At 45.7% G+C, this 53,519-nt stretch carries 67 protein-coding genes and 3 tRNA genes (1 of these 70 running past the window's edge); 19 read left to right on the plus strand and 51 right to left on the minus strand.

Features of this window, described 5'->3' with window-relative positions; translation table 11 throughout:
• Nucleotides 1-247: 247 nt before the first annotated feature.
• From QEP07_RS15610 to QEP07_RS15635, 6 genes are read left to right on the plus strand one after another with little or no spacing between them, the layout of a single operon-like run.
• A complete protein-coding gene (locus tag QEP07_RS15610) occupies nucleotides 248-1,180 on the plus strand; it encodes an outer membrane protein assembly factor BamD (RefSeq protein ID WP_285011155.1) in 933 nt (310 codons plus the stop codon).
• 5 nt (nucleotides 1,181-1,185) lie between these two features.
• Nucleotides 1,186-1,503: a DNA-directed RNA polymerase subunit omega gene (locus QEP07_RS15615; protein ID WP_437126695.1), complete on the plus strand. Its 318-nt coding sequence runs from the start codon at nucleotides 1,186-1,188 to the stop codon at nucleotides 1,501-1,503.
• Nucleotides 1,504-1,545: 42 nt separating this feature from the next.
• Complete coding sequence (gene coaBC / locus QEP07_RS15620) at nucleotides 1,546-2,745, plus strand: bifunctional phosphopantothenoylcysteine decarboxylase/phosphopantothenate--cysteine ligase CoaBC (RefSeq protein ID WP_285011157.1); 1,200 nt, start codon at nucleotides 1,546-1,548, stop codon at nucleotides 2,743-2,745.
• Nucleotides 2,742-3,680, plus strand: coding sequence for a type IX secretion system protein PorD (porD, locus tag QEP07_RS15625; RefSeq protein ID WP_285011158.1), 939 nt, complete (start codon nucleotides 2,742-2,744; stop codon nucleotides 3,678-3,680). Before coaBC ends, porD begins: the two co-directional genes overlap by 4 nt.
• Before the next feature lie 57 nt (nucleotides 3,681-3,737).
• Nucleotides 3,738-5,393, plus strand: a complete 1,656-nt coding sequence (recN, locus tag QEP07_RS15630; protein ID WP_285011160.1) for a DNA repair protein RecN — start codon at nucleotides 3,738-3,740, stop codon at nucleotides 5,391-5,393.
• A gap of 33 nt (nucleotides 5,394-5,426) precedes the next feature.
• A complete protein-coding gene (locus QEP07_RS15635) occupies nucleotides 5,427-6,488 on the plus strand; it encodes a PA0069 family radical SAM protein (protein ID WP_285011162.1) in 1,062 nt (353 codons plus the stop codon).
• Nucleotides 6,489-6,501: 13 nt separating this feature from the next.
• Here QEP07_RS15635 and QEP07_RS15640 read toward each other — a convergent pair whose 3' ends face one another.
• The 5 genes from QEP07_RS15640 to QEP07_RS15660 all read right to left on the minus strand — a co-directional run bounded on the left by QEP07_RS15640 (nucleotide 6,502) and on the right by QEP07_RS15660 (nucleotide 13,447).
• Nucleotides 6,502-7,437, minus strand: coding sequence for a hydroxypyruvate isomerase family protein (locus QEP07_RS15640; protein WP_285011163.1), 936 nt, complete (start codon nucleotides 7,435-7,437; stop codon nucleotides 6,502-6,504).
• Nucleotides 7,438-7,462: 25 nt separating this feature from the next.
• Nucleotides 7,463-8,470, minus strand: coding sequence for an FAD:protein FMN transferase (locus tag QEP07_RS15645; protein ID WP_285011164.1), 1,008 nt, complete (start codon nucleotides 8,468-8,470; stop codon nucleotides 7,463-7,465).
• A 6-nt stretch (nucleotides 8,471-8,476) separates the two neighbouring features.
• Nucleotides 8,477-9,799 carry a Gfo/Idh/MocA family protein gene (locus QEP07_RS15650; protein WP_285011165.1) on the minus strand — a complete coding sequence of 441 codons (1,323 nt, stop codon included), beginning with the start codon at nucleotides 9,797-9,799 and terminating at the stop codon, nucleotides 8,477-8,479.
• Between the two features lie 32 nt (nucleotides 9,800-9,831).
• Nucleotides 9,832-10,788, minus strand: a complete 957-nt coding sequence (locus tag QEP07_RS15655) for a formylglycine-generating enzyme family protein (RefSeq protein WP_285011168.1) — start codon at nucleotides 10,786-10,788, stop codon at nucleotides 9,832-9,834.
• Nucleotides 10,789-10,906: 118 nt separating this feature from the next.
• Nucleotides 10,907-13,447 (minus strand): ATP-dependent Clp protease ATP-binding subunit, encoded by a 2,541-nt coding sequence (locus QEP07_RS15660; RefSeq protein WP_285011169.1) that lies wholly within the window; start codon nucleotides 13,445-13,447, stop codon nucleotides 10,907-10,909.
• A gap of 187 nt (nucleotides 13,448-13,634) precedes the next feature.
• Between QEP07_RS15660 and ettA the strand changes: the two genes are divergently transcribed.
• A complete protein-coding gene (ettA, locus tag QEP07_RS15665) occupies nucleotides 13,635-15,314 on the plus strand; it encodes an energy-dependent translational throttle protein EttA (protein ID WP_285011172.1) in 1,680 nt (559 codons plus the stop codon).
• Between the two features lie 28 nt (nucleotides 15,315-15,342).
• Here ettA and QEP07_RS15670 read toward each other — a convergent pair whose 3' ends face one another.
• Together QEP07_RS15670 and QEP07_RS15675 are read right to left on the minus strand one after the other, a co-directional pair.
• A complete protein-coding gene (locus QEP07_RS15670; protein ID WP_285011174.1) occupies nucleotides 15,343-16,263 on the minus strand; it encodes a sugar phosphate isomerase/epimerase family protein in 921 nt (306 codons plus the stop codon).
• A gap of 28 nt (nucleotides 16,264-16,291) precedes the next feature.
• On the minus strand, nucleotides 16,292-16,780 hold the full coding sequence (locus QEP07_RS15675) for a hypothetical protein (RefSeq protein ID WP_285011175.1): 489 nt from the start codon (nucleotides 16,778-16,780) through the stop codon (nucleotides 16,292-16,294).
• 110 nt (nucleotides 16,781-16,890) lie between these two features.
• Between QEP07_RS15675 and QEP07_RS15680 the strand changes: the two genes are divergently transcribed.
• Nucleotides 16,891-17,583 (plus strand): SRPBCC family protein, encoded by a 693-nt coding sequence (locus QEP07_RS15680; RefSeq protein WP_285011177.1) that lies wholly within the window; start codon nucleotides 16,891-16,893, stop codon nucleotides 17,581-17,583.
• Here QEP07_RS15680 and QEP07_RS15685 read toward each other — a convergent pair.
• Nucleotides 17,580-18,026, minus strand: a complete 447-nt coding sequence (locus tag QEP07_RS15685) for a DUF5362 family protein (RefSeq protein WP_256007534.1) — start codon at nucleotides 18,024-18,026, stop codon at nucleotides 17,580-17,582. The genes QEP07_RS15680 and QEP07_RS15685 overlap by 4 nt on opposite strands.
• Before the next feature lie 94 nt (nucleotides 18,027-18,120).
• On the opposite strand from QEP07_RS15685, the gene ychF reads away from it, so the two are divergent.
• The gene (gene ychF, locus QEP07_RS15690; protein ID WP_256007535.1) at nucleotides 18,121-19,215 is read left to right on the plus strand and encodes a redox-regulated ATPase YchF; all 1,095 of its coding nucleotides are present in this window, start codon (nucleotides 18,121-18,123) and stop codon (nucleotides 19,213-19,215) included.
• Nucleotides 19,216-19,237: 22 nt separating this feature from the next.
• Here the strand turns inward: ychF and mgtE are convergent, their stop codons facing one another.
• On the minus strand, nucleotides 19,238-20,608 hold the full coding sequence (gene mgtE, locus QEP07_RS15695) for a magnesium transporter (RefSeq protein WP_256007536.1): 1,371 nt from the start codon (nucleotides 20,606-20,608) through the stop codon (nucleotides 19,238-19,240).
• Between the two features lie 136 nt (nucleotides 20,609-20,744).
• On the opposite strand from mgtE, the gene QEP07_RS15700 reads away from it, so the two are divergent.
• Nucleotides 20,745-20,816 (plus strand) — tRNA-Arg (locus QEP07_RS15700).
• Nucleotides 20,817-20,911: 95 nt separating this feature from the next.
• Here the strand turns inward: QEP07_RS15700 and QEP07_RS15705 are convergent.
• The 7 genes from QEP07_RS15705 to QEP07_RS15735 all read right to left on the minus strand — a co-directional run bounded on the left by QEP07_RS15705 (nucleotide 20,912) and on the right by QEP07_RS15735 (nucleotide 28,839).
• Complete coding sequence (locus tag QEP07_RS15705) at nucleotides 20,912-21,460, minus strand: hypothetical protein (RefSeq protein ID WP_285011179.1); 549 nt, start codon at nucleotides 21,458-21,460, stop codon at nucleotides 20,912-20,914.
• 1 nt (nucleotide 21,461) lies between these two features.
• On the minus strand, nucleotides 21,462-21,638 hold the full coding sequence (locus QEP07_RS15710; protein ID WP_285011181.1) for a hypothetical protein: 177 nt from the start codon (nucleotides 21,636-21,638) through the stop codon (nucleotides 21,462-21,464).
• A complete protein-coding gene (locus QEP07_RS15715) occupies nucleotides 21,635-21,997 on the minus strand; it encodes a hypothetical protein (RefSeq protein ID WP_285011183.1) in 363 nt (120 codons plus the stop codon). Before QEP07_RS15715 ends, QEP07_RS15710 begins: the two co-directional genes overlap by 4 nt.
• 2 nt (nucleotides 21,998-21,999) lie before the next feature.
• Entirely contained in the window at nucleotides 22,000-22,536 is a 537-nt protein-coding gene (locus QEP07_RS15720) for a TIGR02594 family protein (RefSeq protein ID WP_285011185.1), read from the minus strand.
• A 362-nt stretch (nucleotides 22,537-22,898) separates the two neighbouring features.
• Nucleotides 22,899-25,460 (minus strand): hypothetical protein, encoded by a 2,562-nt coding sequence (locus tag QEP07_RS15725; protein WP_285011186.1) that lies wholly within the window; start codon nucleotides 25,458-25,460, stop codon nucleotides 22,899-22,901.
• Between the two features lie 219 nt (nucleotides 25,461-25,679).
• Complete coding sequence (locus QEP07_RS15730; RefSeq protein WP_285011188.1) at nucleotides 25,680-28,325, minus strand: hypothetical protein; 2,646 nt, start codon at nucleotides 28,323-28,325, stop codon at nucleotides 25,680-25,682.
• 61 nt (nucleotides 28,326-28,386) lie between these two features.
• The gene (locus tag QEP07_RS15735; protein ID WP_285011190.1) at nucleotides 28,387-28,839 is read right to left on the minus strand and encodes a hypothetical protein; all 453 of its coding nucleotides are present in this window, start codon (nucleotides 28,837-28,839) and stop codon (nucleotides 28,387-28,389) included.
• Between the two features lie 192 nt (nucleotides 28,840-29,031).
• Here QEP07_RS15735 and QEP07_RS15740 point away from each other — a divergent pair, with 192 nt between their 5' ends.
• On the plus strand, nucleotides 29,032-29,631 hold the full coding sequence (locus QEP07_RS15740; protein ID WP_285011192.1) for a hypothetical protein: 600 nt from the start codon (nucleotides 29,032-29,034) through the stop codon (nucleotides 29,629-29,631).
• 201 nt (nucleotides 29,632-29,832) lie between these two features.
• Here the strand turns inward: QEP07_RS15740 and QEP07_RS15745 are convergent, their stop codons facing one another.
• From QEP07_RS15745 to QEP07_RS15800, 12 genes are all read right to left on the minus strand, one after another.
• Nucleotides 29,833-33,399, minus strand: a complete 3,567-nt coding sequence (locus QEP07_RS15745) for a coiled-coil domain-containing protein (RefSeq protein ID WP_285011194.1) — start codon at nucleotides 33,397-33,399, stop codon at nucleotides 29,833-29,835.
• Nucleotides 33,400-33,590: 191 nt separating this feature from the next.
• Nucleotides 33,591-34,142: a hypothetical protein gene (locus QEP07_RS15750; RefSeq protein ID WP_285011195.1), complete on the minus strand. Its 552-nt coding sequence runs from the start codon at nucleotides 34,140-34,142 to the stop codon at nucleotides 33,591-33,593.
• 65 nt (nucleotides 34,143-34,207) lie between these two features.
• Nucleotides 34,208-34,429 (minus strand): hypothetical protein, encoded by a 222-nt coding sequence (locus QEP07_RS15755; protein ID WP_285011197.1) that lies wholly within the window; start codon nucleotides 34,427-34,429, stop codon nucleotides 34,208-34,210.
• Nucleotides 34,430-34,431: 2 nt separating this feature from the next.
• On the minus strand, nucleotides 34,432-35,001 hold the full coding sequence (locus QEP07_RS15760; protein WP_285011199.1) for a hypothetical protein: 570 nt from the start codon (nucleotides 34,999-35,001) through the stop codon (nucleotides 34,432-34,434).
• A gap of 44 nt (nucleotides 35,002-35,045) precedes the next feature.
• Nucleotides 35,046-35,471 carry a hypothetical protein gene (locus QEP07_RS15765; RefSeq protein ID WP_285011201.1) on the minus strand — a complete coding sequence of 142 codons (426 nt, stop codon included), beginning with the start codon at nucleotides 35,469-35,471 and terminating at the stop codon, nucleotides 35,046-35,048.
• A complete protein-coding gene (locus QEP07_RS15770; RefSeq protein ID WP_285011203.1) occupies nucleotides 35,456-35,905 on the minus strand; it encodes a hypothetical protein in 450 nt (149 codons plus the stop codon). The genes QEP07_RS15765 and QEP07_RS15770 overlap by 16 nt, the downstream gene beginning before the upstream one ends.
• The gene (locus tag QEP07_RS15775; protein ID WP_285011204.1) at nucleotides 35,902-36,228 is read right to left on the minus strand and encodes a hypothetical protein; all 327 of its coding nucleotides are present in this window, start codon (nucleotides 36,226-36,228) and stop codon (nucleotides 35,902-35,904) included. Before QEP07_RS15775 ends, QEP07_RS15770 begins: the two co-directional genes overlap by 4 nt.
• A complete protein-coding gene (locus QEP07_RS15780; RefSeq protein WP_285011205.1) occupies nucleotides 36,222-36,539 on the minus strand; it encodes a DUF6706 family protein in 318 nt (105 codons plus the stop codon). The genes QEP07_RS15775 and QEP07_RS15780 overlap by 7 nt, the downstream gene beginning before the upstream one ends.
• Nucleotides 36,539-36,721, minus strand: a complete 183-nt coding sequence (locus tag QEP07_RS15785) for a hypothetical protein (protein ID WP_285011207.1) — start codon at nucleotides 36,719-36,721, stop codon at nucleotides 36,539-36,541. Before QEP07_RS15785 ends, QEP07_RS15780 begins: the two co-directional genes overlap by 1 nt.
• The gene (locus tag QEP07_RS15790; protein WP_285011209.1) at nucleotides 36,721-37,815 is read right to left on the minus strand and encodes a major capsid protein; all 1,095 of its coding nucleotides are present in this window, start codon (nucleotides 37,813-37,815) and stop codon (nucleotides 36,721-36,723) included. Before QEP07_RS15790 ends, QEP07_RS15785 begins: the two co-directional genes overlap by 1 nt.
• Before the next feature lie 2 nt (nucleotides 37,816-37,817).
• Nucleotides 37,818-38,213, minus strand: coding sequence for a hypothetical protein (locus QEP07_RS15795; RefSeq protein WP_285011211.1), 396 nt, complete (start codon nucleotides 38,211-38,213; stop codon nucleotides 37,818-37,820).
• A gap of 18 nt (nucleotides 38,214-38,231) precedes the next feature.
• On the minus strand, nucleotides 38,232-38,864 hold the full coding sequence (locus QEP07_RS15800) for a hypothetical protein (protein WP_285011212.1): 633 nt from the start codon (nucleotides 38,862-38,864) through the stop codon (nucleotides 38,232-38,234).
• A gap of 151 nt (nucleotides 38,865-39,015) precedes the next feature.
• Here QEP07_RS15800 and QEP07_RS15805 point away from each other — a divergent pair, with 151 nt between their 5' ends.
• The 3 genes from QEP07_RS15805 to QEP07_RS15815 are packed head-to-tail and all read left to right on the plus strand — an operon-like array spanning nucleotide 39,016 to nucleotide 40,239.
• The gene (locus QEP07_RS15805; protein WP_285011214.1) at nucleotides 39,016-39,300 is read left to right on the plus strand and encodes a hypothetical protein; all 285 of its coding nucleotides are present in this window, start codon (nucleotides 39,016-39,018) and stop codon (nucleotides 39,298-39,300) included.
• A gap of 35 nt (nucleotides 39,301-39,335) precedes the next feature.
• The gene (locus tag QEP07_RS15810) at nucleotides 39,336-40,043 is read left to right on the plus strand and encodes an SOS response-associated peptidase (protein WP_285011215.1); all 708 of its coding nucleotides are present in this window, start codon (nucleotides 39,336-39,338) and stop codon (nucleotides 40,041-40,043) included.
• The gene (locus QEP07_RS15815) at nucleotides 40,024-40,239 is read left to right on the plus strand and encodes a hypothetical protein (RefSeq protein WP_285011217.1); all 216 of its coding nucleotides are present in this window, start codon (nucleotides 40,024-40,026) and stop codon (nucleotides 40,237-40,239) included. The genes QEP07_RS15810 and QEP07_RS15815 overlap by 20 nt, the downstream gene beginning before the upstream one ends.
• Here the strand turns inward: QEP07_RS15815 and QEP07_RS15820 are convergent.
• Nucleotides 40,217-40,432, minus strand: coding sequence for a DUF6965 family protein (locus tag QEP07_RS15820; RefSeq protein ID WP_285011219.1), 216 nt, complete (start codon nucleotides 40,430-40,432; stop codon nucleotides 40,217-40,219). The genes QEP07_RS15815 and QEP07_RS15820 overlap by 23 nt on opposite strands.
• A 77-nt stretch (nucleotides 40,433-40,509) precedes the next feature.
• Between QEP07_RS15820 and QEP07_RS15825 the strand changes: the two genes are divergently transcribed.
• Nucleotides 40,510-40,845 carry a hypothetical protein gene (locus tag QEP07_RS15825; protein ID WP_285011220.1) on the plus strand — a complete coding sequence of 112 codons (336 nt, stop codon included), beginning with the start codon at nucleotides 40,510-40,512 and terminating at the stop codon, nucleotides 40,843-40,845.
• Between the two features lie 179 nt (nucleotides 40,846-41,024).
• Here QEP07_RS15825 and QEP07_RS15830 read toward each other — a convergent pair whose 3' ends face one another.
• The 10 genes from QEP07_RS15830 to QEP07_RS15870 form a co-directional block, all read right to left on the minus strand.
• Entirely contained in the window at nucleotides 41,025-41,213 is a 189-nt protein-coding gene (locus QEP07_RS15830) for a hypothetical protein (RefSeq protein ID WP_285011222.1), read from the minus strand.
• Between the two features lie 130 nt (nucleotides 41,214-41,343).
• The gene (locus QEP07_RS15835; RefSeq protein ID WP_285011224.1) at nucleotides 41,344-41,805 is read right to left on the minus strand and encodes a hypothetical protein; all 462 of its coding nucleotides are present in this window, start codon (nucleotides 41,803-41,805) and stop codon (nucleotides 41,344-41,346) included.
• A complete protein-coding gene (locus tag QEP07_RS15840) occupies nucleotides 41,802-42,248 on the minus strand; it encodes a helix-turn-helix domain-containing protein (RefSeq protein WP_285011226.1) in 447 nt (148 codons plus the stop codon). Before QEP07_RS15840 ends, QEP07_RS15835 begins: the two co-directional genes overlap by 4 nt.
• Nucleotides 42,249-42,302: 54 nt before the next feature.
• Entirely contained in the window at nucleotides 42,303-42,719 is a 417-nt protein-coding gene (locus QEP07_RS15845; RefSeq protein WP_285011228.1) for a hypothetical protein, read from the minus strand.
• A gap of 46 nt (nucleotides 42,720-42,765) precedes the next feature.
• Nucleotides 42,766-43,182 carry a YoqU family phage-derived protein gene (locus QEP07_RS15850; RefSeq protein WP_285011230.1) on the minus strand — a complete coding sequence of 139 codons (417 nt, stop codon included), beginning with the start codon at nucleotides 43,180-43,182 and terminating at the stop codon, nucleotides 42,766-42,768.
• Nucleotides 43,175-43,405, minus strand: a complete 231-nt coding sequence (locus tag QEP07_RS16570) for a DUF551 domain-containing protein (RefSeq protein ID WP_350223385.1) — start codon at nucleotides 43,403-43,405, stop codon at nucleotides 43,175-43,177. The genes QEP07_RS15850 and QEP07_RS16570 overlap by 8 nt, the downstream gene beginning before the upstream one ends.
• The gene (locus QEP07_RS15855) at nucleotides 43,402-43,644 is read right to left on the minus strand and encodes a hypothetical protein (protein ID WP_285011232.1); all 243 of its coding nucleotides are present in this window, start codon (nucleotides 43,642-43,644) and stop codon (nucleotides 43,402-43,404) included. The genes QEP07_RS16570 and QEP07_RS15855 overlap by 4 nt, the downstream gene beginning before the upstream one ends.
• Nucleotides 43,641-44,030 carry a hypothetical protein gene (locus tag QEP07_RS15860; RefSeq protein WP_285011235.1) on the minus strand — a complete coding sequence of 130 codons (390 nt, stop codon included), beginning with the start codon at nucleotides 44,028-44,030 and terminating at the stop codon, nucleotides 43,641-43,643. The genes QEP07_RS15855 and QEP07_RS15860 overlap by 4 nt, the downstream gene beginning before the upstream one ends.
• Nucleotides 44,027-44,260 (minus strand): hypothetical protein, encoded by a 234-nt coding sequence (locus QEP07_RS15865; RefSeq protein WP_285011238.1) that lies wholly within the window; start codon nucleotides 44,258-44,260, stop codon nucleotides 44,027-44,029. The genes QEP07_RS15860 and QEP07_RS15865 overlap by 4 nt, the downstream gene beginning before the upstream one ends.
• 116 nt (nucleotides 44,261-44,376) lie before the next feature.
• The gene (locus QEP07_RS15870) at nucleotides 44,377-44,841 is read right to left on the minus strand and encodes a hypothetical protein (protein ID WP_285011240.1); all 465 of its coding nucleotides are present in this window, start codon (nucleotides 44,839-44,841) and stop codon (nucleotides 44,377-44,379) included.
• A gap of 124 nt (nucleotides 44,842-44,965) precedes the next feature.
• Between QEP07_RS15870 and QEP07_RS15875 the strand changes: the two genes are divergently transcribed.
• Nucleotides 44,966-45,178, plus strand: a complete 213-nt coding sequence (locus QEP07_RS15875; protein WP_285011242.1) for a hypothetical protein — start codon at nucleotides 44,966-44,968, stop codon at nucleotides 45,176-45,178.
• A gap of 23 nt (nucleotides 45,179-45,201) precedes the next feature.
• On the opposite strand, the gene QEP07_RS15880 is transcribed toward QEP07_RS15875, so the two are convergent.
• The 11 genes from QEP07_RS15880 to QEP07_RS15930 form a co-directional block, all read right to left on the minus strand.
• Nucleotides 45,202-45,486 (minus strand): hypothetical protein, encoded by a 285-nt coding sequence (locus QEP07_RS15880; protein WP_285011244.1) that lies wholly within the window; start codon nucleotides 45,484-45,486, stop codon nucleotides 45,202-45,204.
• A gap of 71 nt (nucleotides 45,487-45,557) precedes the next feature.
• Nucleotides 45,558-45,713, minus strand: coding sequence for a hypothetical protein (locus tag QEP07_RS15885; protein ID WP_285011246.1), 156 nt, complete (start codon nucleotides 45,711-45,713; stop codon nucleotides 45,558-45,560).
• Nucleotides 45,714-45,739: 26 nt separating this feature from the next.
• Nucleotides 45,740-46,324 carry a hypothetical protein gene (locus QEP07_RS15890; RefSeq protein WP_285011248.1) on the minus strand — a complete coding sequence of 195 codons (585 nt, stop codon included), beginning with the start codon at nucleotides 46,322-46,324 and terminating at the stop codon, nucleotides 45,740-45,742.
• Nucleotides 46,321-46,590, minus strand: coding sequence for a hypothetical protein (locus QEP07_RS15895; RefSeq protein WP_285011250.1), 270 nt, complete (start codon nucleotides 46,588-46,590; stop codon nucleotides 46,321-46,323). Before QEP07_RS15895 ends, QEP07_RS15890 begins: the two co-directional genes overlap by 4 nt.
• A gap of 42 nt (nucleotides 46,591-46,632) precedes the next feature.
• Nucleotides 46,633-46,833, minus strand: coding sequence for a hypothetical protein (locus QEP07_RS15900; protein WP_285011252.1), 201 nt, complete (start codon nucleotides 46,831-46,833; stop codon nucleotides 46,633-46,635).
• A gap of 4 nt (nucleotides 46,834-46,837) precedes the next feature.
• Complete coding sequence (locus tag QEP07_RS15905) at nucleotides 46,838-47,110, minus strand: hypothetical protein (RefSeq protein ID WP_285011254.1); 273 nt, start codon at nucleotides 47,108-47,110, stop codon at nucleotides 46,838-46,840.
• Between the two features lie 68 nt (nucleotides 47,111-47,178).
• Entirely contained in the window at nucleotides 47,179-47,403 is a 225-nt protein-coding gene (locus tag QEP07_RS15910; RefSeq protein ID WP_285011256.1) for a hypothetical protein, read from the minus strand.
• A 554-nt stretch (nucleotides 47,404-47,957) separates the two neighbouring features.
• Nucleotides 47,958-48,029: transfer RNA gene (locus tag QEP07_RS15915), tRNA-OTHER, on the minus strand.
• 126 nt (nucleotides 48,030-48,155) lie between these two features.
• Nucleotides 48,156-48,228, minus strand: a tRNA-Met gene (locus tag QEP07_RS15920).
• A 157-nt stretch (nucleotides 48,229-48,385) separates the two neighbouring features.
• On the minus strand, nucleotides 48,386-48,685 hold the full coding sequence (locus QEP07_RS15925) for a hypothetical protein (protein WP_285011258.1): 300 nt from the start codon (nucleotides 48,683-48,685) through the stop codon (nucleotides 48,386-48,388).
• A gap of 64 nt (nucleotides 48,686-48,749) precedes the next feature.
• Nucleotides 48,750-50,243 carry a phage portal protein gene (locus tag QEP07_RS15930; protein WP_285011260.1) on the minus strand — a complete coding sequence of 498 codons (1,494 nt, stop codon included), beginning with the start codon at nucleotides 50,241-50,243 and terminating at the stop codon, nucleotides 48,750-48,752.
• Between the two features lie 130 nt (nucleotides 50,244-50,373).
• On the opposite strand from QEP07_RS15930, the gene QEP07_RS15935 reads away from it, so the two are divergent.
• The 3 genes from QEP07_RS15935 (at nucleotide 50,374) to QEP07_RS15945 (ending at nucleotide 52,126) form a co-directional block, all read left to right on the plus strand.
• Complete coding sequence (locus QEP07_RS15935; RefSeq protein WP_285011262.1) at nucleotides 50,374-50,589, plus strand: hypothetical protein; 216 nt, start codon at nucleotides 50,374-50,376, stop codon at nucleotides 50,587-50,589.
• A 28-nt stretch (nucleotides 50,590-50,617) separates the two neighbouring features.
• Complete coding sequence (locus QEP07_RS15940; RefSeq protein ID WP_285011264.1) at nucleotides 50,618-51,007, plus strand: hypothetical protein; 390 nt, start codon at nucleotides 50,618-50,620, stop codon at nucleotides 51,005-51,007.
• A gap of 123 nt (nucleotides 51,008-51,130) precedes the next feature.
• Nucleotides 51,131-52,126 (plus strand): DUF6414 family protein, encoded by a 996-nt coding sequence (locus QEP07_RS15945; RefSeq protein WP_285011266.1) that lies wholly within the window; start codon nucleotides 51,131-51,133, stop codon nucleotides 52,124-52,126.
• A 6-nt stretch (nucleotides 52,127-52,132) separates the two neighbouring features.
• Here QEP07_RS15945 and QEP07_RS15950 read toward each other — a convergent pair whose 3' ends face one another.
• A protein-coding gene (locus QEP07_RS15950) for a terminase large subunit domain-containing protein (protein WP_285011268.1) crosses the window boundary here: on the minus strand, nucleotides 52,133-53,519 show its 3' portion. The gene runs 77 nt beyond the window's last position; only the last 1,387 of its 1,464 coding nucleotides appear in the window; its start codon lies off the right edge, out of view; its stop codon occupies nucleotides 52,133-52,135.

Here is a 53,519-nt window from a genome sequence, read left to right on the forward strand (position 1 = left end):
TGGAAGCATGTGAGTCCGCCATCCGCCTTTTCCCAGAAAAAAGGCGGACTCATGGCTCACCCACACTACTCCCAAGGCGGACTTACCAGCCACTTGGTGCACACCAGGTAGCATCCAAGACAGATTTCGTGAAGCGCAATACGAATGTTAAATAATGTTAACCGCTTTGCAGTAGCCTGCCGTTTATATAGCTTAGCACCCTATATTTTTAATTGACGGTATCGTATTATTAGCTTATCTTTGCACAATGTTTAAAATTAAACACCTATTTATACTAATTTTCACCACTTTAGCCATTACTTTGGCCGGCTGTAAAAGCCAGTTTGAGAAAATCAGGGCAAGTAATGACGTAGGAAAAAAATACCAGGAAGCGCTCCGCCTATATAAAAAGAAGAGTTACTCCAAAGCACTGATCCTTTTTGAGGATCTGGCTCAAAAATACAGAGGCAGGGAGCAAGCAGAAGAATTGAATTATTATTACGCGCTGACGCTGTACAATCTTAAAGACTATACCACAGCAAGATATCAGTTTAAGCAGTTTGCAGATACGTATCCTGCCAGTCAGTATGCGGAAGAATGCAGATATATGGCAGCATATTGCTATTATCTGGAATCGCCAAGGCCCTCGCTGGATCAGGAAAACACTTACAAGGCCATAGATGCTTTACAGTTATTTATCAATTTCTATCCGAACAGCGCGCGCGTTGCAGACGCTACCAAGTACATAGGAATTTTACGGGGCAAGCTGGAAGACAAGGCATATGCAAATGCCAAGATGTATTACGAGCTTGGCGGCGTAGGGGTTAATGCTACTAACTATCGCGCCGCAGTTATCGCATTGCAAAATGCCCAGATTGACTTTCCTGACATTAAATATGCGGAGGAAATGGGTTTGCTTACTATTAAAGCCCAATATGCTTTTGCGCAAAACAGTATTGAGGAGCGCCAGGAAGAGCGTTTCAATGAGGCCATCACTTACGCTGACGAATTTGTAGAATCTTATCCTGAGAGCAAGTCGCTTGAAGAAGCTAAAAATTTAAAAAAGGATAGTGAGGCAGCTATTCTGAATGCCAGGAAAGTTCTGGCTGAGAGAAAAGCCAACTATGAAAGAATCAGGGCTGAAATGGCCGAAGACACTAAAAAAGATACTTTGAATTCAGTAAAAAACTCTTTAAAATAAGCACAATGAATAAAAATACTATACCCAATACTACGGTTACCAGAAATGTGAACGATCTGGACCAGCGCACTGAGAATATCTATGAATCGCTTGTGATTATCGCGAAAAGAGCTAATCAGATCTCTAATAACATGAAAGAAGAACTTCATGGCAAACTTGCCGAGTTCGCATCTTCTAACGATAACCTGGAAGAGATTTTTGAAAACCGGGAACAGATCGAGATCAGCAAGCATTATGAGCGTTTACCAAAACCTACTTTAATTGCTATCGACGAATTTTTGAACGGCAAGGTTTACCATAGAAATCCTGCTAAAGAGCAATAAATTTCGGCATAGGTTTAATATTGCATTACTGCATCACCAACCATGCTAAAAGACAAAAAAATTCTTCTCGGCGTTTGCGGCAGCATTGCAGCGTATAAGTCTGCTTCTTTAGTCAGACTGCTGGTTAAGGCTGGTGCAAACGTTAGGGTGGTGCTTACACAGGATGCATCAAACTTTATTACGCCGCTCACACTTGCTACGCTTTCTAAAAATCCTGTATACACTCAATATTTTGATTCCGAAACCGGTGTATGGAGCAACCATGTTGAGCTTGGCCTCTGGGCCGACTTCATGCTGATTGCGCCGCTGAGTGCCAATACGCTTGCAAAAATGGCTTCAGGCTTGTGCGATAATCTGCTTACAGCAGTATATCTTTCTGTGAAATGTCCTGTTGTTGTTGCCCCGGCTATGGACCTGGACATGTGGAAACACGAACAGACGCAGGCAAACATTCAAAAAATTATTTCTTTCGGCAATACCGTGATACAACCTGGAAGTGGTGAACTGGCAAGCGGATTACATGGTGAAGGCAGAATGGCAGAACCGGAAGACATTCTTGAGCAGCTTTCCAAATTGATCGGGTCTGGGCTCCCGCTTCTTGGCAGGAAAGTCATGGTTACTGCGGGACCAACCTATGAAGCGATTGATCCTGTAAGATTTATTGGCAACCATTCCTCAGGAAAAATGGGTATTGCAATTGCTGAAGAATTTGCACGCCTGGGCGCGGATGTGACATTGATTTGCGGGCCTACCGGCGAAAAAAGTGCGGATCCGGTGAAGCGCATTGATGTAACTAGTGCGGCAGAAATGCTTGATGCCTGCAAGAGCGTGTTTCCTGAAAGTGATATCACGGTAATGAGTGCCGCTGTGGCAGATTACAGGCCTGCGACGGTGGCTGATCAGAAGATCAAAAAAAAGGATAAAACGCTCCACCTGGATCTTGAGAAAACGGTGGATATACTAGCTACCCTTGGTGAGACAAAGCGCACCAATCAGGTTCTGGTAGGATTTGCACTGGAAACCGAGAACGAAGAAGCCTACGCCAAAGAGAAATTAGCCGCTAAGCATCTTGATCTTATTGTGCTTAACTCCTTAAACGATCAGGGTGCCGGATTCAGGTCGGACGCCAATAAAATCACCGTATTTGATAAGGCCCTCCGGAAAAAGGCTTTTGAATTGAAACCTAAGACGGAGGTCGCGAAAGACATCTGCATGGAGGTCTTAAAATTACTGACACCATGAAACTGTACGCCTCTGCCCTATTTTTGTTTTTGGTATTTTGTATCAATTTAAGCCAGGCGCAGGAATTAAATGCAAGGGTTCAGGTTTTGGCTCCTCAGGTAAGCAACATCGAAAAGCGGAATCTGGACATCATCCAGAACGTTGTAGCTAATTTCATGAATAACAATAAATGGAGCGACGAAACTTACCTGGCTCAGGAACGGATTGAGTGCGATTTCGTTATCACACTTACCGAGTGGGACGGAAGTTCTGGTTATAAGGCTGAAGCACAGATCCAGTCGAGCCGACCTGTATATGGCTCGTCGTACAACAGTGTTCTTTTGAATTTGAGCGACAAGGATTTCAGTTTCAACTATGCAGAGGGGCAACCTTTAGATCTTTCCAACGAGACCTTTACCTCCAATCTTAGTTCATTGCTTAGTTTCTACGCATATGTAATCGTCGGCCTGGATAAAGACAGTTTTTCCAGATTAGGCGGAACGCCTTACTACGGTAGGGCTGTTAAAATACTCAATCTGGCGCAGACAGCCGGCTACCCGGGCTGGAAAGCGGGCGACGGTCTGCGCAACAGGTTCTGGCTAAGCGACAACCTGACGAACCAGAATTTTGAGGCGCTCAGATCATTTATATATGACTATCATTTTGGGGGGCTCGACCAGTTGCACGAAAACCCTGCGCGTGGGGTGAAAAGGATCATAGGCATGCTTCCGGACTTGAAACAGATGGACAAGCAGCGACTAGGTTCACCGTTTCCTTCCTTCTATTTTACTTCTAAAGCTGACGAGCTGGTTAAGGTTTGTTCTATCCCGACCGGCGATCCTTCGGACCGGATCAAGGCCTATAATATCCTTGTGGATGTGGATCCGGCGAACATCAGCAAATATGACCTGCTTAAAGCAAACAATGATCAGGCAGGAAACCAGAGACTGAATTGATAAGTATTGCCGCTACGATGAATACGCAATGGCTAAAGTTTGCTAATTTAGCAGCGTATGCTACAAAGACTTTCTATTCGCAATTATGCATTGATCGACAGTGTGGAACTGGAGCCAGATGGCGGTCTGAATATTATAACAGGTGAAACCGGGGCAGGTAAGTCAATCATCCTCGGGGCGCTTTCACTGATATTGGGACAAAGGGCCGAAACGCGGTTCTTTTTCAATCAGGACCGGAAATGTATTATTGAAGGACACTTTCTTTTAAAGAACGAAGCACTGAAAGGGCTTTTTGACAGCAATGATATTGACTTTGGTACGGAGACGATTTTAAGGCGTGAGATTTCAACGGATGGCAAGTCGCGGGCTTTCATTAACGATACGCCGGTCAACCTCTCGCTCATGAAACAGGTAGGCGAGCAACTCATTGACATCCACTCGCAGCATGCAACGCTGGAGCTTAACGATCCTGAGTTTCAGTTGCTCGTGGTAGATACGCTGGCAGATCATCAAGGATTGCTTGACGACTACAGGGCTAAATTCAGGTTGTTCCAGAAAACGCAGCATAAATTAAAGTCGCTCCGTGAGCTGGCCATTGAAGCGAACAGTCGCCAGGACTACGAGCAATACCTGTTTAACGAATTGGATGCCGCGCGGCTTAGTAGCGGCGAACAAGAAGTCCTGGAACAGGAGCTGGAAACGCTGACGCATGCTGAGCAGATTAAGCATGCCCTGGTCGGCACCTATAATATCATCAGCGAGCAGGAAATCTCTGCTTTGCCTTTGCTGAAACAGGCGCTGAGTCAATTAAGCAGCGTTGAGCGGTTTAACACGCAGTATGCCGAGATGGCTGAACGCCTGCGTTCGAGCCTGATCGAGATCAAAGACATTTCTGATGAGGTGTTGTCGGCCGAGGAAAGCATCATCTTTGATCCTGCAAGGATCGAGGAGATTAACCTGAGGCTGAGCACCATTTATGCGCTGCAGCAGAAACACAAGGTCTCCTCTGTTGAAGCGCTGATAGCAATAAAACAAGACCTCTCCGACCGCCTCGAGGCGATATCTGCGGGCGACGATGAAATCACGCAAATTGAAGCTGAGCTGAAGGCGCTGGAGGAAGAGCTAAGGAAAATAGCCGGAACATTGGCTGACAACAGAGGCCGGTCGATAGCCAACGTAGAGGGCCAGCTGGCCGAAATACTGGTGAAGGTAGGCATGCCCAAAGCGAAAATAGTGATTGCGCACGAAATAGGAACGCAACTGCACAAGGACGGGCTTGATCATGTTAAGCTTATGTTTTCGGCGAACAACGGGCAAAACCCGGCGCCGATTGGAAAGGTTGCTTCAGGGGGGGAGTTGTCGAGGCTTATGCTTGCGATCAAGTCGGTACTCGCGCAACATACTTCTTTGCCTACCATGATCTTTGATGAGATTGACACTGGGATCTCCGGGGAAATCGCCATGCGGGTAGGCGATGTGATATCAGATCTTCAGAGAAATATGCAGGTTATTTGTATTACACATTTGCCCCAGATCGCTGCAAAAGGCCATAGTCATTATTTTGTGTACAAACAGGAGGACCAAGGCAAAACAAATACCGGGATCAGAAAGCTGGACTTTTCGGAGCGGGTATTGGCCATCGCTGAGATGCTAAGTGGTAAGGATCCTGGAGAGTCTGCCATCAGTCACGCTAAAGACTTGTTAGAAAACTAATTTAATTAGTATATTAGCTAAATATTTTAGCTAATGGAACTTTCTGATGACTATTATAAAGGCAGGGGTGCCCAGATCAATCCGGGTAACAAATTTGAGCGTAGCGCACATGAGAAGATACATGCGGAGGGCATAGATGATTGGGCTGAACCTGATCACAAAACCCGCTTTATTACGGGCGCTGCAAAGTCGATCGTGAACAAGGTTGACAGCCCAGATGTAGGGATGTCTTTTTCACTAAACCCCTATCAGGGCTGCGAACATGGTTGCATTTATTGTTACGCGCGAAACTCACACGAATACTGGGGCTATAGTCCGGGGCTCGATTTCGAACGCAAAATTATTGTGAAGACTGATGCGCCTGAGCTGTTCAAAAAGTTCCTTAACCGCAAGTCCTGGGATGGATCGGTTATTTCAATTTCGGGTAATACCGACTGTTATCAGCCGGCAGAAAAGAAGTTCAGGCTAACCCGGCAGTTGCTTGAGATCGCGCTTGAATATAAACAGCCCATTGGGATGATTACCAAGAATGCGCTTGTTCTGCGCGATCTTGATATTCTGCAGGAGATGGCGAAACTCAATCTTTGTATGGTCTACGTGTCGATCAACAGCCTGAATGAGTCGCTCAGGCAAAAGATGGAGCCTCGGACAACCACGGCAAGTCAGCGGCTCAAAGTTGTGCAGAAACTCTCGGAGGCAGGGATACCTGCGGGCGTAATGGTTGCACCGCTGATCCCCGGACTAAGCGATCATGAAATACCGGCGGTGTTAAAGGCCGTGGCCCAGGCGGGCGCCGTTGCAGCCGGCTATACGGTGGTACGTCTGAACGGTGCGATCGGCGGAATTTTTAAAGATTGGTTGCAGAAGAATTACCCAGACAGGTTTGATAAGGTATGGCATGCCATACAGTCGTGCCACAACGGCCAGGTGAACGACAGCCGCTTCGGTGAGCGCATGCGTGGAGAAGGGAACATCGCCCAGATGATCAGCGATAATTTTAGATTGCATTGCCGGTTAAACGGGCTCAATATACAGCAAGTTGAGCTGGATAGCAGCCGCTTTTGCGTGCCGAAAACCCAACTCAGCTTGTTTTAAATTGATGGTAAACCTACTTTTCAAGGAAGTTATCTACCTCACGATAAGCCTGAATGAGCCGGGTTTCACCTTCTTTTCCTTTGATGGAATTGCCGTGTTCCATGCCCATTATTCCTTTGTAGCCTTTGTTGTAAATATGCTTAAACAAGTTTTTGTAGTTAATCTCCCCTGTTGTAGGTTCGTTTCTTCCCGGGTTGTCTCCTATCTGTATGTAGGCAATTTCATCCCAGCATCTGTCGATATTCACGATGAGCTGTCCCTCGGTTTTCTGCATATGATAGATATCATATAGAATTTTACATGAAGGGCTGTTTACCGCCTTGCATACGGCGTAAGTTTCATGTGTTTGCTGAAGGAACAGCTCAGGCGTATCGCTCAGCGTTTCGAGTACCATGATCAGGCCATGTGGTTCAAAAATCTCCGCACCGGCGCGCATGGCATCTATAATGTTGGCAAATTGATTGCCCCAGGGCAAACGGCGCTCATAAAATCCGGGCACCACGGTAAGCCATTTTGCATTACAGCGCTTGGCCGCTTCTACCGAGCGCTTACAGGTTTCTACGAATTTATCTTTAAACTCCTTCTTCCCTGTACTCAGGGAAGTTTTCCAGTTATCGCCGCCGTCGACAACGAATACGCCCATACGCATGCCGAGCTTGGCAAGTAATTCGCCAATCTTGGTTTGCTCTTCTATGGACCGGTTCAGATAGCCGTTGTCCTCTATCGACCGGAATCCCTGATCGTGCATGAATCTGATCTGGTCGAGAAAGTCCTTCCCCGCATGATTTTGAAACATTCCCTGATGGGGCGCGTAATCGAGGTTAAAAGTCTTTCCGGCATATGCGTTTTGGGTGGCCGACTGATCCTTTGCAGCCGCATTCAGGACAGATCCTGTAGCTATTGCTCCGGTGGCAATGAATCCGTTCCTTAAAAATTCCTTTCTGTTCATACTTTAATATTGTTTGGTTTTCTCATTAATCAATAATCAACTTCCTGAACCCGGAAGTAAGTGTGTCTGCCACGCTTCCGTCGTCACGCTGGTAGATAAGATATGCTTCAAATTTTTGAGCGCGCGCCACAGCCAGAGCCTGTTGCACATCCATTGCCATTAAGGCATTGTCATATCCGTCGGCCGTCAGCGCATCTTTGGCGTAGACCGTAACGCTTATCATTTTGCTTCTTAACGGGTATCCTGTTTTTGGGTCGACCAGGTGACTTATGCGCTCGCCGCCTACATCAATATATTTCCGGTAATTGCCCGAGGTAGTCACAGCTCCGCTCTTTAGTCCCAAAATATGCCGGATACCAGGTTCCGGGCTTCCTGCTGATGCAGGCCCCTCTACCCCAACTTTGTACAATGAGCCGTCAGGCTTTCGACCATGAACACGAAGTTCACCGCCCAGCTCTACGACAAAGGAGCCGACTCCTTTCTTCAGAAAATGGCCAGCCAGTACGTCGACGGTATATCCCTGGGCTATGCCGTTCAGGTCGACCTCCACACAGGGCTTAAGTTTCTTTAAATAATTGCCCTGCAGTTTAAGTTTTTCCATCCCAACGCATGACAGCAAACTACTGATGGTCGCGCTGTCTGGTATCTTATTTATTTTGGCAGGGCCAAAACCCCACGCATTTACAAGAGGGGCAACCGTAGCATCGAATCGTCCGGCTGTTACTTTATTAATTTGCCAGGCCTTCAAAAGAACCTTCCTGAAATGGTCATCGATCTCACCACCTTCCTTTGCCTGATTAAACCGTGTAATTCTGGAATATGGCTTATAAAGAGACATGGACGAGTCTATTTGCATTAAGATCTCTTCAATATCATGCCGGGTAACCACACTGTCTTTTGCGTAGTACTTAATGGTATAGTCGGTACCTTGTGCAATACCAGAAATAGTAAACTGTCGCTGCTCATCCCTAAAAACAATGGGGATAAGAAGCGACAGCAGACATGTCAGGATCAGGTTCTTGAAGAAAAACACTGCACCCTAGATTACTTTAGTCTTCCCTGGCGTAGGTATCGGGTAAAAGCCTTGTGCATCCGGCAGGATTTTGGGATTTGCGTCCCAGGCTAGCTTATCAGGAAATAAGCTGTTCTCGGCCTGCAGGGCAGTATCCCACTTAATAATCTCGCCAGAATAGGTCGCATACCTTCCGATGATGGAGGAGAACGTACTTTTTGCGGTGCGTTCTGCGTCGGTAAATTTAAACTCACCTTTAGCTATGGCCTCAAATAATTCGTCGTGTTCGGTCTGATATGGGTTTTTATTGCCTTTCACATCGTGGTTATACAACTGCTTGCCGGCATAGTCTGATATAATGCCCTGGTTGCCCGCAGATAGGTACACCTTACCCTTGGTTCCTTGAAACGACTCATCGACACGGTTGGAAATACCTTCAAAGTGCCTGCACTGGCTATGGATTATCGTTCCGTCAGCGTAGGTCAGCTCGATAGAATGATTGTCATAGATCTCGCCGTATTCCTTCCCGGTGCGCCATGCCCTGCTGCCAGTACCTTGAACGGATACTGGATAGGCATTCTTAACCCAGTTGGCGATATCAATATTGTGTACATGCTGCTCTACGATATGGTCGCCACACAGCCAGTTGAAATAATACCAGTTTCTCATCTGATATTCCATCTCGGTCTGACCTGCCTGCCGAGGTTTTACCCATACACCACCACTGTTCCAGTATACCTGTCCGCCAGTGATGTCGCCAATTGCACCATCTTCGAGGCGCTTAATGGTCTCGCGATAATTGGTCTGATATCTCCGTTGCAGGCCAGTAACCACATTTAATTTCTTTTGCTTAGCAAGTTCAGCCGCAGCAAGCACCCTGCGGATACCTGGCGCATCAACCGCCACGGGCTTTTCCATGAACACATGTTTCCCTTGCTTTACGGCTTCTTCGAAATGCATTGGTCGGAAGCCCGGAGGTGTAGTTAAAAGCACAACATCTGCCAATGCGATGGCTTTCTTATAGCCATCAAAGCCTATAAATCTGCGTTCTTTTGGTACACTGATTTTATCCTTGAAGCGGTCGGCCAATGTACTATAACTCTTCTCGAGCCTGTCCTCGAACGCGTCGGCCATGGCGACAAGTTTTATATTATACTTTGTGCTCAGGGCTTGAAATGCGGCTCCTGTGCCTCTGTCGCCGCAGCCTATAAGCGCAATTTTAATGGTATCATCTACCGAGGAATGCCCAGGTGCAGCAAATGCAGCACCATTCAACATCATTCCACCGGCGAATAAGGCTGACGCTCTTAAAAAGTCGCGCCGCCCGTTCTGTGGTTCGTTTTTGTTCATTTTATTCAGGTTATATAAAGGTTTCAGGTATTCTAGTAATCGGAGATCGGCGCCTTGTTATAGTAGGCTTCAATCTCTTCTTTGGAAGGTGGTACCGCCGGACGCACCAGCCGGATGCCTACAAAAGGTGCTTCAGGGAACCACCAGTTGCTCTTTGGTATTTGCGGATCCAGTTGCTTCCAGGAAGGGTCCGATGCCATTCTTGCGGCCGATCGAAGCATAGAGGCTTCATCACTATAGGATCCGCCCCTTACCGCATGCGGATATAACTTCTCGGGAATGGCAACAGGGTTTTCTACCTGCTTCTGTGTGTAAAAATCTGGCAGGTACTGATCGTAGGTCCATTCTGCTACATTACCATATACGTCGTACAAACCCCAGGGATTCGGCTTTTTCTGACCAACAGGATGTGTTTTATTGTCACTGTTGCCCTTATACCATGCGTATTGATCGAGTGAAGCTGCATCGCTTCCAAAGAAGTATTCCGTAGATGCCCCAGCCCTACTGGCATATTCCCATTCCGCCTCCGTTGGCAGCCGATAGAAAACACCCGTTCTGGCATACAACCATTTGCAATACTGAATGGCATTATAATGTGTCATGGCCAGTGCCGGCTGACCAGCCTTACCCATTCCGAAAGTCATATCAAGATAGGGTTTAGTAGGCCGGGTTACGGCATCCACGTTCGCCGGAACAGGCGAGGTGCTGTGTGTCTTTTCGTAGTCTTTGTACAGAAAGGGTTCATAAATATCCCAGGTTACCTCATGGGTACCAATCCAAAAAGGCGATAGTTTGACCTTGTGAACCGGCGCTTCGTCAGCGTTACCGCTCTTGCTGCCCATCATAAACTCCCCGCCCGGAATTCCAGCCATGGTAAATGAGAGCTTCGTACCTGAAATTTCCTGAGTATAATCTTTTGGTTTCTGCTGAGCGTAACCCGATACACAGTTTGCAACAAGTATGGCGACGCTCAAGATTTTCTTTCGCATGTATGTTATATATAATGACCTAACCTAGTAAACCTTAAAAATAAGGTCAATTATCCGTAAATGCAAAGGCCCCTGTCATTTATTTGACAAGGGCCTTTGCATTACAATTATTGAGAAACTACTCTATGTTTCCTTCTTCTTTCTTGCGCTTTTTTGAAGGTGCCTTATTTTCAATAACGATTTTATCGGCTTCTGCATCATAATTGATCTCCAGAATATCGCCTTCGTTGATCTCTCCTTTGAGTATCTCTTCTGCAATCGGATCTTCCAGATATTTCTGTATCGCACGCTTAAGCGGTCTGGCTCCGAAGTTGGCATCAAACCCTTTCTCCGCTATGAATTCCTTAGCGTTGTCAGTCAGCTTGATCTCATAACCCAGATTGTGAACGCGGCCGAACAGTGACTTCAATTCAATATCAATGATTCGGAAGATATCTGACTTACCTAAAGAATTAAACACAACCACATCATCCACGCGGTTCAAAAACTCAGGAGCAAAAGCACGTTTCAAAGCGTTCTCTATAACGCCACGTGAGTGCGCATCAACCTGGTTGATCTTGGCCGAGGTTGAAAAGCCTACACCCTGACCGAAATCTTTCAACTGGCGGGCACCGATGTTAGAAGTCATAATGATTATGGTATTTCTAAAATCAACCTTACGTCCCAGACTATCGGTCAGCTGCCCTTCATCAAGCACCTGCAACAAAATGTTAAATACATCAGGGTGTGCTTTCTCGATCTCGTCGAGCAAGATTACGGCATACGGTTTCCTGCGTACTTTCTCAGTAAGCTGTCCGCCTTCTTCGTAGCCAACATATCCCGGAGGAGCTCCTACCAGACGAGAAACCGCAAATTTCTCCATGTATTCGCTCATGTCAATCTGAATCAGTGAATCATCGCTGTCAAACATGAAGCGGGCCAGCTCTTTGGCAAGCTCTGTCTTACCGACACCAGTCGGCCCGAGGAAGATGAACGATCCGATCGGCTTTTTTGGATCCTTAAGCCCTGCCCTGGTCCGCTGTATCGCACGGGTCAGTTTTTTAATGGCATCGTCCTGACCAATGATCTTCTCGCCAACAGTTTCGTACATATTCAACAACTTCATGCTGTCTGTTTGTCCGACCCTTTGAAGCGGGATACCGGTCATCATCGAAACCACTTCAGCAACATTATCTTCGCTTACAGTGTAACGTTTCGTTTTTGTCTCGCTTTCCCATTCCGCCTTCGCGCGATCAAGTTCTTCCAAAAGATTCTTTTCGGTATCCCTTAATTTAGCCGCCTCTTCGTACTTCTGGCTCTTAACGACCTTGTTCTTTTCGAGCTTTATCTCTTCTATCTTATTCTCTATATCAATGATGTTCTGAGGAACATGGATATTGGTAAGGTGAACTCTTGAACCAGCTTCATCCAGGGCATCTATAGCCTTATCCGGCAAAAATCTGTCCGTAATATATCTTGAGGTAAGAGCCACACAGGCGTTTATTGCTTCCTCTGTATAGGTAACGCCATGATGATCTTCATATTTCTCCTTGATCCGGTTCAGAATCTCGATGGTTTCATCCGGTGTTGCCGGCTCTATCATTACCTTTTGGAAACGGCGGTCTAGCGCCCCGTCTTTCTCAATATACTGGCGGTATTCATCCAGCGTAGTGGCACCTATACATTGTATTTCACCCCTTGCCAAAGCAGGTTTGAACATGTTTGATGCGTCGAGGGAACCTGAAGCACCACCGGCACCCACAATGGTGTGGATCTCATCAATAAACAAGATAACGTCGGTAGACTTTTCCAGCTCGTTCATCACAGCTTTCATCCTTTCCTCAAACTGGCCGCGGTACTTTGTACCTGCAACCAGAGATGCCAGATCGAGCGTAACCACGCGCTTGTTGAATAAAACGCGGGAAACTTTGCGCTTTACGATACGCAATGCCAGGCCTTCTGCAATGGCAGACTTACCTACACCGGGTTCGCCAATCAGGATAGGGTTGTTCTTCTTCCGTCTGGACAAAATCTGGGATACGCGTTCGATTTCTTTTTCACGCCCTACGATAGGATCCAGCCTTCCCTCCTCGGCAGCCTTTGTTAAATCCCGGCCAAAATTATCTAACACCGGGGTTTTAGATTTTATATCAGACACCTTTTTAGGCGCACTAAAACTGTCTTCCTCCCGGTAGTCGTCATCTCCGCCTGTAGATGCGCTGCTTTGCGGATCGTCTCTAAAGCCACCCTTGTTCATCTCAACCTCCTGTTTAAATATCTCGTAATTTATACTAAACTGAAGCAGTATCTGAGAGGCAATATTGTCATCGTCCCTCAGGATTGACAATAACAGATGCTCCGTTCCAATAAGATCACTCTTGAATATCTTAGCTTCCAGATAAGTAATCTTCAAAACTTTTTCTGCTTGTTTGGTCAGAGGAATATTACCCAGGTTTACTGTCACGCTCGAAGTACCCCTTACAGATTCCTCGATAGATCGCCGCAACTTTAGCGTATCAACGCCCAATGATTTTAATATCTTAATAGCCATACCATCGCCTTCGCGGATGAGGCCTAGTAAGAGATGCTCCGCACCGATATAATCGTGCCCCAACCGCAGCGCTTCTTCCCTGCTGAATGAGATAACATCCTTTACTTGTGGTGAAAATTTAGCTTCCATATATACCTTTCTAAAATGCGGAATGCCCTAAACTAAAAAATTTTGATTTATAAAAGCACCCCTGCTTTTTTTATTTTATCAACAATTACGCCAGTGCCTGTTATATGGATGCCCCGCCTGTCGTTATTTCATAAATGTTACCGACTTTTGACTAAGTTTCTTCATATTTGCAGGCCAACAAGCAACTATGTCAGACGAAAAAATAATCTTCTCCATGGCAGGGGTAAATAAGATTTACCCTCCCCAGAAACAAGTTCTGAAGAACATATACCTGTCCTTTTTCTACGGCGCCAAGATAGGCGTGATCGGTCTCAATGGATCAGGAAAATCCTCTCTTTTGAAGATCATTGCAGGAATTGATAAGTCGTACCAGGGGGAAGTTGTTTTTTCTCCAGGATATAGCGTAGGTTACCTGGCACAGGAGCCCGAACTCGACAATGAAAAGACCGTCCGCGAAGTAGTTGAGGAAGGCGTTGCCGAAATCACCGCAATCCTAAAGGAATACGAAGAAATCAACGAGCAGTTCGGCCTTCCGGAAATATACGAAGATGCTGATGCGATGGACAAGCTGATGGTGAGGCAGGGCGAACTCCAGGACAAGATCGATGCTGTAAACGCCTGGGAGCTAGACAACAAACTAGAACGTGCGATGGATGCGCTGCGCTGTCCGGACCCCGATACAAAAATAGCGGTACTCTCGGGAGGTGAACGCCGCCGTGTGGCCATGTGCCGTTTGTTACTTCAGGAACCGGATGTACTTTTACTTGACGAGCCTACCAACCACCTTGATGCTGAAAGTATCGACTGGCTTGAACAGTTCCTGAAAAATTACAAAGGAACCGTTATTGCCGTAACGCACGACAGATATTTCCTTGACAATGTTGCGGGATGGATCCTTGAACTGGATCGCGGAGAAGGTATTCCATGGAAAGGTAACTATTCGTCGTGGCTAGACCAAAAAGCTAAGCGTTTGGCCCAGGAGGAAAAGACAGAATCAAAACGTCAGAAAACATTAGAGCGGGAATTGGAATGGGTACGCATGGCGCCGAAAGCCCGGCATGCGAAATCAAAAGCCAGGCTGTCTAACTATGACAAACTGGCATCAGAAGATTCTAAAGACCGTGAAGAAAAACTGGAATTGTTCATTCCCGCCGGTCCGCGTCTGGGAAATGTAGTCATTGAAGCAAACGAGGTCACAAAAGCATACGGCGATAAAATACTATTTGAAAACCTGAGCTTCTCGCTTCCGCCTGCTGGAATCGTTGGTATAATCGGGCCTAACGGCGCCGGAAAGACCACACTTTTCCGCCTGATAACCGGACAGGAGACACCTGATTCGGGAACTTTTAGGGTGGGCGACACGGTTTCTCTTGGCTATGTGGATCAGATGCACAATGACCTTAACCCGGACAAAACCGTCTACGAAAATATCACCGATGGGCTGGACAACATCCAACTTGGAAACAAGGCTGTAAACGGCAGGGCCTATGTATCGAAATTTAATTTTAATGGCGGCGACCAGCAGAAAAAAGTCGGCATTCTATCCGGTGGCGAACGTAACCGCGTTCACCTGGCAATTACCTTAAAGAAAGGCGCCAATGTGTTGCTGCTTGACGAACCAACCAACGATATTGATGTGAATACATTAAGAGCATTGGAGGAGGCGCTGGAGAATTTCGGAGGCTGCGCTGTAGTCATCAGTCACGACCGCTGGTTCCTTGATCGTATCTGTACGCATATTCTGGCCTTTGAAGGCAATTCACAGGTTTACTTTTTTGAGGGCAACTACTCAGACTACGAGGAGAACAGGAAGAAGAGACTGGGTGATGCCACACCGCACCGTATTAAATACAAAAAGCTGGGTTAACCCAGCTTTTTGTATTTAATACCAATTGCTATTTATACTTCTCCTGCATCCGTACCAACAGGTCTTTGGTCTTTTGTATGCCTTCAGCTTCTGAATATTTAGAGCCCTCATATTCAATGCCGATAATACCGGACCACTTAGCCTCCCGGATGATCTTGAACATCCTGTCGTAGTCGATATTTGCTTCATTACCTGCTTCGTCAAAATCGTAGGTTTTAGCGCTTAGGCCTTTAGCATAGGGCAAAAGTTCTTTCACACCCTGATACTTATCATAGGTCTTTTCTGCACTGATCCGAAAGTTACCAAAATCAGGAAGAGTTCCGCAATAGGTATTATTTACCTGCTTCATTACATCCGCCAGCCATTGCCCGTCAGACGAATATCCTCCATGATTCTCAACGATGATGTTGATCTTACTCTTTTTGCCATATTCGGAGAGCCTTCCCAGACCGTCGACCGCCGCTTTCTTCACATCTTCGGCACTGCCCCTTCCGGCCGCATTTACGCGGATGGTTTTACATCCCAATACTTTCGCTGCGTCGACCCACTTATAGTGATTCTCCACCGCCTTAATCCGGGCCTCCTGGTTTAGGTCGCCAAGATCTCCCTCGCCGTCTACCATAATCAAATGGTTTTTTACACCCTCGCCTTTGGTAATGCTGAGCAATTCCTTAAGATATGCAGAATCTCTTTCCTTTTTGTTGAAAAAAGGGCTCACATACTCCACGATGTCGATACCAAAATCCTTTTTAGCTCTTACCGGAAATTCGAGATTTGTCATTTTACCGCCGAACAATGCATTATGAAACGACCACTCTGCAAGGGATATCTGAAAAAAAGGTGCTTTAACAGAAGCAAAGAGGTCGACCGGCAGCATGGTAGATAAACCGGTGGCCGCGGCAAACAAGCCGGCACTTTTAATGAATGACCTTCTATCTGTTGATTTCATAATATTTAATAATTAGGTTACTAGTTCGTTATAGAGAATGCGCTTCAAAGCTTCCTTCCAGCTCGGCCTGGTAGTTCAGCAAATCACGTTTTCGTTCCTCGCATAATACCTCATCCGGTTCTGTGGCTTCGGCAGCACATTTATACGCCCGGTATTTTTCCTTCAACGTGTCAAGCTCAAACCGCCGGGCAGCAATAAAATGGAAGTAACGAAAGGCATCCAGATCCAGCTGAACCAACTTTCCTTCCAGTATCTTCAAACTTTTTTCAGCGCAACGCAGTGTATCCCCCGCTTCTGTACCCGACTCAGCTTCATTCCGCATACACAAAACTTGCTGTCCCAAAACCCGGGCCTCAGCTATCAAGTTTATCGCCTCATCCGTAAAAATCTCTTCCGGTCCGCAAGCCGGAATCTGTATTGGCTTGCTGTAGACATCCTCCAGATCTTTAATAAACGGCTCTCTCAAATCGAAATAACCATTATAAAGTGCAGGGTATTCACTATTTACTTTGTTCATTTGGTCGGCGGCTAGTATACAAATAAACGCATTTCTGTTTGATTCCTAAAACTATATAATTAAGAATTTTGTTGTTCAGACATATATAAACACTATCAAAAGCAATCAGTATGAAAGCACACGAGAACCGTTTTAAACTACTGGCCGGCAACTTTTCCATAGAAAAACAGCATTATGCAAATATCGGTTTAGACGAAAGGCTTTTGTCTATGTTCCTTGGAGGCGTGCTCATGGGACGTGGGTTGAAAAAGCCACATAAGCTACCGTTTCTGGCAGGCATCTACCTGGCCTATCGTGGTTCTACCGGAAAATGCGCTATCTATGAAAAGCTTGGCATTGATAGCAGACACCCAAAAGCTATTAATATAAGGGGAGAATTTGACATAGATAAACCCGCAGCAGAAGTATACGCTTACTGGCGTAACCTCGAGAATCTGCCAGGAAGCCTGAAACACCTCCTGGACGTAAAGGTGATCGACAACAAACTTTCTCACTGGAAGTCTAATATATTAGGAAACATGTTCCCGATTGATTGGAATGCGCAGATCGTAAAAGATGAGCCAGGGCGACTGATTGGCTGGCGATCCCTCCCTGGTTCATCTATACATCATGTAGGCCGGGTGACTTTTACCGAAACCGCAGATGGTCTGGGCACAAAGCTCCATATCATCCTTTCCTACCATCCGCCGATTGGCGGCATTGGTGCAGGCATCGCAAAACTGTTAAATCCAGTTTTTGAGAACCTCCTGGTTAAGGAAATAAAAAGCTTTAAGCACAATATTGAGGAAGCCGTGCCCTTTTAAGCTGCGCTCATAAAAGCCAGGGCTGAAATAAAGGCGATGAGATAAAAGGCCAGTACAACGATGGTGAGTATTCCCCAGAATTTAAAAAAGCTCTTCATCGTAGCCATCGCGACCTCCAGTTTTGGCTGATCACCAAACAGCACCGCCTGCTTCGCCGCATTAGCATACTTAAAAAGCATGAAACTCGGATAGAAATAGATCAGCGCAATGATCATGAACATCACCGTTAGCCCAGAAGCACCCATAGCTGCATATGGGTTACTTTCTCCTGCCACACTATTCATGCTTGCCAGAAATGCGCCCGGACTAAAGGCCAGCAACACAATAAATACAGTGATCACGAACCCGATTATCGATAAAAATTTCGCCCATTTTGCAGTCTCATACAGATAGCTCCGAATATCCTCTGATATCATTAAAGGCTGCTCTTCCAGATTTTCCATAGTTATTACTCGTCTCTTTTAGGTTGCCTAAACTTAAAGATTATTTTTAAAAAAATGATACCTTTGCCGCTCAAATCAAAGAATAAAACACTCGATGGCATTACAATGTGGTATAGTGGGTTTACCAAATGTTGGAAAATCAACTTTATTTAACTGTTTATCAAACGCAAAGGCTCAGGCAGCGAATTTCCCGTTCTGTACTATAGAACCCAATGTGGGCGTGATATCGGTACCGGATGATCGATTAACAAAGCTGGCCGAACTGGTAAAGCCAAACCGTATTGTACCAAACACCATCGAGATCGTAGATATTGCCGGATTGGTAAAGGGTGCTTCCAAAGGGGAAGGGCTTGGAAACCAGTTCCTGGGGAATATCCGGGCAACGAATGCGATTATCCATGTACTTCGCTGTTTCGATGACGGCAACGTAATCCATGTTGACGGGTCAGTTGACCCTATCCGCGACAAAGAAATCATTGACACAGAACTGCAGCTTAAGGACCTTGACACTGTTACAAAGCGCATCCAGAAAGTTGAAAAACTAGCCAAAAACGATAAGGACGCGAAGAAAACGTTTGATGTGCTTAGCGTTGTAAAAACCCATATTGAGAGCGGTAAATCTGTGCGCTCAGCTCCGCTCACCGCAGAGGATTTTGATCATATACAGGATTTAGGCTTGCTGACGCAGAAACCGGTGATGTATGTATGTAATGTTGATGAGGCTTCAGTAGTGAGCGGCAACAATTATGTAGAGCGGGTAAAGGAAGCGGTTAAAGACGAGCACGCCGAAGTATTGGTGATTTCAGCCAAAATAGAGTCTGAAATAGCAGAGCTTGAAAGTTACGAAGAACGCCAGGAATTTCTGGCCGACCTTGGATTAGACGAGTCTGGCGTGAATAAACTGATCCGGGCAGCATACAGGCTTCTTGACTTATACACTTATTTTACAGCCGGGGTACAGGAGGTTCGGGCCTGGACAATCACTAAAGGTTTCACCGCACCGCAGGCTGCCGGTGTTATCCATACCGACTTCGAGAAAGGGTTTATTCGCGCTGAGGTCATCAAGTATCAGGATTTTGTAACGCTGGGATCTGAGAACGCCTGCAAAGAGGCTGGTAAGCTAGGTGTGGAAGGTAAATCTTACGTGGTAGAGGACGGCGATATCATGCATTTCCGCTTCAACGTATAAAGCGCCGGCAACTTTTTCCGGCTTAAAGCAGAACGCCTTTCAGGAAATACAGCGCCATCGTGAAATAAATGAGCAAGCCGGTAACGTCTACGAGGGTTGCTACGAATGGCGTTGACGATACCGCGGGGTCAGCGCCGAGCCTTTTCAATAGAAGCGGCAGCATCGATCCCATGAGCGTTCCCCAGAGCACAACCCCAACCAGCGAACAGCCCACGACCATGGAGATCAGCACCGGCTCTGTAAGTGCGCCGCCAAGTAACTGCCAGCTAAGGATCACACAGAAACTCAATAAGCAGAGCGTAGTGCCTAAAAATATTCCCGAGAATATTTCCCGCCGCATAACGCGCCACCAATCTTTAATGGTTACCTCGCCGAGCGCCATAGCCTGAATGATCAATGTGGCAGCCTGAGATCCGCTGTTTCCTCCGCTCGACATGATCAGCGGAATAAACGTCGCCAAAATGACTACCTTCTCGATTTGACTTTCAAAATTTGACATCGCAAAAATTGTCAGCAACTCGCCAAAGAAAAGCAATATAAGCCAGACTATGCGCTTTTTGTAAAGCTGAAAAACAGGAACGTCGAGATACGGCTCGTCCAGCGCCTGTGTACCCCCGATCTTATGAATATCCTCGGTGTATTCCTCGTTGGCAATCCACAGGATGTCATCGACGGTTACGATGCCCAGAAGAACCTGGCTATCGTCGACCACCGGCAACGCTACCCGGTTGTTCATCCTGAAAACGTTGATGGCTTCTTCCTGTGGGTCGTTTACATGCAAGGAAATCAGGCGCTGATCGGTAAGCGTCCCAATTTCGGCCTCCGGATCCGCAAGGAGAATTTCCCGTATTCTTATGTCGTCTAGTAGAACGCCATCCTTATCTATAACATAGATTACATCGATCGTCTCAGAGTTCTTTCCGTACCTGCGGATATGCGAGAGCACCCGGTTTACTGTCCAATGTTTTTTAACAGCAACGTAATCCGGGGTCATCAGACGGCCAACGCTGTCCTCCTTATACCCTAAAAGGGATAAGGCCTCCACCCGATCCTTGGCGGGAAGCAGGATAATCAGCTTTTTTACCGCATCACCGGTTAATTCACTGAAAAGTGCGGTACGGTCATCCGGCGGCAGCAGGTTAATAAGTTCGGCCAGCTTGGTTCCCGGCAGTTTACCTATGATGCGTTCCTGGGTAGGAAAATCAAGAATTCTAAATACATTTACCGCGCGTTTGGCAGAGAGGGTCTCAATAAAACGTACGGCATGCTGGGGTAATTCGTCAATTAAGTGCTCTACATCAGATATGTTCAGATCGTCCAAATAAATCTTCAACTGTCCATCGTCCTCAATTTCTATCAGTTTTTCGATTTCTTCAACGATTCTTTTCTCCATATGCCGACGTGTTTACATGATATATTACCTTCCCGCAAAAATGCCTCTTTTTCTCGTAAATTCAGTCATTCGCTGACATATATTTAAGTCAACCTCATATTTATCTGAGATCATTTTTATATATTTGCGGACTTTTGTTTCCGTAGTTCAATGGATAGAATGTCAGATTCCGGTTCTGATGATGGGGGTTCGAATCCCTTCGGGAACACTTATCGTAAGAATAAACCCGCCTAACGTATGTTTTAAGCGGGTTTTTTAATGACTAAGATTATTGGTGTAAACATAGTGTAAGCAAAGTGTATTTTACCGCTTCCTCAACCACCAAACCAGCCCAACGACCAGCAGCAAACCAATAACCAACGGCCACATAAACCCATAGTCAGGATCACGCTGGACTTCGCTACTGCTCCACTTTGAATTGGCGTTTGTTTGATTCTCCTGCACCCTTCGTATTCCCTCCTGAATATCGTTGCGAACAGTCTGTTCTACATCCATACGAACAGGTAAGGTTTGAGGCTTGACAGTTGCAACTGCCGTAAGTATTCCGGTCTGGACATCAAGTGTAAGCTTCACATCCACCAGGTCGCTTTGTATCGCATTGATGCCTTTAATCAGGCTATCCTGGTTCAGCTTTGTGGTTTGGGTAACCGTCCGCTCGGGAGTGGTAACAACTGTGTCCGCAGTCTTCCTGATGGTTGTAGTAGTTCGATCTACCCTGACAGCGATACTGTCGGTAGAAGTTCGGGTTTGAATGGATGCAGACTCTGACTCGTGCAGCTTGAAAACCTTACGTATAGATCCGCAGGCCGAAAGCGTGACAGCAATAAGTAGGTAGATGATTAGATTTTTCATGTTACAGGCGGTTGTGTTCCAGTAAGTCCCTCAGTTCGGAAGCCTTGCTGTTGATGCTGTCTAGCTTTGTTGAAAGCGGTATTGCGATCTGCTCGTAGGACTGGATATTTGTGTCTATATTGCTTGGCTTTGCTGATAGAAATAATATAACCACTGGTATAATTAATATCTTTTTCATTTTCTCTTGTTTTTATTGAAATATTCCTTGACCGATTCTACTGTACCATTGATGTTAAGCAGGGTTGTATCGACACTCTTTGATATGCTGTCCTGTTTGGCTTTGATTGGCTCCATTTGCTTCGGTATCTCTCTCCTGACGCTATTTCTAACCTCACTGATCATTTCATCTTTGGACGCCCGGTTGTCGTTAAGTCTATCCTGATATCCCTCTATAATGATATTCAAAAGCCATACATTTATTAGCACTGACACTATAGCAATAGTGCCGTAGGGGTTCTCTTTGATGGCCAAAAAAAGCCGGTCGAACATCCTTTCAAACCACGCCCCTTTTCTGTCTATTACGTCTTGATTTGGCATGGTTAGGCTTCGTTTTTAGATAATTCTCCGGTTTCCGATAATTTGATTTGCCTAACGTTAGCAGGCTCGCCGACTGCGTATTTAGGAGTTCGAATAGCTATGCATCTTTCTTTCGCTATCCATGCGAAACCAACCGCATTCGATTGGTTGCCTCCGTAGACTAAGTACGCATGATCGTTTTCACCCACATAAAACCCTACATGACCTCCGCCTGGCCGAACAAAAACTAAAACGTCCCAAAGCCTCGCGCACCCGATTCGCGGCACGCCCCAATTTGCCCATTCACGAGCGGCGAGCAACTTGCCCGAGCTAAAGGCGTAATTGCAGCGCTTTGCAACCACCCCAACAAAAAGGCCACACCAAGGGATATCGTCGTCAGTATACCAGCCTGATACACCAACCTCCTTTGCCCATTTAATAATATTCGGATTACTTCCCTTTCCTGCATGTTCCAATGTGCCATAGTGCCTGATTGCTTCTACCAACATCTTAGGCGCACCCTCTAAATTCAACCAGCTATATTTCTGCGGCAATCCCATATCAATGATTTACCAGCAAAACTACATCCCTACTACACGCGCGTGAGGTTTAGCGGTTTACGTGGGTCGGATAGTAAATAATTACTACTTAAGTGGTATTTACAATGCGACAGGCACGCTCGACCTTTGAAATATGAAAAAGACACTCATTATCATGATATTAGCTACCGGACTTTTTGCCTGCAAGAAAGATTGCCCTGTACCGGAGGCACCAGAATGCCCAACGTTCATTTTGCCAAATGAAGTAAGATCACTGGAAACTGGAAAACCCGAATGGATTGGCCGGGCACCGGTTTACGATACAAACGGGTCGCTATTGTATGTAGGGTATATTTATCGAGAGAAGTGTTAGGCGCGCAACCCTACGGATTCAGCGTGCACCTAACAAGTATTCCGTTTAACCACTCCAACGTGTAATAATCAGACCCTCCAACACGCACACCGTCTAGGGTAATTGATACGCCTGTCCGCTCGCCTTCGCCTACTTTGATACTTGACCCGGACAACACGACATTGCCGCCCACACTCAGTGTCCCCGTAGTTTCAATCCCTTCTTTAGTCATTTTAGACACCTGCGTCATGTCGGGAGTAGACGCCTGTACATGTCCAGTCGTTTCAAAGCCTTTCCGCCCCATCGAACTGAAGCCCGCTGCATCATCGGGCGTGATGCCTACTGATACGCCAGGACCGACTGCAGCGTAGAAATAAGTCATCACCCCGCCGACAAGTTTTTGGTATAAGAAGTTACGGGGTTTGGGAAGAATAGGTATAGTGGTGCTTGTTACGTTGTTAGTTTCAATCGCACTGTCATCATCAATAAGTAACAGTTCCTGCTCGGTGGCACTGATCAGCTTGATATTATTTTCAGATTCCAATATCTGCACCCTCTTGCCAGTTGCATTGGTCCGCAGGTTCTTTACGATCAGGTTTATGAACTCAGCGCCGGTAGCTATCACCTGCCCCCTTATGGTGAGCTGCCCGTCATTTGTAACGCCCCAGTCCATACCGCTTAACAGATCACCAATATTGAATCGGTCATTATCCAGGTCTATGTATGTCTGACCGCTTGCTGATTCAATACGTCCGGTGCTTAGGGTCCCTGCAACTGCTGATGTGCGGCCTCGGAGACTTACAAACTCGCGCTGGCCGGCAAAGATGCTGGATATGATGCCATACGGGAAATGATAATAATCCGGATCGTCCTCAACGCCTATTTTGTCAAGGCTAACGATAACGTCCGCCAGCTGGCTATTCCGGTAGGCTTTAATATATACGTAGTATGGTTGATTGGCTTCCAAAGCCTCTGTAATCCCCGTAACCGTCCAAATCCCCCCATTATCTGTATACTGTTCATGAACTATTTGCCCGTCAGTAGCGACAAACTCATCCACTTCAAGCGTACTCGACACACTGGTCTGGTATGATCCGCCGTCAAGAGTGATGAGCAGCATTTCAGCCCGTAGCGTATTGAGTAGGCTTGTCAGTTCGTTGGTTGTACGCCAATTGAGACGCGCGCGGTTGATGTCGCCGATCTTGTTCAGGTTAAGCGCCTTGCGTGTCGATGCTACTGAGTTGGCCTGACGAACAATCGGCGAGCCTTTAACGGCTACATTGGATAGCTTCAGGTTGGTATACTTGTACTCATCGTGCAAATCCTGATCAAAGCCGACCGCCCGTATCTGGCCGTCAAGCAATACGTCATGATCTTTAATGTGATAGTAGTTCCCAAGCTGCAGGGCAATGGAATGGTTATCAAAGAATACGTGATCGGTAGGTGTTTTATACGTACATTTTGGGATCGACTCCTCCTGGAAGTATTCGGTACCGCGTTCGAGCAGACGCGCTTCGGCGGCTGTCACGTATGCAGTAGGCATTTGAATATCGAACAGGCTGAAGGTGTCACCAACAGCCGCATGCAGATCCTCAGACGGAAGTTCGAACGCTTTCTCCATCTCATTCTTGTTGAACTTGATCGTGCGTGTTGTGTGGTTGTAGCCCCCCTTAGCAATCTCAAAAACGTATCCTGCTAACTGGCCAGTCAGGAAAGTAATCTTGGCTGACAAGTCGCCGTACAGGTGTGCGTTAATGTCAAAGTCAATGCCTGTGTCGGTTATGGTGTACATATCAGAAGTAGCGGTGACTGTACCCACATATTCGGGGCGTATGTCGTCGAACGTAACGGATTCCTCAATCTCATCCGGACCGTATTTCGGCCCCTGAATGTAAGTGCCTGACGGGATGGTTAAGCGCTTACGGCCGCCCCGGTAGTTCGCAGGGATGTTCTGCTCGGATCCGTAAACATTAAGCCTGCTGAACACATCACCGCTGGCATTGGTTCGTTCCAGACCGCCGGCGATACCTTTCCTGTATTCGAATGTGTACTCAGCCGCTTGGCCACGCCGTTTAAGGGATATAACCTTGTTATCCACCCACCATTCCGTCTCAAACGCCTCGGCTAGCTGAGCAAGCGCCTGCAGGATATTCTCTCCATTAAATGCCAATAGCTTAAAACCGGTATCTGCCTCAACCTCTCCCTTACTCCACCCTTCACTTATGGCATTTGCGTTGGCAATGGCAAGGTCAAGAAAGTCTTCAAGGGTTCCGTTAAGCTCAAACTGTTCCTCGGTCAGTTCATTCTCATAGTTGTACTGCTTATACTTCCATTTGGCTAGGCTGTAGTACTGCGCCTGAAACTCGAGGTTATAGGTGTAGTCGGTGGTTGACGCCTTAGTTACATCCGCCCATCTATTTAGCGTGTACGTCTCCCCCCAAACCGTCACATAGTCGCCATGCTGGAAGTGAACCGGGTTTGGCGTCCGAACCTGCATCGAGACGATGTTCTTAACCATGACCTCACGCTCGCGCTGGCCTGTCGGGCGGCATATTAGTATAGGGTGGCCGTTACGGCAGATAGTGTATTGCATATGCCGATATATTATTTAAATATGTGGGTAATTCCGTCTATATTTTACCAGAAAAATATAGTACGAAACACAGACTACTAATAGAAATAGGAAGTACAATTGACCAAATTTGAAAATTATTCCGGCCAATGGAGGGGTGACATAGCATAATATGGATAACGTTTCTTTTATTGTAAATATGAGGAGTTTGATTATTCGCTTCATTTCTTGGTAATTTGATCAAGCAATTAGTAACATTTCATTAGCCAGGATTTTTCCCAATATCTCATGAGCAAATGTTGAGGGGTGATCATCGGTGCCACCTAAAGACTTGATAACTAGATTGGATTTCGGCGACGTGTTAATTTTAGACCATATATCAACAACAGGTATTTTCCACTGTGTAGACAAAGCCTGAAATGCTGCTATGCCCTGCGTGTAGTTATATGAACTACCAATTAACAGCAACATTCTTGCATTAGGATTAAGAGAATACATCTTGTCCATTAGGAATAACAGCGCTCCTAAAAAAGTGGTCCGGTGTGCAGAAAACGGTGAGGCGTCATTGTATTGCCATGTGTTTTTATTGAAAGCATTCCAGTCCGTTAAATCGAAGTTTGCATTATTAGGCACCACATCAAAAACCCAAAGATCAGCATCAGCATTGCCAGGGGTGAATACATTTTCCCATGTTCTGTAATACGTGTTGCTACTACCGCCGGGAACATAAGGTGTTACTGGAGCAGCCGAGATAGTTATTCCGTTGTCCAAATATTCTTGTTTAGATAAAACGGTCGATCCGTTTGGCCTTGGAGCCAGACCGCCAGAACCATTATCTACTGCGTGTATAGCCAGCCCAGGCACCGACGCATTAACAAGGGTAAAACCTAGTTTATTTGCGGCCTCAAGCGCATAGCTTTTCGTTGCATTAGCTCCAAAAGGCACGGAAGTCCCAAGCCAAACTATTTTTTTTCCAAGGAAATGATTTTGTGATTTTTCTAGGGTAACATCAGCTTGTAGTTCAGATAGATTCGGTAGCTCATAACTTACTCGTTCTAACTTTGCATAGACCGAAGAGCTGTTGTTTACCAATGCTACATATTTTGTTCCTGCGGGAATCGTAAGCACTTGTCTTGTATAAGCAGTGTTTGTGCTCGTGCCTCTATTTTGATAGCCCAAGTATGTCATACCGGAATCGAAGTATACTGCCAGCGCGGTGCCTGTTCCAACGATTCTTGTTGCGGTTGCCAGTAACTGATCGGTTATCCCAGAAATATCAAACACCTTTGTTAAATAGCCAGAAAAAGGAGTCCAATTTCCCGGGGTATAATTATAGAAGCCTGGTTCCGATGCAGCCGCCCCTGATATTTCCGTGTATACGGCAGTCTTTAGGTTTGTAACGTCCGCTTGCAGACCGCCCACGTTTGTCTCCAGTACTGTAACTCTGGAACTTGTGTCAGGAGCAACATAAATAGGTGCAATAGCAATATTTGAAGGTAGCCCGCTATTGATTATAACACCGGTTTCATCGCTTAAAGCGTAATCAAACCATATTTTTGCAAACATGCCGGCATAACCTGTTACTGAGTTTAATGAAATTTCTGCATAACCGGCCGATAACTCTGAGCTGGTGAAAAGTTTACTTACTTGTTGCCCGGCCGTAGTGTTCCTCAGTTCTATGTAATTTAGCAAGCTCGGTGTTGCGGTGTAGTTTTTGGTAAAAACCCTGATCACCCATACATCAGATTGCCTTGTCTTATCGGATACTTCAATTCTGACATTCTTAATCATTTTAGTAGCCGCTATTTCCAAATTGGTAAATGCTATCTGTCTGTTAAGAACATACGGTGCGGCACCTGCTGAAACGTAACTAATTTTCGTCTGAACTGAGCCATCTGAGGTGGGTTTAAAGATGATATTTTTAGCGTTTGGATTACTTGAGGAAATAAGCAATTCATTTGTTGCGCCAGCCAGTGACAAGTCAAACCAAATACGGATAAATTGTCTTGCAAATCCGGCAAAGCTATTAATGCTAATTTCACAATAACCAGCAGCAACTTCAGCGCTACTAAGGCTTTTGTTTACGTTTTGCCCTATGGTAATATTCCTGAATTCTATATAGTTGGTTAAGCTGCCTATTGTGCCCTTCACAAAAGCATTTATGACAAATTTATCGTTGCTGTGAGCCTCATCATAGTAAGACACTCGAATGTCTTTGATGATCTTAAGAACGGCAGATTCTCCTGCGGTGAAATTTGATTCTTGGCTTAAAAGGTATCCCCGACTTAGGCTCATTTTTACAACCAAGCCATTGTTGCTATAATCCGGACCTGGCCACCAATACTCAACAATAGGGTGGTTCTCGCCCTCAGTAATCCCCACAACTTTTCCTTCCCGTTTATTTTTGCCAGTTCCGTCTACCTCATTAGGGATAGCCGAACGGGCGGCATCCAACGAAACGTACGGTCCGAAGTATCCAGTAGGTATCTCGCTTTTAGTAACATAAGCCGCAAGCCCCGGCAGCGGCTTCACCTCCTTAACCCAAACCTCCCCTTTCTTAGCGAATTGGACAAACCCACCCTCAATGTCATCGGTTGTCACAACAATTCCCCCGTACTCTGGATACGTTCCCGCATCAAACACATTGGCCAGTGTCACGTTAGGCGGCGGAGCAACACCGATCTGAGCGGTAACCTGTCCAGCTTCAAGCGCATCAATGGCTGCCTGTACCGCGTCATTGTCCAGTACAAACGGCAACGTGTTCCATGGTGTGACGCCTGTACCTATCTTGAACTTTATCGGGTTCGTACCTAATACCACCCCGATTTCGCCCTCTTTAAGTATCTCATTGAGTGCTTCCCATTCAGCGGCCGTCCGCCTTCGCATTAACATTCTACCGTACTCAGTTGCCATTTATCCTCCTTGCACCCAACTGTGCATTGTATATTTAATCCCCATTTCCATCAAGTATGATCTCCGTCTCCGGCTGAAACTCCTCGTAGCACTGGATCAGCTTCAAATCAAACATCACCCCATGACCGCTTGCCGTAGTATACCAACTCATACCGCTAGCGCCTGTATACCTCACGCGGTACGTCTTGTTAGTGCTATACACGTACAGCGATTTGCTGCCAGTGCCCGACACCAACGCCCCAAGCAAGGCGTCCTTACTCGCCACCACATCAGCCACCGTCGCCCCGGTTATCGCCACACTCAACACGACCTCCCTGTCCTGAAATACCGCAGGCCTGTTGAGGTAAGTCCGCCCCGAAACTTCCGGGTAATCCGAATACTCAATTGGCTTAACAAGGTCAGGCTCTTCAAACATCTTCAGCCCGTCACGTATAACGGCTGCATATGCTGTGAAAAAATCCTGACCTTCTAATGTTGCTTGCTGCATAACTTTTGCTGTCCCTTCGCGCGTTGCGTGGGTTACTTCAAATTTACCTATCAACCATGCGCTGATCGGAGGTTCGAGTTTACGTGCGGCATTTGGTAAAGTGGTGGCGTCAGTCTTGCACTGATTATTAGAATTTTAGAATATTGTAGATTTTCATATTTTTGCCAAACCAACAAACCAACCAAACATTAAATGAATGCTTTCACAGAGTGGTGGGCTAACTACGATACTACTGCCTTTTTTGGCGACATAGTAACCGGTCTTGTAGCCTCTTTAATTTTCCTTTTTGGACTATATTTATTAAAGCCCGGTATAAGAATTTGCGATAAGATCGCATTCCAGTATGATAGTAATGCAGAACTAGAAAAGAGGCGTCACTATTCCTTTAAGATTGTAAACCGGTCTCTTTTCTTCAAGGTATACGATATCCAAATAAGAGCGTGGACTTCAAAGGTGGAACCATCCATTAATGCTGACGATGTTTCCTTCAAGTCAATAGCTTTGGTTAAAGACTACCAGTGGGTTCTTTACCGAATGTTTATAGGCCACTTGTTTCAGGATATCAGGCTAGGCGAAAAACGCCTTGAAAAAAGAACTGACTATGCTGCTCAGTTTTCAACCTATGACGATTTAGCAAAATTAATAGATGCGGGACATTACGTAACCGTAGAGGTAATTGCAAAGCACTCCTTGACGGGCTTCACCAGAGTAAGAGCTAAGAGATACAAACATAAGAACGATTTAACCGAAGGCACGTTCCACAGTGGTAACTCATGCAAAATCAAGGTATAAAACTTTTTTTACGATTAGATGTTGATTATACCAAACACTTGTACTAACTTTATTTCAACTAATAAAACCAACTCAATGATGGACATTATAGTTAAATAAGAAAGAGGCTTATAAAAGCCGCTTCTTACAGACTAACCAAACACAACGATCCAAAAAAAAATTATTAACCTGCCCCACACCTAACAATGTGGGGCATTAATTTTAGATCGGCCCATACCCATTCCCATTCAGCGCCTTGGCGTTTTCATCCATCTTCCTGTCAATACTGATCAAAGCTGCTTCAACCCGTTCTAGGCGGTCGGTGTTGTTTGCTGTGCGGAGGGTGTTGGCTTCTATCTTGACCAAGGCATCTAACTTGCGTAGGGATACATCATATACCTTCCCGAATGAATCAGCCATTCGCTTAACTTCGGCGTTTGTCTGTACCAAACTGATTTGCATGCCACCCAAACGCCCGGCCAACAGATCCGCCTGATCGGTAGTGATGGTAGAAACACGGGCCGATAGGGTACCGTTGTTGCTGGTGCCTTCGGTGTCAGGGGCCACGCTGTTGATGTACTCCAGACGTTTCTTGCCGTATTCATCAGCATCTTTGTAAATGTTCCTCAACAAAGCATCTTCCTCAGAGGTGATCTTTCCGTCCATCAGCGCCTCATCCAGCTTTTTATAGTAGTCTTGGAGGTACTTTTCTGTGATATCCCCCTCTAATGCCTTCAGAAGTCCCCGGCGCAATGATTTGGTTAAGAACTCCTCTGCTGAGCCTATCCCGTCTGTAAGGTTGGTGATGAACTCATCTACAATGGTGCCGAGGCTGGCGCCAACTCGTTCAGCACGCAAGTTGTTCGCAAGTTCCTGCGCCATCTTGTTAGCTTCAATCAGGTTTGTGACTATTGTTGCGGTCGAGGAGTCAAGTTTCCCCTCATCGAGTAGCTGCTGCAGCTCTGCCAAGTCAGTAGGCAAGCCAAATTTCCCACTTGCCTGAATATCTGCTATGAGACTTTTGTAAAGGAAGTCAACCTTGCCTGTTTCGTTAAATTTCTGTATCTGCTCATCGAGGTTTTTATCACCTGTTAATTGCAGCCTCCCTTTCAACTGCTCGGTATACTTGGCTTCATTCTCTCTGGCCTTTGCCAGCGCTTCCCCATACTTCAATATCCGTTCTGTACCATAAACATCATCCAGCAGTTCAACCTGACGCTGCAACGCTTTATTTAACGCCTCGGTTTGCTTGTTTTGAAGATCACGGGCATATGCTGCCTGCTCCTCCCTCTTAGCGGACCTGTCAAACAGTTTGAAGATGCTTGAGAATATTGACACTCCGGCGCCCACGATGCCAAGTCCTGCGGTAAGCTGTCCAAGTCCAGTGGTCGCAGACTTGAAGTCGTCCATTCCTTTTTGAATATTGCCGACCTGACCAACGACATTCGAGACTGTCGATAATACTTGCGCAAAGGCGCTGTCTACATTGCCAACAGAAGAGACTACCTGATCAATCATATTAGCCAGATCAATGAGTTCTTCTCCAGCTTCCTTGGTTCCGCGTATGATAGCCTTTTTAGTCTTGTCAAAAAGTTCCTCAGTTTCCTTGGCTACCTTTTCCGATACCGTGCCAGCAGACCTGTCGTTTGCAAGAACAGTACGCGCGTTTTCAAGAACTGCCAGGGCCTCTTTTCGAGACATTGCCTCAATACCTTCCAGCAGCTTTTCATACTCGTCGAGTTTTTTACTATTGGCATCAACTAAATCCTGCAACTCCTTATCATACGCCTGCTTCCGTACTGCAAGATTCCTTGGATCGTTAGCAAGCAATGCAGCATCAGCCTCAAACCTCTTACGGGCATCCTCCATCTGCTGACCAAAGTCCCGGTAGTCCTTCAACAGTTGCTTATAATGATCCTCCGCTTCCTTCTCATCACGCTTCCGCTTATCTTGCTCGCGTTTAAATAAAATAGCGTCCTCTTCCTGTTGGGCGTCTGCCTTAAGTATGCCGTACACTTCAGACTTGCTTACATTTTTGCCATTGATCTTAATGGAAGCCCCTGTATTTTTCGGATCCTTATAAAAGGCGTCTACCTCACGTTTTATCTGGGCATACTTATCCTTTACAGCTTGAATTTCCGCATCGTCAGTTTCAAGTGTTTTTCGGAAAGAAGCATTATGCAGTTCAGTCAATCGTTTACTTAAGGTTTCGGCCTCAGTTAGTCTTGTAGCAGTCGCTTTGTTCGACCGTTCAGTTATCTCAGCACCTTTTTGCTGTTGATCGAATATATTCTTGGTCAGAGCAAGGTTGCGCTCATTAAGTATGGCCCGGTCGCTGGCTGCATCAGTGATCTTTTTGTCGCTTTCCGCCAACTTGTTATTCAGATCAGCAAGACGAAGTAAAAACTCGTTCTCCTGAGAAGACACTCCGGTGGCTCCAATTTGAGAAAATCCCCTTTTCCGGGCTTCAGCGTATTGAGCTTGTGTCTTTGCTATTTCCCTTCGGATGGTTTCGTTTGTTACTCGCTCCTCTGCGATAATCTGCTCATCGGCCAGTTGCCTTGATGCATTTTCAGCAATCTTTTGCTCTGAAGCGCGCGCCCTTGCAGTTGCAATAATTGATTTGGTCAAGTTGTCATAAGCAACTCCAACCTTGCCAAGCTGAATTTGCTCATCGCTGAAATTCTTGAATGTCTTTGGGTACAGGTTTTGCAGGTCCTTAACTGCCCTTGTACGCTGTTCGGTTGATAGCTTCACGTTCTGAGCGGTCGCGTATAATACTTTCAACCTGGTAATCTCCGTTTGAGCGTTTTGCGCGCCCAACGTGTTCACATCTTCCAGGGCTTTCTTTGCCAGCTTTATCTTGTCAACCCGCTCTTTGAAGAAATCCAGTTGCCTGATATAATTTACGATTGGGTCGATAGCGAATGCCAGTAGTCCGGCGATGCCGACACCGGGCAGAATATTGGCAATAAACTTAAGCCCCGACCACGCCTTACCAAGGGCACCGCCGTAGTTGCCGACGTTTCGCTGTGCCCGTAGCGTATCCTTTTCAAGTTGAAGTACTTGCTGGTTTACACCGACGACAATACCTTTCAATCGCTGGCCGGCAGCAGAGTTTCTTTCCGAAGCAGACAACTGATCATATGCCTTTGTAAGCCGTATTAAAGCCGCACGGCGTTGCTCCAGAGAACCCTTCGCATTCAACATCTCCCGGGCATTGTTCTTCATTTCAGCCGTAGCCTGGGACTGTATATACTTTTCCTCAATGAGCGCCTGCTGGAGCTGTTTTTTGGTAAGTACAGTTCGTTTCTGTACCCGATCATTCTCAACAGTAGCCCGTCCTGCAGCAGTAGCGCTATTTGCAACCGCTTGTTGTGCCCGGTCCTGTTCATTTAACACATCGGTTACCGCCTTGCTTCCATTTAGGGTTTTGTTATACGCATCAACCTCGGCTTGGGAATTGGAAATGACTGTTTTTCGACCACCTGCTTCCTTTTTAAGTTGTGCTTGTTGCCGAAGTTCTGCTGTCCGCTCCTTTTCAGCCAGATTAAGCTCAGCTATTTTTCTGTTCGCTTCTGCGCGCAGTTTGTTCTGTTCAAGTATCTCAAGACGTTCACGCTTAAGTGCGTCCATTGTTGCCAAATGAGCGGCCCTGCTGCTATCACGGTCTTTAGCGTTACTGGCTGGACTTATCTTGGCCTCTGCCAGCATCTTCTCAAATTCCTTCAGGTCACGTTTGGCCTGGGTGAAATCAACCTTGGCTCTAAAATCTAATAATTCTGACATGGCTTAAAAAATATCGTCTGAATCCTTTGTTTCTATTTTCTCTTTGTCTGGTTTGTCTTTGATGCTTGTATCAGGGATGCTGGCCAGATACAGCATGTAATTATCCCAGGTCATGTTTAGTACTACATCGGGTGTCCAGCCCCCGGCGTATTTGCATAATGAAAGGATGCTAGCATGTGGGAGGCTATTTCTTACTCCGTCCCGTCCGTTGGACTCGTCTTCGGTTTCAGTATCTTCACTGTCCCTTTCATTAAGACGATAGAATTCGTAAAAGACTGCATGCCGTAATTATCGAATACGGCCCTAAGTGCTGTATACAAATCCTCTCCAAAAACATTCTCTTCAATGAATGCGATCAATTCCGGATCCGGCTCTTTTCCATCGTTCTGAATGGCTGTGGCAACAATTTCCACGATTAACGGCTGATTGGCATTCACAAACCTGAAATTGCCTGATAGTTCCTCTTCAAGCTCTGCTGTTTTGACAAGTTTGTCGGACAGCGCTGCCACCCTGTATTGAGTGCTAACCCTGGCAGGCCAAATCTCAAGTTTACGCACCATATCTTGCTCGGACGGCGGTATCTCAATTGTCCGCGGCCTTCTGCCAATTAGCCGCTCCCACCATTTCTGAGGCAACACCTCAACTGTGGGTGCAGGTGACTTACTCAACCTAACTTGTAACGTGTGGACTTTATACCTATTGAGGGTTTGAGTCACCAGATCAAATATTTTGCTTTCTTCCATCTTTACGATAAAGCCCCGTACCCATTTTTGAGCCGGGGCTTTCTTTAATAGTTCTACAACCCTTGTTACTTATCCTTTGCCGGGGTTTCTGTCGCATTGGCTGGCTTTTTGGCCTTTGCCTTCGGATCTTGTATCACCGCATCCTCAGGAAGCAGCTTTAAAAACCCGGTCCCCTCCGGCCCGTGCCGCTGTGCCAGCGCATTTGAAACCTCACCTTTCCATCCGGCGGCATAGTACGAACTTGTAGCTTCTACAAGAAAATCGCTAACTACTTCGACCTTTACCATGATTAGTCTTCGCTAGAATCAATTGCAGCACCAGCCTCAGTAACCCATTTCTTTATCGAAATAGCGTCCAGGTTGCCGGTTGTAGTTTTGAAAGTCCCAATTATAGCACTGAGCAAAAGTTGCTGAACTGAGGTCTTTGACCCGCCGCCTGGAGTTGTATAAGTCACTTCAGTGTTAGGAAAAACTACAATTTGCTTTCTATTGTCCTTCGCCGACCTGGTAGTCAAACGGATAGCAAGATTTGCAACCTTACGTTTGGCTAATTCAATAATTTCCGTAGTCTCAGCAGTATAGACAATGTTGTCCAACATCTGAAGAATCTCTGGTTTTTGCTGCAATACACCCACCGTTAACACATTTGGCTCTCCGTCCTCATAAAAAGTCAATACCACACCGTCTTTATCCTCAGCGCCTAATGTTGTCCTTGTGTCTAGGTTCTTCGTGTATTGAGGAGGGTTATCTTTTGCAATGTATTCTAGCTTTGTCCACACTGCGGAAGATGCGCCAGCCTGTGTGAAAAACGCAGGAGCGATCTCAACGCTTTCAGTTCCTGCTACAAAAAATGTTGCCATAATATTAATTTTTAGTGCCTACTAGCCAAGGGCGTTTGGCGATTTTAAACTTCTACTTGTTTGTTTTGTATCGAATAATACTTGTACTGAATATTCACGAAGTATGAGCCGTCAGTATCTTGAATCGGTAATGCAGGACCGTCGAGGAACACCCGGAATGTCGACTTGTAAATACCATCAATCAAGGGCATGACGGCTTTTCCTATGGCGGACATTCGAGCCTGGTCTGGCACCATTAAAGTGCCGGCCTTTATCTTAGGCACATAGATGTTAATATTGCCTGCCCCAGCCTGGTCCTGATTTTGGGTAATGCCAAGCCCATTGATTACGACATCACATTTGGTACTACCGTCAGGCCTAATGCTTGGATAAATACCGCCATCAATGAGACTTGTCAATGCAGGCACATTTAGTAGCGACCGTACATCAGTAACCATATCAAACACATCCTTCATCAGAAGCCCCTCCACTTTTGGTTAAGGAATCCGCTGAATTCTATGGATGCCATTTTCGTTACGTCAAATTCTTTCGCCTGAACGAACGAGGCATAATCTTCCCCTGCTACCAGGACCAGAACGACATCGTCAGAGTCTGAATGCCCCTTTGCCCATCGTGCTGCAGTCGCTTCACCTTTCGCTTTTCCTTCCGCGCCTGTACGCATCAAAGGGAAGTAGCTTTCAACGACCTGACCCGATTTCACGATTGCAAACCCAACCGATGAAACAAGGTTAAACGTCCTGTTGGTGTAGGGCTTGTTAGCTAACGTCTTGCTACGGGCAATTTCGGTGTACTCGACACCTTTGGCCCGAAGGAATGATATGACCTCTTCAGTACGCTCACTAACCCGTTTCTCGATATATGATCGAACCCGATCCATGCTGTATGTAGCCTCAAGCGATATCATACATCAACCCTCCATCTTCTCACCTGTCCCCTATACACTTCCCTAACCACACCAACGAAATGAACATACTCCCCTTCAGTAACCGTCACCTCCTGGCCTATTTCCGGCATTGGCGAACCGACATCGACCGCAATACGCCCCTGTTGCCTGACCACCGAGTTATCCTCGTTACGGAACTCCTTACTGTTGTCAGCATGCCACCTGCATGCCACCTGCACCTGCTCTCCGCCACCTCCCGGAATCGGAAACCCGGTAACAGGATCGATTTGCGGCTCGCCTGCGCCAGTTACCCATGAAACGATATGTGGTCTGAAGTTTACCATATCACCCTTTGTCTAACTGTTGGCTTAGCTGCTGCGAATGGATCTACCAGGCCCCACTTCCTCATTATCGCACTGTAAATCTCGCGCAGGTTGCCAGCGTATTTTACCGACGCATCATCCTCACGAACTTCAGTCACCTGAATAACAGTCAAAAGAAGCCCCGCCCATACCAGATCGACATCCTTACCATTCGTTCCCGGATCGTAAGTCGCTGTGCCGTCCAATCCTGATTCAAGGATTGCAAGGTCTAGCGCGCCGGATGCAAGGGTAAGCTGCTCGGTCTTGGTGGAAAGGGCTTCTTTGATGGTCATTACTCGCTGTCTTTAGCAGTTTCTCCGTTTGATACCAGTCCTTTCTCGACAAGCTCAGCGATACGCTCTTGCGTTAGATCGGATACGTCCTGACCGACCTCATAAGCGATATCCCAATTATCCTTGTCTCTAAATGGAGCGACTACCTTGTAGCCTGCTCCTTCGGTTTTTCCTTTAGCCATTACGATTGAACTGTTTTAGTGTCCAACAGATAGATTTCATCAACATTGTTGATTACCGGCAGGGCCAGTGCCTGTGAAGAAGTGTACTCCTTCAAAGGATCAACTTTGTGATACTTCGAAACCAGGATGAACTCGTCTGCAACCTCATAGGTAACTGCCTTGTTCTTGTGAACCATTTCAGCAAGTGTACCCCATGTAAGTGTACCAACCTCCTCTGTGGTAAGGAATACAACAGACCCCTCTTGCCAAGGCTTCACGTTTGTCTTAACGCCGTTACGCTCGGTGCGTACAGTTCTGTTGACGATAACAACCTTCCATCCGTACTCACTCAGGATAAATGCTTTCGCCTTTTCTGAATTTGGTGTAGGGATAATGGTGTTGCCGTCAATTGCCATGTCGAGGCTGAAGGCGTACCTTTGCTTAAACTCAGTTGTTTTGATCATGTTCGCGAACGCGTACTGGTCCATCATGACAGTTGAAATGGTATTGCCATCAGCGTCAGCCTTATCCTTCACCCTATTGAAGTCGGAGATCGGAGTTGCAGAAGCGGCAGTTGACCAAAGTACTGACACACCGAACTTGTTTGCAGACTTGTAGCCAAAGTCAACACGGATACCTAACCCAACATTGGCAGTGTCCTGGATCAGCGTAACACCACTGGACAAGGCTTGCAAGAACATAAGCTCCAACACCTCATACACACCGGTGATTGCTTTTGCAGTATCCTGGAACAACTTCTGAACGATGGTAGACTCCTGAGTCGCCGGGCTGTTAGCCAGGATATTCAGATCAGTCATGGTACGCTCGTTCAAGGCCAGTTTCATACCCAGTTTAGGGATATCACCGTCAGCCTTGCTAATCGAGTCGCGTTTTTTCAACGGAAGCGGTGAATCCATTGCAACTACGTCAGCAGCTACATTTGATCCCTCAACATTGATTGAGTTCCACTTCAACGTTGGAGAATACTCCTTGCGAAGCATTGTTTTGTGCAGATACGTCTGCGGCGCTTTTGTGCCGTTGATCTTTTCAACGACCTTCGCTACTAAGGGCTTGAAATACTTCGCTACCCAGGCGGTAAATAATGATGGTTCCATAATTAATCTGCCCTCCAGATGATTTGCGGCTGAGCAGTCTTAACTGCGGCCAGAATTGAACTGATGTTGTAAGCCTGAGCGGACGGGTTTACTGTACCTCTATCCATCAGACCGACAAATGGCTTGCTTTTCGGCACTGAGGCCACAACCACGTAAGGGCTGTAAGTGTGATCCGCTGGCAGTGCAGCATAGTTGGCTCCGGAGATAGGCATCGGCTTGAGATTGCCGGTAGCAGTCTCAACAATCACCACATGCCCTGCAGGAATGATATCTGGTGTAAAACCAGTTACATCGAGCGTTGCTCCACCCACTTTGCCGCTGATATACTCAACGATCACAATTGAATCGTTACCTGTGTCCAGGTTAACCGAGTCGTTGTTTAAATTTGCTGTAGGCATTTTTTAGAATTTAGTTAGTTATAAAATCGCATCTACGACGGCCTCAACTTCGGCGTCTGATGCCTTTCCTTTGCTGGCAGCACTTCCGCTACCCCCCGCCGGTCTGCCTCCGCCAAGCGTCTCGTTGGTTTCCTCCTGGATTGCGGCAGCGTGATCTTCTTTCATTGACTCCAGCACTTCATTGAAGTGAGCATCATCTCTAAAAGTGAATAAGTCAAACTTTTTCAGTTCACGCGCTTGGTACTCCTTAGAGGTTCCCTCCATCGACTTGATGAATTGCTCCCTGCGAGTGTTGCCGATTTTTTCCGTCTGTAAGGCTTGCAACCCCTGTCCTAAAGTCTCTACCGACTTCACGAGTGACTTTGCCCATTCGGGCACATCAGCATCATTGGCAGGTTTTGTTTCCTCAGCCGGTTTTTCGGCAGGTTTATCTTCAGGCTTTGGCTTGTTGGCGTTAACCTGACGGTTAATCTCCGACTGCATGATATCAGTCATTGGCTTCACCGCTTCGATTGCCGCTGTAATTTCCGCGTCTGTAGATTCTTCGGTGAGGTTCACGCTAATCACATCAGCAAGACCCTCCAATGCTTTTGGGCTGAAACCCTTGCTTGCAAACAAGGTCTTCAACATTGCAATAAGTTTTTGTTTCATTGGTATTTTGGCGATTATACACCCCGGAATTGGGTTGCATATCGGCCTTTGACACGAAATTACCCCTATGCCCGCGCGTGCTAAAGTGAACGGATTTACTAAGCACACTTGGTAAATCGGGAACGGTTATTGCTATTCAATCGGCTGACTTATGATCCCCAACCACAGCATAACAGCGTCCTTCGGATCGGTAAACGAGACGGTAGACTTCCTTCAGGGAACTGGAGGCGGTCAGCCTAATATTCACATTTACATGAAAGGCTACTTTTTAGGCAATGTGATTTATACAGATAACGGCTGGCGCGTTCATTGGGGGCCGGTGACGGATAAGTCTGTTTTTCGGGAGTACACACAGTATTTTGCAGCCTCCGACGCCGATGCTGTTTTGGACCGGCTTGTTGAGGCTGGTATTGTTGAACCGGGGGATATTTTATAACTTCAAACTTTAACACCACAGACTAAACGCATATTATGTGCTACTACACTTCTGTAAAGACTACCGGCCGCCAACTTGCCGCTGACTTACATGCGCCGTTCGAACGTGCAGATCAGTTTACCGGGATTGTCCGGGCAAACGGGTTTTCACATCCTGAGCTGCCTGTACTGTCAGTAGATAACGGGCGGTCGATAAATATGTACAACTGGGGCCTGATCCCTCATTGGGTTAAGGATTGGGAGTCTGCCGTGAAGCTAAGAAGGCAGACCCTCAACTGCATTAGTGAAGAGGTGTTTGAAAAGCCATCATTCAGGGATAGCATAATGAAGCGCCGGTGCATCATACCTGTAACTGGATTTTTTGAGTGGAAGCACGTTGGAAAAAGTAAGTTTCCGTACTTCATCCACCCAAAGGAACAGCCGTATTTCTATCTGATGTGTTTGTACAGTTTTTGGACTGACCCTGCCACCCGAGACGTATTGCCAACATTCACTATTCTCACAGGTGCCGCAAACGTCCTTATGGCCGATATCCACAACACCAAAAAGCGCCAGCCTTTAATGATTGATAAGCGCAACATTGACGCCTGGATGTCTCTTGACCTGCCTAAATCCGGCGTTATTGAACTGATGCAACCTTGCGACGATAGAGAAATGGCGGCGTATACAATTGCGGGGGGAACTGACAACTCCAACGATGATCACATACTTGAACAGGTAAACTATGGATCCCTTCATAATTAAAGTAAACGGAACTGTGCTCACTGTCTATCCCCAAGAAGATGGATCATTCAATATTTTTTGGAACGGGGAACAGTATGCGAACATATTCGCTGATATCGACGGTGACACAATGGAACCTATATGGTCAACAGGTGACCTGGTATCGCTGGAAGAGGTTCAAGCAATTGGTGAGGCTATTGAGCGTTTTGAGAAGTAATTATCTCCAACGCCCGATCTAACCTGTATTTAACAGCCTCCTCAACACGGGCACCTGCAGATCTGCTCTTTAGGATATCGATTGACTTAGCTATAAACTCACTGGTATCCGGCACAAATACACCGCTGTCAAGCTGTAAAGTTTCTGGTAGATCAATGCCGTGAAAGGCTGCTTCGTATTCTTCTGCTGTCATGGCCGCGAAGGTAAGTAAAACTTTGATGCCGGGCCAGGTGTTTTATTGGTCCGGCTCGCATATCAGCCACCATAGCTATGGCAATAAAAAATATGAAGATTGATAAGGCTGCAATCGTTCAGCCCGACTTTGAATTACCAACGGCGGCAGAAGTATTACATCCCGTACTATTTAAAGAAGGTGATCAGTATTGCTGCCTGCTTGGCCCTGATCCACAAGCCGGTGTGTTCGGGTGTGGAACCTCAGCTCAGGAAGCCGTTAACGATTGGGAGCAGGAGCTGAAAGACAGGGTGAACAATGCCGGCGCATCGGATAAGCTGACGAGTCAGATTATTGAGGAGCTTAACGCCGAGGCCACACGTAGAATGGTGTGGGAGTTTGAAAATCAGTTTAGGCCGGTTAAGAGGAAGTAGCCTTTATTTTCCTCAACAAACGCGCAAGTATTACGACCTGCGTGCCATCGGCGAACTCAACTAGCATATTTGAATTTCGTCCCCGTATGCATTTCCCGTCCGGGCGGCGAACTGCTTTGCAGGGCTGCTTTCGGTATGCCGGGTCGGTGTCTTTTGATCCGTGGTAGATGTATTGCATGTTACTCATCACTGTTTTGCCTCAGATAATCATAAAACACTCCAATTAACAGGTCTTTATCCCCTTTGGATAGCATGGTGCTATTGACAAACGCCCGGAATTTTTCGGGGTCGAGTTTGGCTTGTAGCCGTTTTATCGTGGCCAGCAGTTGGGCAATTACTTTGCTGTTGTCGGTGTAGATTTGGGTCATAACTTCACTATTATACTAAACCCTAAAATTGTCAGTATGCCACCATCCGAGCCATGCCCGATGTAAAGTAGTGGATAGTGCCTGTAATTACTTTTTGATCTTTTGCCTAGCGCAAATGTTGTGCTGATTTTCATATCTTCTCTGCTTTAAGTATTAAAGGGTTGCTTACTTTGGATTGGGCTTCTTCGTATTGAGCCTCCATATTTGTGTACAGCTCGTCGCTCATAGTGCCGTAGTAAATGGGATGCTGATACGGATTCTCCAACAATATACCGTTAGCTTTTAGAAAGTCAACAAAAGCAGTCTTTCCGAACTTATAAGCCGTCCTATTATTAGGATGAGGCAACTCAACCCACATACCATATCCATCTTTAAATCTGAACAGTGGTTTTACTTGCTCCTCAGTCAGCTCCAACGCCCTGCCCAATACGGTATACTTGTAGCCGGAAGGGAGCGGAATGTAATCCGGCATGCGTATATCGTCTTCCATGCAATCGAACGAAAGCCTGTCCGGTAATATCTCAAATCCGGTGGCGTTAGTAGGAACCTCTACAACCAGCAGATCGGCTATGCCTGTGTTAAGTAGTTTCATTGTTCGGCCTCCATATTTAAAATAGCATAATGCACACTTCCGCATTCGGGGCACCTCTGACGCTTTTTGATAACTATTAGGTCTGAATATTTGAACTCATGGCAACAATCCATACATTTCAATGTCACTTTCGCCTTATCTATTCTAGTCCTTGATGTAGTTTCAGGGGTTGTTGTGCTCAAATGAGCAGGGGTATAAGGTGGCACCAGGTCGTTAATGGAAATTGACAGTAGTCCGGACAGGAAACTAACCACATGTAACGGTAGCCTTTGCTTTCCACTCTCAATGTTGACTATTGACACCCGGCTTATATTAATCAAAGAAGCAAGTTGATCCTGAGTATAACCTTTGTTCCTTCTCGCCTCGTAAATGAGCCCACCGACCTTTTCATAAAATTTGGTCTGATGCTCCTTTTCTTGATAAAATTCGTTCTTCTTTTCCATCACTTACTGTTTATTTTCTAATATGCTCCTGACATTGATGTCGTGAACAGGGGGTTAATAAATTGGTTTGGGTTCTTCAGTGATTGGTTTGTAGTGGGTGATTATTTTCTTTTCAAAAAGATCGCCTACGGAGTCAGAAGAGAAAGTCTGAGCCAACATCAATTCAGATTCAGGAAGTAGGTTTAACCTTTCAATGTTGCAGACTTTGTGTCTACCAACTTCCGGCAAATTGCTTCCGTCCGGCTCTATGCGTATCCATCCGTTATTGTCGCTTAGATGCCTAAGTTCATAAGGAAGAAATTCTTTATACCACTTTGCTGTTTTCCCTGTAGCTCTTGAATATTCAATGCAATGAAACCAACCTGTTTTAGTGTCTATAAAAGGAAGCATTTCTGCAAACTCTTCCTCTGTAGCATGTTTAGGAACGTATGCGGCTTTTATAACTTCCAATCTTGCTTGTTCGTTAGTCATACTCAATCTATTTTAATTATCGCCCATTGTTTGTTAGTGTCGGCTCCTATGGCTTCAAGTAGCCTAGCTTTATTGCTAATTGTTGGATAGCTTCCATATCCTCTTTAGGATATCCCCAATGACTACAATACAGTCCGCCGTAGCCGTTATTATGGTTGGCGTTGTCGTCTCCCTGAATGAAATCTTTAAAGTCTCTCACAAGTCCCAATAAAGTGTCGCCGTGAAACCAGCCTTTAGGCTTTCGGTATTCAGGAACTGATAGACAAATATCATATCTCGGATTATGCTTCCATACCCATTCGGCTTTATACCAAATCTTGTTGTTTCGAATAAACAGATAAGCCACTTCTGTTTGAGCTTCTGATTTTCCGTTTTCTCCTTTTGAATGGAAAAACCTACGTCCTCTGGACGCGATTTCTCTCATGATTTCGTTTACGATTTCAATTCGCTGCTGCTTATCCATTGTCTTTCTCTTTAGGGGGTTGGGGGATTGGTTTCCAATGAGTAGGTTTTGAATCTAAAGTAACGCCATGAACGTGCTTAATGCTCCAAACGCCTGATTTCGTCAGCCACCCTGTAGTTACCCAACTATCGCACACTGCCGCTCTGGTTCCAAATAACCCGTAGGACAGACGTACCTTTACATTTGGTTCAGGGAGTTTCTCTTTTATTGATATCCATTTCATTGTTTAGGTGTTGAGCCATATTTGTCGTACCACCCTCCTCTATTATCGTTTATATCTGGAATACCGTCGGGAACCATTTCGAACAATGCTTCACCTTCATCTGAAAAAAGCCCTTGCCTCATGCCGCAATGTCCAAATGCACAACATCTTCCTTGCTCGTCCGCAAACTCGTTAGTAGTCCACTTATCTTCAGGTATCGCTTCAAACTTCTCAATGAAGTAGTCTAATGTGTAGTTCATGACTTATCGTTTAGTGTTAGTTCCTGGCCTGTCAATGATTGGTGAAGGTTCTGAAGCTGGTGTACGTATTGGATGTCCCCTCCTAGATGATATAAATGGCAATAACCTGTTTGATGTGTATAAACTTTGAAGTAGTTGAAAGACCAAATTTTTATCCATGGATCTTCGCCCTTTGTATAGGTAAACCCAAACCTTACCAGCCATTCTTGGGTGAGAGGGATGCCAAACAAGTTTACCGCTTGAACGATTGAAACGTGTGCCGAGAGGGTGTCGTTCCTGGTATATTTACATCTCGCGCCGTCTTCCCTCACCTGTACCACTTCCATTTCGGAGCCGTCTTCAGTCTGTACCAGGTTGCCTAGTCGGAGTTCTCTTGGGTTTATCATGGCTTCTCGTTTAATGCTTTAATTAAAGCGTCGGCCAGTGTTACCGCACGTTCGGCGATATCTTCGCTTTGATTGGGTTGCAAATACGTCTGATCGGACAGTATCCCTTGCATAGCCATAGCTGCGAATATTTCTCGTTTGGTCAAGCCGGTATTCGCATCGTACTGAACAGTTCCATCCTGGTTGACGTGTGGCGCTGGATTAACCGGATCGTGTGGTTGTGTATTCATAACGTTTCTTCTATAATTAGATTTTATTGAATTGTTGTTCTATAATGCCGAACACGTGGCCGGCACCTCAAAACCCCGCTGTGGTGGTCAGCGAGGCCTTGGGGGTGTTCAATGGTTTACATGAATGTCACATTTCCTTGTGTATGATAGACTATGCCGTCTCCTAGCATCTTCATCCAATCTTCTTTTGAAGCTTTGAAATGAGCGAAAGTTGTGGCATTCGCTGCCGCCCACTCGCACAGCTTATCAAAGTCATCCTTATGAAATACTGGACTTAATGGCGTCCCCTCAGAAGTGCTTTCGTATAATTGAATATGGGTCAACTCATCATGTGAATATAACCGAGTGTGATAAGACTCTACATCAGGAGGATTTCCTCCCCACATAGCGTAAAAAGGATACTCAATCTTACGATCCGGATTACCTATGAGGTCGGCGTGTGTTCCCAACTGCCAAGCGTTGTGCTCTTTTAACCAATCGTTTAATGCATCCAGGTAAAACGTGTCAAACATTGGAATATACCTCCCGTTTTCTTTTGGATGTTCCCAACCTTCAGGAACTCTTCTGATTTCTCTTCCCATTATATTATTATTATTTAATCTCCGGCTTTAGTGCCTTTGACAGTTCAAATGTACAACGTTTGTTTCACATTTACAAATATTTTGTACATTTTTTATTTCACATTTATTTTTATATGTTTGCAGCATGACAGTTAAAGAATTCCTACTTGCTACCGACGATATAAAGCTTGCTTCAATAGCCAAAAAGATGTACCCTACAAACGTGAGCGCTGATACATATCTCAATCGCAAACTAAAAGGAACTGACGGCCGTCCTTTCACAAAAAAAGACGCTGAAAAGGCGTTAACCATTCTCAAAGAATTGTCCATAACGATTAATAACCTTACTGTCGAGTAATTCTATATTTTCCTTTTATAGAGCTAATGTTCTATAAGTGTCCCATCGCTAGTCCCGCTAGCGCTATCCACCGCATCCATAAACTCCCGTGTCCGGTCCACACCTAGCGCTATGAAATGCGATAGAAGCCGATGCAGTTCAACGGCATGCTCATAGGTCAACTCCTCCCTATCTGTGACTTTAAAAGCAAATGCCAGGTCAAGCCCGATCTGATCAGCGGATTGCTTGATGCGTCCGGCATGATTGTTCACTGAGGGCTGCTTGAATTTCGTATCAACGAGATCCGTTTGGTACTCGATTTTTATCATCTCTGCCAACACACCCATTGTGTGAACTGACTTTAATATGCGATACACCTTCGCTTCGCTTAATGGCTGTTTCATGGCTTTTGTTCCTTTCTAGCCGGTAGCGTGTCGGACTTTAGGCTCTCTGAGTACTCACGTAACCACTCTGCTTCAGCCGCTATATAGTCGTCCTGGACTTTCTGATATGCAGCGCCTGCGACTACGTATAGCAGTGCGTACAGGGCGATCATGGCGAATCCAAATATTATTGCGCAGATCATACGTCCTGCCTCCTCTCAGCGTCAGCGTCGAATCCAGCCTCCTCCAGCCACAATTTCAGCAAGGCAATCGTCTTTTCGATATCCTGCTTAAACTGGCCTTTCTTTAAAGCCCTGTCAATGCGTTTAACGGCATCAAACTGGTATGAGTTCCATCCACGATCTTGTGCGACCTTGTACAGGCTGCCTTTGCTGTTGTCGTAGTATTCTGGAAGCTTGACGCCTCTGATCACTTCGTTTTCTGTGCGGTCTACAGCCCTCTCCAGCAATGGCGCTTTATAGTTGCCACCACCTGAAGTTGATCGTGGCATAGATTTTTCAAATTCCCTCAGCAGGTTAGCATAAGGTTCAGCATCTTCCATCGTCTTTGCTGCCTTGTATTGTTCCCAAACGGCGCCATAGGTGTACGGGATGAAGTGTTGGTTGATGTTATTCAGATCCCAGCCTCCGCATGAGCCGTTTTCACACGTAATGGCGGTATCACTAATGGCATGGTAAACTTGTCCTATGGCAAAAACATCTTTGCCAAATCCGGTTGTATCAACACACACGAACTGATCGCCTTTTTTGATTGATGTTATCATAAATCCACATTCACTTTAATTGTTGCACGATCTATATTTATCTGCCTGCCCTTATACAGGCCTTGCTTTTTACGCAGCTTCTTGACTTTCCTGGGCAGCCTTTTAAGCCTTATAGACACACCGTATTCAGGCTGGCCAAGCCAGGTTCCTATGCCGTAATTCAAGTAGCCTTCCATGTTGATGAGTACTGGTTTTTGAAGGTCAATAACAGGCATCTCCGTTAGTTGGGCAACTACCGCTCTCTCTTCCTCTGAGATGTGGCGCATTACAACCATGCTAATGCCGTGTATACTGTATGTGCTCACGATCTACTGCTCCCCATTCTTATCTGTCAAATCCCAATCCTTAGCGTTATAGGAGGCACCCGTCACCTTCGCTCCGACCCTTGCCAGTTCCTCCTGATCAATTAGCCCCATGTGAGGCTTGTACTTGCTTGCCAGTGTAATGGCATCCTGCAAGTCTTCTTTCAATGTGCGTACTTCGCGCTGTAATTGTTGTAATTGGTTCATAATTTTAAACTGCGTATCTGGTTTGTAATTGCGCATATAAGGCCTCATATACATCATTTTTCTGATCTTCGGTTAATCCTAAGGGCACCTGGATATGGTTGGAACATTTAAACCCCTTCCCGTTAGCCTTGACTACTAAAAATATGTGGCCTGTTTTGGCAATTCTTTTATTGTGCACCCTCGTTTCTTCTGTGGTATAATTACGCAGGCATCCTTTTTTAGTTAATTTGTCAGCCGTGGATTCTTTGTCCTGTTGCTGTAGTGTCTTTTCTTGCATATTGTATATATAGCCCATCCGGAGCCGGTCTGTGCTGCTATAGCATACCCATTACGGGTGATTTGTAGCTAATGCAGCGTGTTAATGTATTCTTTAGTTATCCATGCCATTACTGCGACTGCTATCCACAGCACTACGTGCACCCACCAATTGCGGTCTGGCTTGTGGGGCGTTGGTCTGCGTGGCGCAGGTATAAACTGGCCGGTGTTATCGTCAAGTATTGGCGCTGTCAGGTATTCGTGAAGCAGCCAGAGCCAGGCAGCGAACCACAGGGTTGCGAGTAGGGTTAGCATGGGTTACCTAGATTTAATAATATAATCGCCACTAACTTCGATCAGGCTATCTCCTTTGAAGTAGAAGACGCCATCAGACTCCTTGCTTTCATTGACAATGCCTCTGAATGAGTCGCGAAAAACAACTTCTCCTCCACTGTACATTTCAACTTCGTAATTTCTTTCGGTTGTCTGGAAGCCTCTTTCCATTCGTTGACAACCTCTCTGACAGCTGGACAACAGCCCAACAGCCAAAATCATAACCATTAATCTTTTCATATTACATACGCCTCTCGGCAATTAGTTACAATCCACGCCGCCCAAAATGAGCCGGCAATAAAACAAGCGTGAGGTAACCACTCCTCACGCTATTCAACTCAACTATTCCCGGGCGTTTCGCCCTTACCAAACATAACCTCCGCATCATGCGGATAACAAGTGCCCAAAGGGCTTTCACAATAGACCCCATGCCGGGGATGCTTTGCCTGCACGTCGCGGATACCCGCTGGCAGGGCTTGAATGGTGGGGCTATGCGATACCGTCCCTAGGTATCTTGATGCATAGCCTTTTTCCTGTAGAGAATGCCGGGATCGAACCGGCGACCTGATGGATAAAACCACCGCTCTAACCTACTGAGCTAATTCTCCGCGCCCGTCTTTCCGGGCTGTCAACCATTGCGTATGTCATGCATCTTTCAGCATGGTGCCTATTTGCAAGTTTTTTCTACTTAATAGATCAACTCCGTTCGACGCTTTAAACGTTGGCTTTCTGCGTTGCGGGGACACGACTTGAACGTGCGACCTCTTGGTTATGAGCCAAGCGAGCTACCAACTGCTCCACCCCACAATGTTTGCTTGCCACCCGAATGATGTACAAAAAAGAATGATGCTATCTCTAACATCATTCCCTTCTTTGTTAAGCACATACTCACTATCCGGTGACAAGACAAATATAGCAATATACTTTTTATTCACAAATGAATATTAAAAATTATTTTTAGCTGCTATCCGGCCCTACGAGCAGCCACCTTGTAACCATGCGACCGCTGAATCTTATTCGTTTTGTGCCGTTTGCTCTTCCCATTCCCGTAACGCAAGCCATACTCTTTTGGGGACAGCCCCGGCATACCGTGTGTAACCAAATCTAACCCTCCAACTTCTCGCATCACCTTATACTTACTGACTGGCCGGGCGGCAGTTGCTTTAGTCTCGTGCAAGGTGCCCGCTGTGCGATGTGCCTGTGCGGCGTGTGATCCGGCCAGACCTGCCATCAGGGCTGCAGCCATTAAAAAATGTTTTCTCATATATAATTTCTCTAAGCCTTTCGGCGGTTAATAACCCGCATTTCCGCACGGGCAGGCGGTTTAGTTATTCTTGTACAGGCGGCGCGTCGGTCTGGATTTGCGTTGGTTTGAGGGCTGCTGCGCGTTTGGTGGCTGCCTCAAGTTCAACCTCTATCTGCTTCAGCTCCTCCTCGTCACTATCAGTCAGGTTTAGCATGGCTACGGCTTTCTTGCGGCTCAGCAGCCCGGCCCCTACCAGTTTCACAATGTTCTCGTAATTCTCGGTGTCATTTGACGGCATGAATATCGAAAACTTAGGTGTCACCTCGAGTTCCACGTCCTGCATGCCGCCAATTACCCCCATAATGGTAAGTAGCAGGTTATACCGGCGCTGTACTGACATGCCCCATCCGCCCATTTGCTCATTCATGGCTTTAAGTGTTGCTGGAAGAAAGAAAAGCTTCATTGTCACGCCTGGTACATTGGCGCCTAACGAGGTTGCGTCCTGAAAGCTGATCTGAGGCGTAAACGTCTCATCATAGATCATCTTAATCAGGTTTTTCCTTTCATCAATGATCGATTCAGGAGCACCGGTAGCTTCAACAAACTTCATGTCGGCACCATCGTTAAGCTCGAACACCTTTCCAGTCTCGCCTCTGGCTATAAAGCCCTTTACCTCACCTTTAACGGCAAGTATCGGAGATCCTGTGGCATCATTCTGGTCTGAATGGTTTGAATTTAGTATTTCAAGCCTGTCGATCTTATCTTGAACATCAGCCCACTCAACATCATTCTGCTCATGAACGATAAACTGAGGCTTAGTGAACTTGTGTGGTTCAAAGGTTTCGAGCGCCCATCCGCCCTGCTTCTGCGTGTAGACGTAATAACCGTTATCGACGTACAGGTCAAACTTGCTGACCTCCTTACCTTCATCGTCTCTGATCTTGTACCCACGGCCAAGGGCGATCATTTTACCAAACTTATTTCTGATCGGGTACAGATCGTCTCCGGTTTCAGTGGACATGATAAGCAGGCGCATCTTCTTAACCTTCGACGTACCCGGCATAAGATCGCCCCAGAAAGACTTCTCTGCATCTTCCGAATACCAGACCTCAGCACATATCTTGTATGTCTTCTTGAGGCGCAAAATCTCCTTATCCAGATAATCGATCTTGTTATCCTTAAGCGTCTTTAAGAGCATCTTGTATTTGCGCTCCTGCTTATCGTCCATTTTGTTAGGCGCAACTGGTTCAACAGGCGTACCGGCAGCGATTTGGACTGCCCACTGAACGATCATCTTTTGGGCGCTGGAAGTGATACGGGCGACCTTCTCCCAATCTTTGGTCATTTTATCCGTACCGGCGCCTGGCTGTCCATCTTCAATTTTTACCGGCTGACCGTTGGAATCGTAGACAGGTTTCCATACCTCCCTGTCTTTGCGGGAAGACTTTTGCATCACCGCATGGTTTTCAGGATAGTACTGCTTCCAATCATCATCCTCCTCAGGCCTCGAGGCCTGAACTACGCTAATGAGTTTTGACGGATCGTTTGTAAGTTCCTTAAGTTTCTCTATCTCCATGCTGCAAACACCGATCCTTGCTTGGGGCAACACGGTGTACAACAAAAATAGCCAGCCTTACGCGCGAGGGTGCGTTTGTGGGTTTACTAAATGAGTTTGGTAAATTCATGTTGTGTCGCTATATTCGGAAATGGAATCAAGACAGGTACAGGTCAGTGGCGAAACTTATAAAGTTAGCCGACATCATGAAATAAAAGGATTGTTTTATGTTCTACATCCAAGCGGCACCCATGAACTTGCACGTCGTGAAGATGGAACTTGGCATTATATTAGTCATTCGGTTCTTTCCAAAGGTTTTGATTTAGATTCAATGGGGGCAGCCATAGACAAATTATTTGACCTTTAATTCCTGCCTTTGATATTCACGCGATCTTATGGTAAGAACTAACTGGCTTATATATACCGTTTTAATTGGATTATTACCTTTCTTTGTCAGATTTTTTATTTTCCTAATAGCTAACTCACTAGATGCAACATATATACTAAATGAAATTGACATGGTGGCATTCGGTCTAATTTTAAATGTTTCAAACATTAATGAGTTAGATCGTAACAAAGAGATGCCTGCAATTGAAAAAGCAAAAAATACAGGCCTCTCAATATTCTTAGTTATTATATTCTCGTCGTTACTAGGTATTTCTTATATCGCTGATCTCAAAAATGATGGAACATTTAATCACAGTGCAGTCAAGTATCTTTCAGTCACTTTGTCTTGCGCAGCGTTAATTTTTAGCTATTCAATTTTTAAACGCGTTAAGGTATGACAACAAGTATGATTATACTTTGCATTCTGGTCGCAATCGGGGTAATAGCAACCGCAATAGTGAGTTTTCAAAATTTAACGTATCGAAGAAAGGATAGTATTAAAGAATTTAACCACAAAAGGAATGAAAGAAGAGACCAAAAAACAAAAAATTAAATCATTCATATATCTTGACAACAGCAAGATGTTCTCGATCTCGTCACAACTTTTTTCAGGGTTGACGGAATATATCGTTAGGTCTAACACCGACACAGTTTCGGAAAGAGATGAACAAAAGGGTTTGCTGGGAACAGGCAGGGTGATGGCAGACATTATCGAAACACAAAAATCATTTGCTGAAAAAAGGTTTTTACACCATTACGCTTATAACATCTTCGAAGATAAGTTAGAAGAGGAAAATCGAGTACTCGAAATTAATCAAACTAACGTTGGATCAGCGATCAATCGCATAAATGAATTTAGCTTTGTAAAAATAACTGGAAGAATCGGATTTAACGATTCGACAAAAATCCGCTATACTTTAGAAAATTTTAATTCCATTGGTGAATCATTAGCGTATGCAGCTCACATGAATGATATCAATGAACTGGAACAGGAAACAAGTAAAATGATTTCGTCTACTAAAGACAGGAACTCAAAGCATAAGATAAAGCAACAGTCTAACCAAATTTCAAATATCCGGTCAATATCCAAATCTCTAGGTTTGTATTTAGACCCTAAAATGTTGGATCATTTGTCTAACATTTTAAAATTTGGGTATGAGGGATCATTTGAAGTACAGTTGCCCATCGTGAGTACTTCTACATATTACCTTTTCAGTTCTCTATTGGATAGGTCTCTACTAAGCGAACCCGAGAACACAATAATAACAAGAAATTCGAGGGAAACTGAGAAAGAGTTTACAATTTTTGGTATACCGACCCAAGTTCAATCAAGAGATGTTAAGCAATCAATATACGCTGATGCTCAAGAAAAGTTATTGAACTCAGATGCAACGCCTAATATGAAGGAAGCGATTATGAATATAATTTCCCATATCACGAATATTGAAACAGCCTTTACTGGTAAATTGGATTATGAATACATGATTGATCCTATAGCGGTTTATAGAGATCTGTAGAGTTATCTACCTAATCCCCGAGAACATTCTCAGGTCTGGTTTTTTCTTTTGCTTGTCAACAAACGCCAGATACTCCTTGTGGAAAGCCGAAACAATGAAGTCCTTGAGTGTATCGGTTAAGTGCCCATTCTTCTCGTATGTCAGGTTCTCTATTGTAGGATGCTTGACTCGCACCTTCAAAATACTACCGTCCTTGTCGGTCTTTGTTTCGATATAATCATTGATCGATTGTCTGCAGTGCTCGGCAATCTCAATTGATAATCCGTCGATCTCGCCGGCAAATATAGCGTTGATGAAGTCTGCTATTGTTGAAACAACCGGCGCGCTCGGCAGCATGCAATCTTCAATCTTGTGTCCTTCTTTGGTTATGGCTCCGGTGAATAGCTCAAAAAATGATTTCTTTTCCTCGTCGATATTGTTCCGATTCTTGGTAGACCTGTCCCCGTAAATCTTCACCCGCTGGTTGTACCCGATCTTGGTCAGCCACTCACCTACGTTCTTACCGGCCTTAGTGCCTGTATTAATAGGATCAGCTGCAGGCAGCTCATGCACCTGGCGAATGATCCAACCCCCAGATTCCTTCTTGATCAGTTGCCAAACAGTAACGGCTATGTGCGGGTACACATTGCTATCAAGAGAGACATGCATCATGTTGTTTACATCCCAATCAAGCGGACGGACGTGATCACTCAGTTCAAACTTACGCAGGAACTCTCCCCCTGTTTTTAACTGAACATCCCAATTTCCTTCGACGTACACTTCATACTCGTAATGATTGAGGTTTTCCCTTAGCGACGGAAGATAATGCGGCTGAGCCTTTAAAAGCGGCAAGTTATCGTGTATTCTAGACTGGATATAATGCCATGTTGATTTCAGCGTTCCTTTTTTCCATGGCGTATAGATCAAATCCTTTACCCATCCTTGCGTCGGGTTACATGTAGCCATGACGATAGGTTTTGGTTGAATCGTCAATTTAGGCACGATATAGGATCCGGCACGCTCGAAGGCTTTGAAAAGTGATACCTGCTGGCATTCATTGATTTCCTCAAAGCCAAATCCATTAACCTCAAGTCCTTTCCAACGGTCCAGTTCTTTGTCCTGGTTATAGTTCTCCGGAAAGAAAATAATCTGGCTGCCGTTTTTGAAAGTGACGGTATGAGTTTCGTTATTCATCTTTTCGATGAAGCTATCCGGCTTTACTTTATTCCAGGACGGATAAAGGTTTTTCTTGATAGTGGGTAAATTCTTGCGGACAACTGCCCACCGGCTACCGGGGAATACTTTACATAGCAGACAGAAGATCGCTAGCAAGACAAACGTTTTGCCTCCCCTGATCGCTCCTCCGTACAGCACAAAAGAAAATTGACCTCCTATTACAGCGTCTATAAACTCG

The sequence above is a fragment of the Pedobacter faecalis genome (assembly GCF_030182585.1).
Classification (GTDB): Bacteria; Bacteroidota; Bacteroidia; order Sphingobacteriales; family Sphingobacteriaceae; genus Pedobacter; species Pedobacter faecalis.

Excerpts from the sequence above, each read along its gene's own strand:
- QEP07_RS15775 (WP_285011204.1), bottom strand. The coding sequence starts at position 36,228 with ATGGTAAACTTCAGACCACATATCGTTTCATGGGTAACTGGCGCAGGC.
- QEP07_RS15850 (WP_285011230.1), bottom strand. The coding sequence starts at position 43,182 with ATGGATAAGCAGCAGCGAATTGAAATCGTAAACGAAATCATGAGAGAA.
- QEP07_RS15870 (WP_285011240.1), bottom strand. The coding sequence starts at position 44,841 with ATGGGAAGAGAAATCAGAAGAGTTCCTGAAGGTTGGGAACATCCAAAA.
- mgtE (WP_256007536.1), bottom strand. The coding sequence starts at position 20,608 with ATGGAGAAAAGAATCGTTGAAGAAATCGAAAAACTGATAGAAATTGAG.
- QEP07_RS15905 (WP_285011254.1), bottom strand. The coding sequence starts at position 47,110 with ATGCAAGAAAAGACACTACAGCAACAGGACAAAGAATCCACGGCTGAC.
- QEP07_RS15705 (WP_285011179.1), bottom strand. The coding sequence starts at position 21,460 with ATGAAAAATCTAATCATCTACCTACTTATTGCTGTCACGCTTTCGGCC.
- QEP07_RS15785 (WP_285011207.1), bottom strand. The coding sequence starts at position 36,721 with ATGGCTAAAGGAAAAACCGAAGGAGCAGGCTACAAGGTAGTCGCTCCA.
- QEP07_RS15780 (WP_285011205.1), bottom strand. The coding sequence starts at position 36,539 with ATGACCATCAAAGAAGCCCTTTCCACCAAGACCGAGCAGCTTACCCTT.
- QEP07_RS15635 (WP_285011162.1), top strand. The coding sequence starts at position 5,427 with ATGGAACTTTCTGATGACTATTATAAAGGCAGGGGTGCCCAGATCAAT.
- QEP07_RS15745 (WP_285011194.1), bottom strand. The coding sequence starts at position 33,399 with ATGTCAGAATTATTAGATTTTAGAGCCAAGGTTGATTTCACCCAGGCC.
- QEP07_RS15945 (WP_285011266.1), top strand. The coding sequence starts at position 51,131 with ATGAAAGAAGAGACCAAAAAACAAAAAATTAAATCATTCATATATCTT.
- QEP07_RS15885 (WP_285011246.1), bottom strand. The coding sequence starts at position 45,713 with ATGATCGCCCTGTACGCACTGCTATACGTAGTCGCAGGCGCTGCATAT.
- QEP07_RS15820 (WP_285011219.1), bottom strand. The coding sequence starts at position 40,432 with ATGACAGCAGAAGAATACGAAGCAGCCTTTCACGGCATTGATCTACCA.
- QEP07_RS15680 (WP_285011177.1), top strand. The coding sequence starts at position 16,891 with ATGAAAGCACACGAGAACCGTTTTAAACTACTGGCCGGCAACTTTTCC.
- coaBC (WP_285011157.1), top strand. The coding sequence starts at position 1,546 with ATGCTAAAAGACAAAAAAATTCTTCTCGGCGTTTGCGGCAGCATTGCA.
- QEP07_RS15930 (WP_285011260.1), bottom strand. The coding sequence starts at position 50,243 with ATGGAGATAGAGAAACTTAAGGAACTTACAAACGATCCGTCAAAACTC.
- QEP07_RS15865 (WP_285011238.1), bottom strand. The coding sequence starts at position 44,260 with ATGAATACACAACCACACGATCCGGTTAATCCAGCGCCACACGTCAAC.
- QEP07_RS15815 (WP_285011217.1), top strand. The coding sequence starts at position 40,024 with ATGGATCCCTTCATAATTAAAGTAAACGGAACTGTGCTCACTGTCTAT.
- QEP07_RS15925 (WP_285011258.1), bottom strand. The coding sequence starts at position 48,685 with ATGAGAAAACATTTTTTAATGGCTGCAGCCCTGATGGCAGGTCTGGCC.
- porD (WP_285011158.1), top strand. The coding sequence starts at position 2,742 with ATGAAACTGTACGCCTCTGCCCTATTTTTGTTTTTGGTATTTTGTATC.
- QEP07_RS15900 (WP_285011252.1), bottom strand. The coding sequence starts at position 46,833 with ATGAACCAATTACAACAATTACAGCGCGAAGTACGCACATTGAAAGAA.
- QEP07_RS15840 (WP_285011226.1), bottom strand. The coding sequence starts at position 42,248 with ATGGAAAAGAAGAACGAATTTTATCAAGAAAAGGAGCATCAGACCAAA.
- QEP07_RS15910 (WP_285011256.1), bottom strand. The coding sequence starts at position 47,403 with ATGCTAACCCTACTCGCAACCCTGTGGTTCGCTGCCTGGCTCTGGCTG.
- recN (WP_285011160.1), top strand. The coding sequence starts at position 3,738 with ATGCTACAAAGACTTTCTATTCGCAATTATGCATTGATCGACAGTGTG.
- QEP07_RS15855 (WP_285011232.1), bottom strand. The coding sequence starts at position 43,644 with ATGAACTACACATTAGACTACTTCATTGAGAAGTTTGAAGCGATACCT.
- QEP07_RS15730 (WP_285011188.1), bottom strand. The coding sequence starts at position 28,325 with ATGCGAAGGCGGACGGCCGCTGAATGGGAAGCACTCAATGAGATACTT.
- QEP07_RS15685 (WP_256007534.1), bottom strand. The coding sequence starts at position 18,026 with ATGGAAAATCTGGAAGAGCAGCCTTTAATGATATCAGAGGATATTCGG.
- QEP07_RS15720 (WP_285011185.1), bottom strand. The coding sequence starts at position 22,536 with ATGGGATTGCCGCAGAAATATAGCTGGTTGAATTTAGAGGGTGCGCCT.
- QEP07_RS15615 (WP_437126695.1), top strand. The coding sequence starts at position 1,186 with ATGAATAAAAATACTATACCCAATACTACGGTTACCAGAAATGTGAAC.
- QEP07_RS15715 (WP_285011183.1), bottom strand. The coding sequence starts at position 21,997 with ATGCCAAATCAAGACGTAATAGACAGAAAAGGGGCGTGGTTTGAAAGG.
- QEP07_RS15935 (WP_285011262.1), top strand. The coding sequence starts at position 50,374 with ATGGAATCAAGACAGGTACAGGTCAGTGGCGAAACTTATAAAGTTAGC.
- QEP07_RS15835 (WP_285011224.1), bottom strand. The coding sequence starts at position 41,805 with ATGAAACTACTTAACACAGGCATAGCCGATCTGCTGGTTGTAGAGGTT.
- QEP07_RS15640 (WP_285011163.1), bottom strand. The coding sequence starts at position 7,437 with ATGAACAGAAAGGAATTTTTAAGGAACGGATTCATTGCCACCGGAGCA.
- ychF (WP_256007535.1), top strand. The coding sequence starts at position 18,121 with ATGGCATTACAATGTGGTATAGTGGGTTTACCAAATGTTGGAAAATCA.
- QEP07_RS15845 (WP_285011228.1), bottom strand. The coding sequence starts at position 42,719 with ATGACTAACGAACAAGCAAGATTGGAAGTTATAAAAGCCGCATACGTT.
- QEP07_RS15790 (WP_285011209.1), bottom strand. The coding sequence starts at position 37,815 with ATGGAACCATCATTATTTACCGCCTGGGTAGCGAAGTATTTCAAGCCC.
- QEP07_RS15800 (WP_285011212.1), bottom strand. The coding sequence starts at position 38,864 with ATGAAACAAAAACTTATTGCAATGTTGAAGACCTTGTTTGCAAGCAAG.
- QEP07_RS15760 (WP_285011199.1), bottom strand. The coding sequence starts at position 35,001 with ATGGCAACATTTTTTGTAGCAGGAACTGAAAGCGTTGAGATCGCTCCT.
- QEP07_RS15890 (WP_285011248.1), bottom strand. The coding sequence starts at position 46,324 with ATGATAACATCAATCAAAAAAGGCGATCAGTTCGTGTGTGTTGATACA.
- QEP07_RS15795 (WP_285011211.1), bottom strand. The coding sequence starts at position 38,213 with ATGCCTACAGCAAATTTAAACAACGACTCGGTTAACCTGGACACAGGT.
- QEP07_RS15655 (WP_285011168.1), bottom strand. The coding sequence starts at position 10,788 with ATGCGAAAGAAAATCTTGAGCGTCGCCATACTTGTTGCAAACTGTGTA.
- QEP07_RS15825 (WP_285011220.1), top strand. The coding sequence starts at position 40,510 with ATGGCAATAAAAAATATGAAGATTGATAAGGCTGCAATCGTTCAGCCC.
- QEP07_RS15750 (WP_285011195.1), bottom strand. The coding sequence starts at position 34,142 with ATGGAAGAAAGCAAAATATTTGATCTGGTGACTCAAACCCTCAATAGG.
- QEP07_RS15940 (WP_285011264.1), top strand. The coding sequence starts at position 50,618 with ATGGTAAGAACTAACTGGCTTATATATACCGTTTTAATTGGATTATTA.
- QEP07_RS15650 (WP_285011165.1), bottom strand. The coding sequence starts at position 9,799 with ATGAACAAAAACGAACCACAGAACGGGCGGCGCGACTTTTTAAGAGCG.
- ettA (WP_285011172.1), top strand. The coding sequence starts at position 13,635 with ATGTCAGACGAAAAAATAATCTTCTCCATGGCAGGGGTAAATAAGATT.
- QEP07_RS15830 (WP_285011222.1), bottom strand. The coding sequence starts at position 41,213 with ATGACCCAAATCTACACCGACAACAGCAAAGTAATTGCCCAACTGCTG.
- QEP07_RS15875 (WP_285011242.1), top strand. The coding sequence starts at position 44,966 with ATGACAGTTAAAGAATTCCTACTTGCTACCGACGATATAAAGCTTGCT.
- QEP07_RS15755 (WP_285011197.1), bottom strand. The coding sequence starts at position 34,429 with ATGGTAAAGGTCGAAGTAGTTAGCGATTTTCTTGTAGAAGCTACAAGT.
- QEP07_RS15740 (WP_285011192.1), top strand. The coding sequence starts at position 29,032 with ATGAATGCTTTCACAGAGTGGTGGGCTAACTACGATACTACTGCCTTT.
- QEP07_RS15770 (WP_285011203.1), bottom strand. The coding sequence starts at position 35,905 with ATGATATCGCTTGAGGCTACATACAGCATGGATCGGGTTCGATCATAT.
- QEP07_RS15810 (WP_285011215.1), top strand. The coding sequence starts at position 39,336 with ATGTGCTACTACACTTCTGTAAAGACTACCGGCCGCCAACTTGCCGCT.
- QEP07_RS15860 (WP_285011235.1), bottom strand. The coding sequence starts at position 44,030 with ATGATAAACCCAAGAGAACTCCGACTAGGCAACCTGGTACAGACTGAA.
- QEP07_RS15895 (WP_285011250.1), bottom strand. The coding sequence starts at position 46,590 with ATGCGCCACATCTCAGAGGAAGAGAGAGCGGTAGTTGCCCAACTAACG.
- QEP07_RS15880 (WP_285011244.1), bottom strand. The coding sequence starts at position 45,486 with ATGATAAAAATCGAGTACCAAACGGATCTCGTTGATACGAAATTCAAG.
- QEP07_RS15805 (WP_285011214.1), top strand. The coding sequence starts at position 39,016 with ATGATCCCCAACCACAGCATAACAGCGTCCTTCGGATCGGTAAACGAG.
- QEP07_RS15660 (WP_285011169.1), bottom strand. The coding sequence starts at position 13,447 with ATGGAAGCTAAATTTTCACCACAAGTAAAGGATGTTATCTCATTCAGC.
- QEP07_RS15735 (WP_285011190.1), bottom strand. The coding sequence starts at position 28,839 with ATGCAGCAAGCAACATTAGAAGGTCAGGATTTTTTCACAGCATATGCA.
- QEP07_RS15710 (WP_285011181.1), bottom strand. The coding sequence starts at position 21,638 with ATGAAAAAGATATTAATTATACCAGTGGTTATATTATTTCTATCAGCA.
- QEP07_RS15670 (WP_285011174.1), bottom strand. The coding sequence starts at position 16,263 with ATGAAATCAACAGATAGAAGGTCATTCATTAAAAGTGCCGGCTTGTTT.
- QEP07_RS16570 (WP_350223385.1), bottom strand. The coding sequence starts at position 43,405 with ATGAAATGGATATCAATAAAAGAGAAACTCCCTGAACCAAATGTAAAG.
- QEP07_RS15725 (WP_285011186.1), bottom strand. The coding sequence starts at position 25,460 with ATGCAATACACTATCTGCCGTAACGGCCACCCTATACTAATATGCCGC.
- QEP07_RS15675 (WP_285011175.1), bottom strand. The coding sequence starts at position 16,780 with ATGAACAAAGTAAATAGTGAATACCCTGCACTTTATAATGGTTATTTC.
- QEP07_RS15610 (WP_285011155.1), top strand. The coding sequence starts at position 248 with ATGTTTAAAATTAAACACCTATTTATACTAATTTTCACCACTTTAGCC.